Genomic DNA, 55,785 nt, shown 5'->3' on the forward strand with positions numbered 1-55,785 from the left:
CCCGGGCACGCGCATTGCTGCAGCGCTTGCTGCCGGTGCGCCGCACACGCTGCTGCTCCGACCAATGCGTGACGCCCATGTACTCGCGCAACCAGGCCACCACGTCGGCCAATGGCGCCGGTGCATCGTCCACCCCGATGTAGCAGTCCTCCAGCGCACGCCCCGCCGCATCGGCCTTGAGCAGGAAGGCCAGCAGCCCTGCCGCGTCCTCGGCATGGATGCGGTTGCCGTACAGCGGCGGCTCTTCGGTCACCCGATACCCCTGGCGCACCTGGCTGAGCAGCCATTCGCGGCCCGGCCCGTAGATACCGGTCAGGCGCACGATGCTGGCCGGGATGCCGCTGGCCAGTGCCAGCTGTTCGGCCTGGAGCATGACCTGCCCCGAGTAACCTGACGGCAAGGTGGCGGCGGTTTCATCGATCCACTCGCCGTCCTGCTGGGCGAACACACTGCTGCTGGACACGAACAGCAGGCGCTGCGGTCGCTGGCCACGCTCGGCCAGCCAGCCCAGTACATGCTTGAGGCCCTGTACATAAGCCGCCTGATAGCCCGCCTCGTCATGCTGGCTCGCGGCCACGCAGTACACCAGGTAGTCGGGTGCGACCAAAGGCCAATCGGTCGGGCACTGCGGGTTTTCCAGGTCTGCCGCGATGCCGGCAACCCCCGCGGGCAAGGCCGCCACATTTCTGCGCAAACCGCTTACCGACCAGCCAAGGCCCAGCAATTGCTGGGCCAGACGGCCACCCACATCGCCGCAACCGACGATCAGAACTGAAGGCGAAGACATCCGCACACTCCGTCAGACAAAGCCACAGCCTATCTGTGGAAATCGATAGGCGGCTAGTTAATATGCAAAAAAAGATACTGTGTATCTTCTGTTAACAAGAATTACTTGCAATAATGGCCGCCCAAATTTTGTTCTCGGCCCGACTCGAGGCCTGGAAGGACAACCACCCATTTCTTCTTCATCAGGTCCGGCCAGCATGACACGTATTCAACCTTCCGCTTCGCCAACCCTGTCGCGCGCCTGGCGCGCCATTGCCGCGCTGATGTTCAGCCTGGTACTGGCCCCCGCCGCCATGGCCGATGAGCCCGCCGCACAGAACGCCACACCGGCCGCCGCCGTTGCCCCTGCCGATGCTACCCCGGCCGCACCTGCTGCCCCGGGCGCCGAGCCTGCGGATGCCGCCGCCGCGCCGGGCGCTGCCCCTGTCGAAGGCCAGGCCGACGACGCCACCCAAGCGCTGGTCGAAGACACCAGCCTGGGCATGGCCCACGACCTGTCGCCATGGGGCATGTACCAGAACGCCGACATCGTGGTGAAGATCGTGATGATCGGCCTGGCCATCGCCTCGCTGATCACCTGGACCATCTGGATTGCCAAGGGCTTCGAACTGATGGGCGCCAAGCGCCGCCTGCGTTCTGAAATCGCCCTGCTGAAGAAGGCCACCAGCATCAAGGACGCCAGCGAAACCGCCGACAAGCCCGGCACCCTGGCACACCTGCTGGTGCACGATGCCCTCGAGGAAATGCACCTGTCGGCCAATGCCCGTGAAAAAGAAGGTATCAAGGAGCGCGTGAGCTTCCGCCTCGAGCGCCTGGTCGCGGCCAGCGGTCGCAACATGAGCAGCGGTACCGGCGTGCTTGCCACCATCGGCTCCACCGCTCCGTTCGTCGGTCTGTTCGGTACCGTGTGGGGCATCATGAACAGCTTCATCGGCATCGCCAAGACCCAGACCACCAACCTCGCGGTGGTTGCACCCGGTATCGCCGAGGCCCTGCTGGCCACCGCCCTGGGCCTGGTTGCCGCGATCCCCGCAGTGGTCATCTACAACGTCTTCGCCCGTTCCATCGCCGGTTACAAGGCACAGGTTTCCGACGCTTCGGCGCACGTGCTGCTGCTGGTCAGCCGCGACCTGGACCACCAGCCAGGCGAGCGTTCCGCTGCGCCACACATGGTGAAAGTGGGGTAAACCATGGGCCTGCATCTTAACGAGGGCGGCGACGATCTCGCCGAGAACCACGAAATCAACGTCACGCCGTTCATCGACGTGATGCTGGTACTGCTGATCATCTTCATGGTGGCGGCGCCCCTGGCCACGGTCGACATCAAGGTCGACCTGCCGGCCTCGACCGCCAAGCCCGTGCCCAGGCCGGAGAAGCCGGTGTTCCTCAGCGTCAAGGCCGACCAGAACCTGTACGTCGGCGACGATCAGGTGCAACGCGACCAGCTGGGCGCGGTACTGGACGCCAAGACCAAGGGCGACAAGGACACCACCATCTTCTTCCAGGCTGACAAGGGCGTCGATTACGGCGACCTGATGGAAGTCATGAACACCCTGCGCGCAGCCGGCTACTTGAAGGTCGGCCTGGTGGGACTTGAGACGGCAGCCAAGAAATGACCAATACGCGGCATAAACTGGCGCGCTACGGCGTCAGCCTGGCGATTGTGCTGGCCGTGCATGCCGTTGCCGTGGTGCTGATGCTCAACTGGTCGGTGCCCCAGGCAATCGAACTGCCGCCTGCGGCGATGATGATCGAGATGGCGCCGATGCCCGAGCCGGCCCCACCGCCGCCGCCGAAGGTCGTGGCCCCGCCACAGCCGCCGACGCCGGTCGAGGAGCCACCACTGCCCAAGGTGGCAGAAGCGCCCAAACCGAAAATCGCGATACCCAAGCCACCGCCCAAGCCCAAGGCCAAGCCCCAGCCTCCGAAACCGGAGAAAAAACCGGAGCCGCCGCAGGACAAACCGGTCGACCAGGAAACCGTGGATTCCCCGCCAAGCAACGCTCCGGCGCAGAAATCCGCAGCACCGGCGCCAAGCATCGCCGCCAACAGCAATGCCCTGCCTACCTGGCAGAGCGACCTGTTGCGTCACCTTGGCAAGTACAAGCGCTACCCGGAAGACGCGCGTCGGCGGGGCCTGCAGGGCATCAACCGGCTGCGCTTCGTGGTCGACGCCGAAGGCAAGATCCTGTCGTACTCGCTGGCCGGTGGTTCAGGCAGCGCGGCACTGGACCGGGCAACCCTGGAAATGATCCGCAAGGCTCAACCCGTGCCCAAGCCGCCTCAGGAACTGCTCAACAACGGCAGTATCGAAGTGGTCGCGCCGTTCGTGTACTCGCTGGACAAGAAACGCTGAGTTGTTTGTTTCTGTCACACGCACGCAAGTCTGATAACGTGCGTCTATCGATTGCAGCCGCTATGCTGGGCTCGCAACTTCATGGACGCACGTTATGACCCTCACAGAATTGCGCTACATCGTCACCCTCGCTCAGGAACAGCACTTCGGCCACGCGGCCGAGCGTTGCCACGTCAGCCAGCCGACCCTGTCGGTGGGCGTGAAGAAGCTGGAGGACGAGCTGGGCGTGCTGATCTTCGAGCGCAGCAAGAGCGCGGTGCGCCTGACCCCGGTCGGCGAAGGCATCGTGGCCCAGGCGCAGAAGGTACTGGAGCAGGCCCAGGGCATCCGTGAACTGGCCCAGGCCGGCAAGAACCAGCTGACCGCGCCGCTCAAGGTCGGGGCCATCTATACCGTCGGCCCGTACCTGTTCCCGCACCTGATTCCGCAACTGCACCGGGTTGCCCCGCAGATGCCGTTGTACATCGAAGAAAACTTCACCCATATCCTGCGTGACAAGCTGCGCAACGGCGAGCTGGACGCGGTGATCATCGCCCTGCCGTTCAATGAAGCCGACGTGCTGACGCTGCCGCTGTACGACGAGCCGTTCTACGTGCTGATGCCCAGCGAGCATCCCTGGACAAAGAAAGAGACCATCGACGCCAGCCTGCTCAACGACAAGAGCCTGCTGTTGCTCGGCGAAGGCCACTGCTTCCGCGACCAGGTGCTGGAGGCCTGCCCGACCCTGACCAAGGGCAACGACGGCGCCAAGCACACCACGGTGGAGTCCAGCTCGCTGGAAACCATCCGCCACATGGTCGCCTCGGGGCTGGGCGTGTCGATCCTGCCGCTGTCGGCCGTGCACAGCCATCACTACGCGCCGGGCATCATCGAAGTCCGCCCATTGAGCCCGCCGGCACCGTTTCGCACCGTGGCGATCGCCTGGCGCGCGAGCTTCCCGCGGCCCAAGGCCATCGAGATTCTGGCCGACTCGATCCGCCTGTGTTCGGTGGCCAAGCCACCCGCCGCACCTTAGGGCCCGAGCATGACCGAGTTGTCGAAGGTGTCGGTCACGGCACTGAAGGGCGTTGGCGAAGCCTTGGCCGAGAAGCTGGCCAAGGTTGGCCTGGAGAACATCCAGGACGTGTTGTTCCACCTGCCCCTGCGCTATCAGGACCGCACCCGCGTGGTGCCGATCGGCGCCCTGCGCCCGGGCCAGGATGCAGTGATCGAAGGCGTGGTCAGTGGCACCGACGTGACCATGGGCAGGCGCCGCAGCCTGCTGGTGCGCCTGGGCGATGGCACAGGTTCGCTGAGCCTGCGCTTCTACCACTTCAGCAACGCCCAGAAAGAAGCGCTCAAGCGCGGCACCCACCTGCGCTGCTACGGCGAAGCGCGCCCCGGCGCCTCGGGCCTGGAGATCTACCACCCCGAGTACCGCGCCCTGACCGGCGACGAACCGCCCCCGGTCGATACCACCCTGACCCCGATCTACCCGACCACCGAAGGTCTCACCCAGCAGCGCCTGCGCCAGCTGTGCCAGCAGAGCCTGGGCCTGCTCGGCCCGCGCAGCCTGCCCGACTGGCTGCCGCTGGAACTGGCACGCGACTACCAGCTGGCACCGTTGGCCGATGCTATCCGCTACCTGCACCACCCGCCGGCCGATGCCGATGTCGAAGAGCTTGCCGTGGGCCACCACTGGGCCCAGCACCGCCTGGCCTTCGAAGAGCTGCTGACCCACCAGCTGTCGCAGCAGCGCCTGCGCGAGAGCCTGCGCGCCCAGCGGGCACCGGTGTTGCCCAGGGCGAGCAGGCTGGCGGCCCAATACCTGGCCAACCTGGGCTTCGCTCCGACCGGCGCACAGCAGCGCGTGGGCAACGAGATCGCCTACGATCTCAGCCAGCCCGAGCCGATGCTGCGCCTGGTGCAGGGCGATGTGGGTGCCGGCAAGACCGTGGTCGCCGCGCTCGCTGCCTTGCAGGCGCTGGAAGCCGGCTACCAGGTGGCGCTGATGGCCCCCACCGAGATTCTTGCCGAGCAGCACTTCGTCACCTTCAAGCGCTGGCTCGAACCGCTGGGCATCGAAGTCGCCTGGCTGGCCGGCAAGCTCAAGGGCAAGGCGCGCACCGCCGCGCTGGAGCAGATCGCCGCCGGCGCGCCAATGGTGGTGGGTACCCATGCGCTGTTCCAGGAAGAGGTGAAGTTTCACAACCTGGCGCTGGCGATCATCGACGAACAGCACCGCTTTGGCGTACAGCAGCGCCTGGCCCTGCGCCAGAAAGGCGTGGGCGGCCAGTTGTGCCCTCACCAGCTGATCATGACTGCCACGCCGATCCCGCGCACCCTGGCCATGAGCGCCTATGCCGACCTCGACACCTCGGTGCTCGACGAACTGCCGCCGGGGCGTACCCCGGTCAACACTGTACTGGTGGCCGACAGCCGCCGCATCGAAGTGGTCGAGCGCGTGCGCGCCGCCTGTGCCGAAGGGCGCCAGGCCTATTGGGTATGCACCCTGATCGAAGAGTCCGAAGAGCTGACCTGCCAGGCCGCCGAAACCACCTTCGAAGAGCTCACCAGTGCCCTGGGCGAGTTGCGCGTGGGGCTTATCCACGGGCGCATGAAGCCGGCCGAGAAGGCTGCGGTGATGGCCGAGTTCAAGCAGGGCAACCTGCAACTGCTGGTGGCCACCACCGTGATCGAGGTGGGCGTGGACGTACCCAACGCCAGCCTGATGATCATCGAGAACCCCGAACGCCTTGGTCTTGCCCAGCTGCACCAGTTGCGCGGGCGAGTCGGACGCGGCAGTGCGGCCAGCCACTGCGTACTGTTGTATCATCCGCCACTGTCGCAGATCGGGCGTGAACGCCTGGGGATCATGCGCGAAACCAATGACGGCTTTGTCATTGCGGAGAAAGACCTGCAACTGCGTGGCCCGGGCGAAATGCTCGGGACCCGCCAGACCGGCCTGTTGCAGTTCAAGGTCGCCGACCTGATGCGCGACGCCGACCTGCTGCCGGCGGTGCGCGATGCTGCACAGGCCCTGCTGGCACGCTGGCCGGACCACGTCAGCCCGTTGCTCGACCGCTGGTTACGCCACGGGCAGCAATATGGCCAGGTGTGACGTACCTCCCATGTCGACGCGGGCCGCCCCCATCGAGCCGGCTATACTGGCCGCTGAAAAAATACTGGATACAGACCATGACTGAAGTTGCCCTGGATACCGCAACCCCCCACACACCGTCTGTTATCCGGTTGCTGCTCGACAAGCTCGGCATCGCCTACCGCGAGGTCATCGACCACCCGCAGCTGCCGCCCGAGGCCAAGGTCCAGGCCGTGCTGCTCGACGACGCGGTCGGTGCGCTGATGGTGCTGTTCCCGCAGAACCAGCTGCTGGACCTCAGCCACCTGACCGAGCTGACCGGCCGCAAGCTCACCGCCGTGCCGCTCGAGCGGCTCGAACTGATGCTCAAGAAGCACGGCCTGACGATCCTGCCCGCCATTCCGGCGCTGACCAGCTCACCGTGCCTGTACGAGGAGCGCCTGCTCAAGCAGCCGGCCCTGCTGATTCATTCCGGAACCCCCGGCCTGCTGCTGGAAATCCACAGCGAGCACTTCAGGAAGATGCTGGCCAAGGCCAGTGCCGGGCATTTCGGTGTAATGCTCAGCGAGATCCGCCCCAACCTCGACCGTCCGGCCGATGACAGCAAGGAGATCACCGAGGCGGTGCAGGCATTTACCGCACGACGCATCCAGCAGCGCCTGGAATCGACCATCGAGATCCCGCCGCTGGCCGAGACCGCACAGAAGATCATCAAGCTGCGGGTCGACCCCAACGCCACCATCGACGACATCACCGGTGTGGTCGAGACCGATCCGGCGCTGGCCGCGCAGGTGGTCAGCTGGGCCGCCTCGCCCTACTACGCCTCCCCCGGCAAGATCCGCTCGGTGGAAGACGCCATCGTGCGGGTGCTGGGCTTCGACCTGGTGATCAACCTGGCGCTGGGCCTGGCCCTGGGCAAGACCCTGAGCCTGCCCAAGGATCACCCGCAGCAGACCACCCCCTACTGGCAGCAATCGATCTACACCGCCGCCGTGATCGAGGGCCTGACCCGCGCCATGCCCCGCGCCGAGCGTCCTGAGTCGGGCCTGACCTACCTGGCCGGGCTGCTGCACAACTTCGGCTACCTGCTGCTGGCGCATGTGTTCCCGCCGCATTTCTCGCTGATCTGCCGCCACCTGGAGGTAAACCCGCACCTGTGCCACAGCTATGTCGAGCAGCACCTGCTGGGCATCAGCCGCGAGCAGATCGGTGCCTGGCTGATGCGCTTCTGGGACATGCCCGAAGAGCTGGCCACCGCCCTGCGCTTTCAGCACGACCCGCATTACGCGGGCGACCATGCCGCCTTCCCCAACCTGGTGTGCGTGGCGGTACGCCTGCTGCGCGCGCGCGGCATCGGCTCGGGGCCGGACGACCGCATCCCCGACGCGTTGCTGGAGCGCCTGAACATCAGCCGCGAGAAGGCCGAGGACGTGGTGCACAAGGTGCTTGAAGCCGAATCGCTGCTGCGTGAACTGGCGTCACAGTTCACCCCGCACTGACAACCTGAAGCCTGGGCGCTGCGCTCAGGCTTTCTTCTTGCGCGGCATCAGGTACTTCATCAGGCCCTGGAACCAGATCACCAGGGCCGGGTTGCCCTTGATCTGAATCGACTTGTCCTGAATCCCCTGCATGAACGCCAGCTGCTTGTTCTTGGCCTGCAGCGTGGCGAAGCCGTAGGCGGCATCCTTGAAGGCAATGGCGAACGCAGGCTCGGCATGGGTGCCACCCTTGCTGCGGATGCGCTGGTTGCTGACGATGAAGTGCCGGGCGACCTTGCCGTCGAGGGTCTGCAACTGGAACACCAGGTCCTTGTCCTTCAGTTGCTGCTGGAACGCCGGGTTGTTGCGGCTGGCCCGGGCCATCAGCAAACCCATGGCCCAGAGCAGAAAACGAAACTTCATATGCGCCCCTAGGCGAAAAGTGACTGAGGGGCGCAGTTTAGCTTTTTTGCGACCAAAGGCTACAGCCGACTTCGCTTTGTTGAAGGCGACTGTATGTCAGGGTGTGCGGCCTACCGGTTGGGGTCGGCAGCCGGTACCGCATCCAGGCGCAGTTGCACCCGTGACGGAATCTTCTGCGCCGCGCCGGCCTCCAGCATCTGCTGGCGATAGCGCGCGTAGTAAGGGCCGGCTTCGCGCGAGTTGCCGTAGCCCCAGAGAATATCGGCAATGTTCAGCTGCAGCGCCCGACGCCCCTGGGCAAAGGGCTCGATGGCGCGATAGATGCGCAGCATCAGGTTGGGGTTCCAGTCGTCGCCGATCAGGTAGCCCATGTCGTTGTAGCCGGGCACGTTGTCCTGGGGCGCATGGCAGGCCATGTAGGAATCCAGGCCCATGTACACTTCTTCGGCCAGTACGGCGTGACGCGCGGGTATCTCGCGGTTCTCGCTGCTGTGCAGCAGGCCTGCGACCTTGGCCGGCTTGAGGGTTTCCAGCTTGGTAGCCCAGGGCAGCTTGTTCTCCGGCTGCCAGGCGCCGTTCTGCCAACGGCCCACGCAGTACTGGGCCAGCCGCGTGGCCATCACACAACCGGTGTCCATCGCCACCATGTCGCAGCGCAGCGTGGGGGGCGTGAACTGCCGCCCCGACTGGCGCAGGCGGTAGAGCATCACGAAGCGCCCGTCAGGCGACACTGCCGAAGCGTCGCCATCGATCGCATCCCGCGCAAACTCGTGCGGGTACAAGGTGAAGCCCTTGCCATTGGCGCCTTGCCACTGCACCGCATGCCAGCCGTTCTCCTCGGCGCTCCATTTGGAAAACGAAAGCTTCGCCCCGCCTGCGCCCTCGATGGTTTTTTCGGCAGGTACTGCGGCATGGGCAGTGCCTGCCAGTGACAGTGACAGTGACAACGCCAAGGCAACGGCGTGAGGGGTACGCTTCATTTCGAACCCTTGAAGATGAGGTTGAGAAAGTGACGGTGCAGCTGCGCATTCGCGCCGATGGCCACCAGGGTCACACTGGCAGACAGTGTGCTGTAGAACAGCGCCCGCAGCGGATGCTCGGGCCACAGGTAGAAGCCGATGATCGCCGCCATGAACACCGTGGCCTGTACCTTGCCCCACACCCGTGGCAGCAGGGCGATCAGCAGGTTCATGCCGACGAAGAACCAGAACACCATGTACATCGCTATGCCAACGGCTACCCCGCGCGACGTCAGCCCGCCGGCGTACTGCTTGTACCAGCTCACCAGCGTGCCGTTGAGCGCCACGTAGGCCACCACCGCAAACAGGTGCACCACTATCGGCAGCACCCAGCGCAGCAACTGGCGATGGGTGACCGGGCTGTCGCCACGCCAGTGTTCGGGCAGTGGCGCCAGCCCGGGCGACGGAGGCTGGTGGTCGATGTGCGCCAGATACTCTGCCCAGCCACGCGGTGCGTTGTGGCGCAGCAGGTATGCCTGCTGGCGGGCCTTGCCCAGGCGCAACCAGAACGGCCACCAGCAGTAACGCCAGTAGTGTTCGAAATCGCCCTGCAGGCTGCCCAGCCCCTGCGGGTCGAGCTCGGGAAAGCTGACCCAGGGCGCGGGCGGGCTCAGCGTCGGGTCTTGCAGGCATTCGCGCCAGTTGTGGGCTACAGGCATGGCTGGTCCTTGTCGGCGCGGGCGCCGCGTTTGATCATCTCCTGGGCATTGAAGTCCGCCCAGTCTGCACCGTGCGCCACCGCTTCGGTGTAGCACGCCAGCGAGCGTGCCGGTTGGGCGGGCACGATTTCACCGCGCGCATACACGCTGCCCAGCTCGTTGAAGGCATTGCCCGAGCCCATTGCGGCGGACTGACGCAAGGCCTCGAGGGCCTTCTGCGGGTGTTTGCAGGTGTTGTCGTCGGGGCGGTACTGGCCCTCGTCGCAATAGAAGCTCGCCAGCATCAGTGCCCCTTCAGGGACAGTGGCCGACGACAGGCGCAGCAACTGCTCCAGGCGCTGGTAGCTCAGGCGCGGCGCCATGCCCGACAGGCTGATTGCCGCAGCGCTGTAGGCAGCGTAGGCAGAGCCTTGGTCCACGGCATCGAGGTAGCTGTTGAGCGCAGCGATGAACAGCTGCTTGTCGATGGGCTTGATTTCACCCTGGCCCAGTTGCTCGTAGGCATCGCCGCGCTGCAGCGCACGCACGCCGGGGGCGGCATCATCGGGGGTTTTCACGCTCTTGAGCGCGTCGCTCGGCGACCAGTCCTCGACCCGCGCCAGCGCCCAGCAGTCGGCCTGCTCGAAGATGAATGCCTGCAACACCTCGCCGCGCTGGTCGCGCAGGTAAACCCGGTCGGGCAGCGCGATTTCACGGATCAGCCCGGCGGCCGCCACCCGCTCCGACGACAGCTGCGAAAGATCAGGACGCAGGGCCGGCTCGAGCTTGCGTACCACCGGTTGCGGCCCCTCGGGCCCGGCCTGGAGGCGCTGCTCGACCAGGGTATGGGCGGTAAAGTCGGCCTGCAGCTGCGCATCCTCGGCAAACGCCTTGAAAAACATCGCGAAGTCGCGGCTGGGGCAAACCGGCGCGGCCTGCGCCAGCGCACTTGCCAGCAGGCCGGCCAGCAGCATCGGGATACTCGACTTCATGGCTGATACACCGGAGGCGGGTTGATGTAGTACTCGGTTTGCGTGCAGGGGTAGTCGCTGACCCACACCAGCCACAGCCACAGGTCCCAGAAGTAGCGCACCAGGTGCTCGGGCTTGCGGCAGCGGGCCTGTTCTTCGGCCACGGTGTAGTCGGTATTGGCGATGAAGCTGTTGAGCCAGTGCGGCTCCCATTGCGGCATGGCGATGTCGAAATGGCGGTCGCGCTTGTTGAAATTGATCCAGTAGATGCCCACTTCGGCTTCATCCTCGAAGTCGCGCATGTCCAGCGACTGCAGGTCGTACAGCGGCGTGCGCCAGACCTCACCCGGGCGCTCGCGATCGGTCACGCGCATGTAGCCCATGCCGCCGAAAGGTATCAGCCAACTGCGCGCCGGCACGTTCTGGAAACGGTAGCGCCCCGACTCGCTGACGAACGAGGTCTGTCCGGGTGCCTCGATCAGCGCGTGAATCTGATAGCCCACCCACGCCAGCACGCCCAGCACCACCAGCCAGCGCCACAGTTGCTGCTTTACGGTCGGGCTGCTCATTTACGCCTCAGCCAGTGCGAGATCAGCACCGCCGACAGGCTGAGGCCGCCCGCCAGGCAACTGAAGAAATACGCCCGCACCGGGTGCTCGGGCAACAGCCACCAGAGGATCAACACGATTTGCGCGGCCACCAGCCAGTACTTGAGCTTCCAGTTGGTCAACAGGGGCAGCACCACATTGAGCGGCACGAACACCCACATCACCAGGAACACAATGCTGCCGGAGGACACGCCACGGGCGGTAAAGCCGCCGTAGTGGCCCTTGTACCAGTCCACGGCAATATCGTTGAGCACCCCGTAGAGCACGATGGCCAGAGCATGCAGGGCGACATTGATCAGCAGTTGTCGCTTCATTTGGGCAGCGTTCCTTGCAGCGCATTGCACCAGCTGCGCACATCGTCACGGTCGAACGCCGGGCAGTGATTGTCCTTGGCGATATAGCGATAGGGGTGAGTGGGCTCATGGGTGAAGTGGTAGTAGTAACGGTCGTCCTCGCCGTACAGCCAATAGTTCGATGAGCCCTGGGACACCTGATACGGCTCGAAACTCAGCAGCGACGATTCGGCGGGGATGAAGTTGTCGCGGTCCATCAGCAGCATCAGCAGGTTGCCGAACAGCGGCGTGCCCACCCCCAGCGCCAGCACGGCCACCAATACCACCCCGATTACTGCCTTCATCACGGTACCTGGGTATTCATGCAGTAGGTGCCCACACCGTGCAGCAGCACCACCGCCAACAGGCAGCCAAACGTCAGCAGCCTAACCCAGCGCGTGTTGCGCTGGCGCTCGCCGAGGTTCAGCAGCAAGGCGAACAGGCACAGGATGGCCAGGCTGCCGAACAGGTTGCTGTCGGCGAGACCTGCCAGGTAATTCTTCAGCTCAAGATCCATTGCACAGGCGCCTTTGCGCCGCCAGCAGCAGCGCGGTCAGGGTGACGAAAAAATAGCCGGCGCCCAGCAGGTAGGGCACAAAGGCCACCCACATCAGCATCAGGCCCAACCCGGCGATACGGCCGGTGAGCAGGTAGACCAGGCCATACAGCACCCAGGGCAGTGCGTAGAAAGGGACGCACCACAACGGCGCCCACCACAGGTGCCGAGGCGCCAGGTGCAGGCGGCGGCTGGCCCACAGCGCGAACAGGGGGTAGCCAAGCAGGCCGAAGCCCAGCAGGTAGATTTGCAGGAACGGCTCGAAACCGGTCACGCGCAGGCCGTACTGGTAGACATCCAGACACAGCAGCGAAACCAGGCATACCCAGGGTAACCAGACGTAGAAGCGATAGGGGGGCGCACAGCTCACAGGCATGAGCCGAACGATTCGATGAATGATGAGTTGCCCATGCCGCTCCCTCCCTGGAACACCGCCGCGCGGGTGTGGGCGGCGGCGTATGCTAGTCACAAGCACGGGGCACGGCAATAGCGCACTGCGCGGTGGGTTCCTCGCCGGCAACGCCGGCTCCTGCAGGCGGCGGTTATCTCCTGTAGGCGCCGGCATTGTCGGCGAGGAGCCGCCACACAAACAAGAACGGGCACCTTGTAGGGGTGCCCGCTCTTCAATGCAATCAGTAGCCCACGGCCTTACGGATTGACGCTGTCCTTGAGGAACTTGCCTGGCTTGAACGCCACGGTGTTGCTGGCCTTGATCTTCACCGGCTCGCCCGTCTGAGGGTTCTTGCCGGTGCGCGCGCCACGGTGGCGCTGCAGGAACGTGCCGAAGCCTACCAGGGTGACGCTGTCTTTCTTGTGCAGCGCGTTGGTGATTTCTTCCAGTACGGCATTGAGCACGCGGTTGGCCTGCTCCTTGGTAAGGTCGGCTTTCTCGGCAATGGCTGCGGCGAGTTCTGGTTTACGCATGGTGAAGCCCCTCTGACGGATTTTTTGTTGTTATGCCGTGCTGCCTTGCAGGCAGCGCCTAAGGCACCGCAGGCTCTAAACTGCGGCAGACGGGTGTGAGAATGGCACGCCGCCAGTGGCCGCGCCAGTCTCTGGGCGGCCATTGTTCAGGCAATGGCAGGGTATATCCGACAGAACGACAGCTATTTATGCCAGCAACGGCGGAAGTTGACGGTTCAGCGCCAGCTTTTCCATCACTGCCGTACCGGTCAATACATAGCCCAGCAGTTGGCCATCGGCATCCCGGCAGAGCACCTTGATGTCGCTGCCCTGCCCTTCGACCTGCCACTGGCCTTCGCGGGCGCGTGGCGGCGGCGAAACGACCAGCGGGCATACCGGGGTCTTCACCGTGATGGGCATAGGCCCGTAGCTGACCACCGTCGGATTGCCCGCCAGGGTCTGCGCCAGCGCGCGCGCGCAGGCCATCAGCGGCATCACGTACAGCAGGTTGATGCCGTCGACCTCGGCACAGTCGCCCAGGGCATGGATATTGGCGTGCGAGGTGCGCAGGTGGCGGTCGACCACCACCCCGCGATTGACCTGCAGGCCAGCGGCGGCAGCCAGGTCGATGCGGGGGCGCAGGCCGATGGCCGATACCACAAGGTCGCAGACGATCACACTGCCATCGGACAGATGCGCTTGCAGGGCATCGGCCGAACGTTCCAGGCGGGTCAACACCGGGCCCAGGTGAAAGCGCACACCAAGCCCTTGCAGCCCAGCCTGCACCGCAGCCGCGGCGGCCGGGTGCAGCAGGGTCGGCATGACCTGCTCGCAGGGGGCGACGATGTCGATCTCGAAGCCACCCAGGTGCATGTCGTTGGCGAACTCGCAGCCGATCAGCCCGGCCCCCAGAATCAGTACCCGGCGCTTGCCGGCCGCCGCGGCGCGAAAGCGCGCGTAGTCTTCGAGGTCGTTGATCGGGAAGATCGCATCGGCTGCGTCGCCCTGCACCGGCACCTGGATGGTCTGCGCGCCCAGCGCCAGCACCAGGTCGCGGTACGGCACCTGCTCCTCGCCGATCCACAGGCGCTTGTGGCCCGGGTCGATGCCGCTGATGCGCGTATGGGTACGCACCTGGGCCTTGAGCTGCTCGGCCATGGCCCCCGGCTCGGCCATGCTCAGGCCGTCGGCGTCCTTGTCCTTGGCAAAGCCGGTGGACAGCATCGGCTTGGAATACGAGCGACCATCATCGGCGCTGATCAGCAGCAACGGCGTCTCGCCGTCGAGCTTGCGAAATTCGCGGGCGAGGTTGTAGCCCGCCAGCCCCGTACCGACAATCACCACCGGATCGCTCATGCCTTCATCCCTTCCCTGTATAAAAAATGATCAGTTGATTTCGATCATCTCGAAATCCATCTTGCCCACGCCGCAGTCCGGGCACAGCCAGTCTTCCGGCACGTCCTGCCACAAGGTGCCCGGCGCAATGCCGTCATCCGGCCAGCCATCGGCCTCGTTGTAGATAAGCCCGCATACCACGCATTGCCACTTCTTCATGATCGCTCTCCCTCCAGTAATCCAGACGCACATCGGTTGTGATCATTACAGTCTTGGCGCTGCATGGATCGTCAGGGGGCTTTGTACTGAGGCTGGTGGCGCGATGCAAGCGCAACCGGCAAACATGCTAAGCTCGGCGCCTCACTGGCTTGTAACCGCATACCTACCGTGCCGTACGAAACCTCGCAAGTGCCCGCGCCACACTGGCTGCAGCAGCAAACGCCGCTGGCCGCAAGCGCCGACCCCCTTACCGCCGACTGGCTGTTCGACCAGGGCTCGTTGACCCGCCGCCTGACCCGATTATCCGCCGATCACTTCAGCGTGACCCCCCTGTACGAGGGCTGGCAGCCGCTGCGCGCCGACGAGTGCACCAGCCTCGGCCTGGCCCCGGGCAGCGAAGGCTGGGTGCGCGAGGTGTACCTGCGCGGGCATGGCCAGCCGTGGGTGTACGCACGCAGTGTGGCCGCGCGCAGCGCCCTGCAGCAGGGCGGCCTGGACATGGAAGCGCTGGGCAGCCGTTCGCTGGGCGAGTTGCTGTTCTGCAGCCCCGGGTTTGCCCGCCAGGCCATCGAGGTGTGCCACTACCCTGCCGCCTGGTTGCCCCGCGAGCAGCGCCATGACGGCCTGTGGGCACGCCGTTCGCGGTTCGACCAGGGTGAACTGAGCATCCTGGTGGCCGAGATCTTCCTGCCCGCCCTGTGGCAGGCCACCGATACCCGCCTGGAGGACCGCTGATGTACCTGAGCCTGCTCAAGTCGCTCAATCGCCTGCACCCCCGGGCCTGGGACTTCATCCAGCTCAGCCGCATGGACAAGCCGATCGGCATCTACCTGCTGCTGTGGCCCACCCTCACGGCGGTATGGATCGCGGCCAAGGGCACGCCCACCGTGGCCAACGTGCTGATCTTCCTGTTCGGCGTGGTGCTGATGCGCGCCGCGGGCTGCGCGATCAACGATTTTGCCGACCGCAAGGTCGACGGTCACGTCAAGCGCACCGCCGAACGCCCGCTGGCGGCCGGACGCATCAGCGGGCGCGAGGCGCTGGTCCTGTTCGCGACCCTGGTGGGGCTGAGTTTCGTGCTGGTGCTGTGCACCAATGCGCAGACGGTATGGCTGTCGTTCGGCGCCGTGGCGCTGGCAGCCTGCTACCCGTTCATGAAGCGCTACACCTATTACCCGCAGGTGGTGCTGGGCGCGGCCTATTCATGGGGCATCCCCATGGCCTTCACCGCCGCCACCGGCGAACTGCCGGCCATCGCCTGGCTGCTGTACATCGCCAACCTGCTGTGGACCGTGGGCTACGACACCTACTACGCGATGGTCGACCGCGACGACGACCTGAAGATCGGGGTCAAGTCCACCGCGATCCTGTTCGGCGAAGCCGATCGCGCCATCATCCTGACCTTGCAACTGCTGTCGCTGGGCTGCCTGCTGATGGCCGGCAACCGCTTCGAGCTGGGTGGCTGGTTCCACCTGGGGCTGGTAGGCGCGGCGCTGTGCTTCGCCTGGGAATACTGGTCGACCCGCAGCCTGGATCGCGACGCCTGCTTCAAGGCCTTCCTGCACAACCACTGGGCCGGGCTGCTGGTGTTCATCGGCGTGGTACTGGACTACGCCCTGCGCTAGCCGCCCTCGGGGGCGGCCGCGCAAGGCCGGCCTCATGGCTTGGCGGCGTGCCAGACGTCCTTCATGCCGTCGCCGGTCATGTCACCGCCCTTCTTGTCCTTGACGAAGGTGTACAGCGGCTTGCCATCGTAGGCCCACTGCATCGAGCCGTCTTCGCGCTTGATCTGCGTCCACTTGCCCTCGGCGGCGTCGCCCGCCATGGCCTTGAGGGGCGGCCAGTTCTTGGCGCAGTCGTCATTGCACATGGATTTGCCGCCGGCATCCTTGTCGAAGGTGTACAGCGTCATGCCGGCAGAATCGACCAGCACGCCGTTCTTCTCCATCCCCGGCGCGGCCGCTGCCACCCCCGGCAGGGCCAGTGCTGCAACAGCAAAGAGAGCCATCCAGTTCAGCGTATGTCGTGTCATTGGATTCACCGTTTTTGGTGATGGGTGGGAGCTAAAGCCTAGCTCAGCCAAGGAATGTTGCCGCCAGGCCACACGACCTGTCACACGACTGCAATAATTCCGTTATCTAATGCGGGCCAAGACACCTTAATGGGAAGAGGTTTGAGCATGGTTGGCAGGAACATTCTGATCGTTGACGACGAGGCGCCGATTCGCGAGATGATCGCCGTTGCATTGGAAATGGCCGGCTACGACTGCCTGGAGGCGGAAAACTCGCAGCAGGCCCATGCCATCATCGTCGACCGCAAGCCCGACCTGATCCTGCTCGACTGGATGCTGCCGGGCACTTCGGGCATCGAACTGGCGCGGCGCCTCAAGCGCGATGAGCTGACCGGCGACATCCCGATCATCATGCTCACCGCCAAGGGTGAGGAAGACAACAAGATCCAGGGCCTGGAAGTCGGCGCCGACGACTACATCACCAAGCCGTTCTCCCCGCGCGAACTGGTGGCCCGCCTCAAGGCCGTGCTGCGCCGTGCCGGCCCCAGTGATGGCGAGGCCCCGATCGAGGTCGGCGGCCTGCTGCTCGACCCGATCAGCCACCGCGTGACCATCGACGGCAAGCCTGCCGAGATGGGCCCTACCGAATACCGCCTGCTGCAGTTCTTCATGACCCACCAGGAGCGCGCCTACACCCGTGGCCAGCTGCTCGACCAGGTATGGGGCGGCAATGTGTATGTGGAGGAGCGCACCGTCGACGTGCATATCCGCCGTCTGCGCAAGGCGCTGGGTGAAGCCTACGAAAATCTGGTACAAACCGTGCGCGGCACGGGATACCGGTTCTCAACCAAGAGTTGAGAACACGGCAAGCTACAAGCCTCAAGTAAGAGCAAAAGCAAACGCAGATCCGCTTCAATCTTGCAGCTTGCCGCTTGCAGCTTGCAGCTTGCAGCGGGTCCTAAGGACCCACCGTGAACCAAAACTGGCATGGCACCCTGATTCGCCACATGCTGCTGCTGACCACCGTCTGCCTGCTGGCCGGGCTGATCAGCGGCCATTACGGCTGGAGCCTGGCCCTGGGCCTTGGCGTGTATCTGGGCTGGACCCTCAAGCAACTGCTGCGCCTGCACGACTGGCTGCGCCAGCACAAACCCGACGAGGCCCCGCCCGACGGCTATGGCCTGTGGGGCGAGGTGTTCGACAGCATCTACCACCTGCAACGCCGCGACCAACGCGTGCGCGGGCGCCTGCAGGCAGTGATCGACCGCGTGCAGGAGTCCACCGCCGCCCTCAAGGATGCGGTGATCATGCTCGACAGCGACGGCAACCTGGAGTGGTGGAACCGCGCCGCCGAGACCCTGCTGGGGCTCAAGACCCCACAGGACAGCGGCCAGCCGGTCACCAACCTGGTCCGCCACCCGCGCTTCAAGGAGTACTTCGAACAGGAGAACTACCTCGAGCCGCTGGAAATCCCCTCGCCCATCAGCGACCGCCTGCGCATCCAGCTGCACATCACCCGCTACGGCAACAACGAACACCTGATGCTGGTGCGCGACGTGACCCGCATCCACCAGCTCGAACAGATGCGCAAGGACTTCGTCGCCAACGTCTCCCACGAGCTGCGCACGCCACTGACGGTGATTGCCGGGTACCTGGAGACCCTGCTCGACAACGTCGAGGAGGTGAACCCGCGCTGGGTGCGGGCCCTTACCCAGATGCAGCAGCAAGGCGTGCGCATGCAGACGCTGCTCAACGACCTGTTGCTGCTGGCCAAGCTGGAGGCCACCGACTACCCCTCCGACAACCAGCCGGTGGCCATCGACAGCCTGCTGCAGTCGATCAAGGGCGATGCCCAGGCCCTGTCCGGCCAGCGCAACCAGCGCATCACCCTGGACGCCGAGCCGGGCGTGCGCCTCAAGGGCAGCGAGGCGGAACTGCGCAGCGCGTTCTCCAACCTGGTGTTCAACGCCGTCAAGTACACCCAGGATGAGGGCCAGATCCGCATCCGCTGGTGGGCCGACGCCCAGGGCGCGCACCTGAGCGTGCAGGACTCGGGCATCGGCATCGACCCCAAGCACCTGCCACGCCTGACCGAGCGTTTCTACCGCGTCGACTCCAGCCGCAACTCCACCACCGGCGGCACCGGCCTTGGCCTGGCGATCGTCAAGCACGTACTGCTGCGCCACCGCGGCCGGCTGGAGATCAGCAGCGTACCGGGCCACGGCAGTACCTTTACCTGCCATTTCGCCCCCGTTCAGGTGGCAACCCGCACCGTTTCCTGAGCGACCGCCCTTTAAATTTGCGCAGTCAGCCGCTACATTGGCTGACTCGCGCCAGTACCTGCTGGCATTGCCACACTCCCTTATTTCAGAAGACGGACCCCGTAAAACTCCATCATGGACCCTTCCCCTGGTATCACCCTCGCTTCACTGTTCGCCGATTTCGGCATGATTCTTTTTGCTCTGCTGCTGGTTCTGCTCAACGGATTCTTCGTTGCGGCCGAGTTCGCCATGGTCAAGCTGCGCTCGACCCGGGTCGAGGCGATTGCCGGCAAGAACGGCTGGCGCGGGCATATCCTGCGTACCGTACACAGCCAGCTGGACGCCTACCTGTCGGCCTGCCAGCTGGGCATCACACTGGCCTCGCTGGGCCTGGGCTGGGTCGGCGAGCCGGCCTTCGCGCACCTGCTCGAGCCGCTGCTGGCGGCGGTGGGCGTGCAATCGCCCGAAGTCATCAAGGGCGTATCGTTCTTCAGCGCCTTCTTCGTGATCTCCTACCTGCACATCGTGGTCGGCGAGCTGGCGCCCAAGTCCTGGGCCATTCGCAAGCCCGAACTGCTGTCGCTGTGGACGGCGGTGCCGCTGTACCTGTTCTACTGGATGATGTACCCGGCCATCTACCTGCTCAACGCCAGTGCCAACGCCATCCTGCGCATCGCCGGCCAGGGCGAGCCCGGCCCGCACCACGAGCACCATTACAGCCGCGAGGAACTCAAGCTGATCCTGCACTCCAGCCGGGGTCAGGACCCCAGCGACCAGGGCATGCGCGTACTGGCCTCGGCGGTGGAGATGGGCGAACTGGAAGTGGTCGACTGGGCCAATTCCCGTGAAGACATGGTGAGCCTCGACGCCCATGCGCCGCTCAAGGAGATCCTCGCGATGTTCCGCCGGCACAAGTTCAGCCGCTACCCGGTGCTCGACGCCGAAAGCGGCGAATTCGTCGGCCTGCTGCACATCAAGGACCTGCTGCTGGAACTGGCCGCGCTGGACCACCTGCCCGAGTCGTTCAACCTGGCCGAGCTGACCCGCCCGCTGGAACGCGTATCGCGGCACATGCCGCTGTCGCAGCTGCTGGAGCAGTTCCGCAAGGGCGGCGCGCACTTTGCCCTGGTCGAAGAGGCCGATGGCAAGGTGATCGGCTACCTGACCATGGAAGACGTGCTCGAAGTGCTGGTGGGCGACATCCAGGACGAACACCGCAAGACCGAGCGCGGCATCCTCGCCTACCAGCCCGGCAAGCTGCTGGTGCGCGGCGACACCCCGCTGTTCAAGGTCGAGCGCCTGCTGGGCGTGGACCTGGACCATATCGAGGCCGAAACCCTTGCTGGCCTGGTCTACGAGACGCTCAAGCGCGTACCGGAAGAAGAAGAGGTGCTGGAGGTCGACGGCCTGCGCATCATCATCAAGAAGATGAAAGGGCCCAAGATCGTGCTGGCCAAGGTGCTCAAGCTCGATTGACGCGCCTTACGGGTTGCCGGCGGTAAAGCTCGGCAGCCCGCCGATGGGCTGGTTGAACTGGTACGGGATCGACTCCAGCGCCAGCCCCACGTTGCGCTGCACCACGAAATGCAGGTGCGGCCCGCTGCTGTTGCCGGTGTTGCCGGACCTTGCCAGCGGCGTGCCATAGGCCACCCGCTGGCCTTCGCTGACCACCACCGACCCGCGCATCAGGTGCAGGTACACGCCCATGGTGCCGTCGGCATGCAGAATCCGCACGAAATTGCCTGCCGGGTTGGTACCGCGCCCGCTCTGGGTGTTTTCCGTCTTTATCACCACCCCTGCCCGCGCCGCGATGATCGGCGTGCCTTCGGGCATGGCGATGTCCATGGCATAGCGGCCCTTGGGGCCGAAGTGGCTGTAGGTGCCATTGGGGCCCTGGGAGAGGCGGAACGGGCCGCCGCGCCAGGGGAACGGGTAGCGATAGGCCTGGGTGCGCTGGGCGGGGTTGCCCAACGTGTAGTTGAACTGCTCGCGGTAGCTGACCGGGGTACCGGGCTTGCGCGCACCGAGGGCAGTGAGCAGCAGCGTGGAACGGGCCGGTACCACCCGCCGGACGATGCGCGGCGCCAGGTTCTGCACGTTGCCCAGGCGCTCCAGGCGCAGTTCCACTTCGACCGGGGCGTGCAGCTCGTTGCGGGCACTGAAACGCACGCCGTCGGCGTACTTGCTGACCTGCAACTGCACCTGCTGGCCCAGTTGCTCGACCATGCGATCACGGAACACCAGTGCGCGAGCGCCGGGGCTGGGGCGATCGGAATAGGACACCACGCCGTCGGCGTCGGTGTTCTTGTAGATGGTCATGGCCCAGCTCGGGCCGGCAGCCAGCAACAGGGCGCAGAACAGCAGCAGGTGTGGCGGCATCGGTAGTGGCCATCTGACAGGTTAGCTGTGAGCAAGCCTAGCAGGGGAATATGGAGGGCGTGTTGCGGGGAGTGATGCGGGGTATGGCAGGCGATCAGTGGTGTGTCCTTCGCCGGCAAGGCCGGCTCCTACGGCTGTAGGAGCCGGCCTTGCCGGCGAAGAGGCTGCGAGCAGCAAAGGGCCTGTCAGGCCCCCGGCACGAAGTGCTTGAGCGCCGTACCGCGGGCAATCAGCCGCGACAGGTAGTCGAGCTTCTGCGCATCCTGATCGACAAAGCGGAAGGTCAGCTGCAGCCAGTCGCTGTCCGGCTTGGATTCCACCGCCACCACCGCATGCAGGTACCCGTTGAGCCGCGCGATCTCGGCATTGTCGCCCTGCTCCAGGTCCAGCACCGCGCCTTCCAGGATCTGCGGCAGCACTTCGCCACGGCGTACCACCAGCAAGGCTTCCTTCAGGCTCAGGGCCTTGATCACGCAGGCCTGGTTGCCGCTGGACAGGCGCAGCTGGCCCTGTCCGCGGCCCGCCGGCGCCGCCGCCTTGGCCGCGCCCGGTTGCGGCGCATTGATCAGTGGCTTGGCCGCCGCCACCGGGGCCGCAGCTGGGGCGGCCGGGCGCACGGTCTCGGCCTTGCCGCCGGTCAGGGCCGACAGCGAGTCATTGGCAAACGCGGAGGTGGCGCGGGTGGGCGCACTGGCCATCAGGGTATCGAGCTTGCCCAGCTTGGTCAGCGCCTTCTTCACCTTGGTCAGCAACTGCTCGTTGGTGAACGGCTTGCCGACAAAGTCCGACACACCGGCCTGGATCGCCTGCACCACGTTTTCCTTGTCGCCACGGCTGGTCACCATGATGAACGGCATGGCCTTGAGCGCTTCGTGCTGGCGGCACCAGGTCAGCAGCTCCAGGCCCGACATCTCGGGCATCTCCCAGTCGCACAGCACCAGGTCGAAACGCTCGCGCTCCAGCAGCACCTGGGCCTTGCGACCGTTGACCGCGTCCTCGATGACCATGCCGGGGAAGTAATTGCGCAGACACTTTTTCACCAGGTCACGGATAAACGGCGCGTCATCCACGACCAGAACACTGACTTTACTCATCGCCACTCCTTCAAGACCCGGCTAGCATAACGTTGACTGATGGCCATTTGCCAAGACTTCGCTCATGCCGGGGCTCCGTCAAATCATTCGCGGGTGCGTGCTGTTGCGCTGCCGCAAACGAAAACGCCCGGCCAAGGCCGGGCGTTCATTCTCGGGGCAGTCCTATTTATCGTCAGGTTTGCCCGGAACATTAGCTTTTTCGCCGTTGCCGTTGCCCTCGACTTCTTCCTTCATTCGCTTCAGGCCCAGGTGACGCACGTCGGTACCGCGCACCAGGTAGATCACCAGCTCGGCGATGTTGCGCGCGTGGTCGCCGATGCGCTCCAGCGAACGCAGCGCCCAGATCACGCTCAGTACCCGCGAGATCGAGCGCGGGTCTTCCATCATGTAGGTCACCAGCTCGCGCAGGGCGGTCTTGTACTCGCGGTCGATGGTCTTGTCGTACTGCGCCACCGACAGCGCCAGCTCGGCATCGAAGCGGGCAAAGGCGTCGAGCGCGTCGCGCACCATGTTGCGTACCTGGTCGCCGATGTGACGCACCTCCACGTAGCCGCGCGGCGACTCGCCTTCTTCGCACAACTGGATGGCGCGGCGGGCGATCTTGGTCGATTCGTCGCCGATGCGCTCCAGGTCGATCACCGACTTGGAGATGCTGATGATCAGGCGCAGGTCCGACGCCGCCGGCTGGCGCCGAGCCAGGATGCGCACGCACTCCTCGTCGATGTTGCGTTCCATCTGGTTGATCTGCTCATCGACTTCGCGCACCTGCTGGGCCAGGCCCGAATCGGCCTCGATCAGCGCGGTGACGGCGTCGTTGACCTGTTTCTCGACCAGGCCGCCCATTGCCAGAAGATGGCTGCGAACCTCTTCAAGTTCGGCGTTGAACTGCTGGGAGATGTGATGGGTAAGGCTGTCTTTGTCGATCATGAGAAATCCTTGGCGCGTCCGGTAAGTGCTGTCAGGCGGCGTTCAATCGTTGAATCCTAGCCATACCGACCGGTGATGTAGTCTTCGGTCTGCTTCTTCGCCGGGTTGGTGAACAGGGTGTCGGTGTCACCGTATTCCACCAGCTTGCCCATGTACATGAACGCGGTGTAGTCCGAAACCCGCGCGGCCTGCTGCATGTTGTGGGTCACGATGACGATGGTGTACTTGGACTTGAGTTCGTAGATCAGCTCTTCGACCTTGAGCGTGGAAATCGGGTCCAGCGCCGAGCACGGTTCGTCGAGCAGCAGCACCTCTGGCTCCACCGCGATGGTACGGGCGATCACCAGGCGCTGCTGCTGGCCGCCGGACAGGCCCAGGGCCGAGTCGTGCAGGCGGTCCTTGACCTCCTCCCACAGGGCGGCGCCCTTGAGTGCCCACTCCACGGCTTCATCCAGTACACGCTTCTTGTTGATGCCCTGGATGCGCAGGCCGTACACCACGTTTTCGTAGATGGTCTTGGGGAACGGGTTGGGCTTCTGGAACACCATGCCCACGCGGCGGCGCAGCTCGGCCACGTCCTCGCCCTTGCGGTAGATGTTGTTGCCGTCGAGGTTGATCGCGCCTTCCACCCGGCAGCCGTCGACCAGGTCGTTCATGCGGTTGAAGGTGCGCAGCAGGGTCGACTTGCCGCAGCCCGAGGGGCCGATGAAGGCAGTCACGCGCTGCTTGGGAATGTTCAGGCTGACATCGAACAGCGCCTGCTTCTCGCCGTAGAACAGGCTCAGGCCCGGCACTTCGATGGCCACGGTCTCGTCGGCCAACTGCAGGCTCTGCTTGGTGCGACCCAGGGCGGACATGTCGATGCCGTGGGCGTGGGATTCATGCTGCATGGTAAGACTCCATACGCTATCAATTTCGTTTCATCGTACCGCCCGGCACAACACACGGGCGGCGCTTGCAATAAGGGGTATCAGCTGTCCAGCGCCTTGTACTTCTCGCGCAGGTGGTTGCGTATCCATACCGCCGAGAGGTTGAGCGTGGCGATCACCATCACCAGCAGCAGCGCGGTGGCGTACACCAGCGGCCGTGCGGCCTCGACGTTGGGGCTCTGGAAGCCGACGTCGTAGATGTGGAAGCCCAGGTGCATGATCTTCTGGTCCAGGTGCAGGTACGGGTAGTTGCCGTCCACCGGCAGCGACGGCGCCAGTTTCACCACACCCACCAGCATCAGCGGCGCCACCTCGCCCGCGGCACGGGCCACGGCCAGGATCATGCCGGTCATCATCGCCGGGCTGGCCATCGGCAGCACGATCTTCCACAGCGTCTCGGCCTTGGTCGCACCCAGGGCCAGCGAGCCCTCGCGCACGGTCCGCGGGATCCGCGCCAGGCCTTCTTCGGTGGCCACGATCACCACCGGTACCGCCAGCAGCGCCAGGGTCAGCGAGGCCCACAGCAGGCCCGGGGTACCCAGGGTCGGCGCCGGCAGTGCTTCGGGGAAGAACAGGTGGTCGAGCGAGCCGCCCAGCACGTACACGAAGAAGCCCAGGCCGAACACGCCGTAGACGATCGCCGGCACGCCGGCCAGGTTGTTCACCGCGATGCGGATCAGCCGGGTCACCGGGCCCTGGCGGGCATATTCACGCAGGTACACCGCCGCCAGCACGCCGAACGGGGTGACGATCACGGCCATGATCAGGGTCATCATCACGGTGCCGAAGATCGCCGGGAAGATCCCGCCCTCGGTGTTGGCTTCACGCGGGTCGTCGCTGAGGAACTCCCACACCTTGGCGAAGTAGGTGCCCAGCTTGGTGAAGTTGTTCATGGCGTTGGGCTGGTAGGCGTGCACCACCTTGTCGAGGTTGATCTCGACTTCGCGGCCATTGCCGTCACGGGCCACCAGGCTGTCGCGGCTGAAGTCCTGGTGCAGCTTGCCCAGGCGGTCCTCGATGGCCTTGTAGCGGTTGTTCAGCTCGGCGCGCTCGGCATCCATGTCGGCCTGCGCTACAGGGGTCAGCTTGCCTTGCAGTTCCAGCTTGCGGGCTTGCAGGCGCAGGCGCTCAAGGCCATGGTTGATCGCACCGATGTCCTTCTTCTCGAGCTTCTGCAGCTCGCCGGCCAGGCCGGCAGCACGCTTGAGGCGTGCCTGCAGCTCGTTCCAGGCGGCCTGCCCTTCGGCAACCACCTTGCCGTTTTCCTTGACGCTGACCAGGTAGCCGTAGAAGTTGCCCCACTCGCGGCGCTCCAGGGCGATCAGGTCGACTGGCTTCTGCTGGTCCACCAGCCAGTCGCCGACCACCCAGGTGAAGTCACTGCCGTTGAGGTCGCGGTTGCCGACCTTGATCAACTCGCGGGTCATGAACTCCGGGCCGTTGTCGGGTACCGGCAGGCCGGCCCCCTTGAGGCGTGCCAGCGGCACCTCTTCCTTCTGCACCACTTCGCCGATGACGATGTGGTTGGCCTGGCCCGGCACGTTGTAGCTGGCCTGAATCAGGTCGGCCGGCCAGAAGTGCGCCAGGCCGCGCACGGCGATCACGGAGAGCAGACCGATGGTCATGATCACCGCGATGGACACCGCGCCACCGCTTATCCAGACGCCAGGGGCGCCGCTCTTGAACCAGCTCTTGAGGGAATCCTTTTTCACGGATCTCTACCTTTCTATCAAAGCGACGAGTATTTCTTGCGCAGACGCTGGCGAATCAGCTCGGCCAAGGTGTTCATCACGAAGGTGAACATCAGCAGCACCAGCGCGGCGAGGAACAGCACGCGGTAGTGGCTGCCACCGACTTCCGATTCGGGCATCTCCACCGCGACGTTGGCCGCCAGGGTGCGCATACCTTCGAACAGGTTCATTTCCATGACCGGGGTGTTGCCCGTGGCCATCAGCACGATCATGGTTTCACCCACCGCGCGGCCCATGCCGATCATCAGCGCCGAGAAGATGCCCGGGCTGGCGGTCAGGATGACCACGCGGGTCAGGGTCTGCCACGGCGTGGCGCCAAGTGCCAGCGAGCCCAGGGTCAGGCTGCGCGGCACGCTGAACACGGCGTCCTCGGCAATCGAGTAGATGTTCGGGATGACCGCAAAGCCCATGGCGATACCGACCACCAGGGCGTTGCGCTGGTCGTAGGTGATGCCCAGGTCATTGGTGATCCACAGGCGCATGTCGCCGCCGAAGAACCAGGTTTCGAGGAACGGGCTCAGGGTCAGCGCACCCCAGCCGGTGAACAGGATCACCGGGATCAGGATCGCCGCTTCCCAGCCATCCGGCACACGCAGGCGGATCGACTCCGGCAGGCGGCTCCAGATGAAGCCGGCCAGCAGGATGCCGAACGGCATCACCACGAACAGGCTGAACACACCGGGCAGATGCCCTTCCAGGTAAGGCGCCAGGAACAGCCCGGCGAAGAAGCCGAGGATCACCGTGGGCATCGCCTCCATCAGCTCGATCACCGGCTTGACCTTGCGGCGCATGCCCGGGGCCATGAAGTAGGCGGTGTAGATCGCTGCGGCAATCGCCAGCGGTGCGGCCAGGATCATCGCGTAGAACGCGGCCTTGAGCGTACCGAAGGTCAGTGGCGACAGGCTCAGCTTGGGCTCGAAGTCGGTGTTCGACGCGGTGGACTGCCAGACGTACTTGGGCTCGTCGTAGTTCTCGTACCAGACCTTGCTCCACAGCGCGCTCCAGGACACTTCCGGGTGCGGGTTGCGCAGGCTGGCCGGGATCAGCTTGCCGCCCTCTTCGACGAACAGGCGGTTGGCCCGTGGCGACAGTGCCAGCACGCCGGCGCCTTCGGCCATCGGCTCCACCAGCAGGGTGCGGTGTGCGGTGCTGTGGAACACGCCGAGCTTGCCGCTGGCATCCAGTGCCACGAAGCCCTTGCGGCGCTCTTCGGCATCGATCTGCACGATCGGCGCCTTGCCCATCTGGAAGGTACGGATCTGCTTGAAGCGCTGTTCGCCGTCCGGGTCGCGGGCCATGAACCACTGGGCCAGGCCACCCTTGGAGTCACCGATGATCAGCGAGATGCCGCCCACCAGCTGGGCGCTGGCGGTGACTTCGGCATCGGCGTCGTCGAGCAGCTTGTAACGACCGTTGAGGCTCTTGTCGCGCAGGCTGAACACATCGGCCTGGGCCCGCCCGTTGATCACGTACAACCACTGCTGGCGCGGGTCGATGAAGATCGCCTTGACCGCCTCGGTCATCTGCGGCAGTTCGATGTGGTTCTGCTCGCTGGTGACTTCGCCGGTCATCATGTTTTCTTCGCGGCTAAGTTGCAGTACCTGCAACTGCGCACCGCTGGAGCCGGCCACCACCAGGGTGTCGCCATTGACGTTCAGGCTCACGTGCTCCAGCGCACGGCCCGAATCGCCGAGGGCGAACGGTTGCTGGCCATAGGGGTAGTCGATGGCCGGGGTGATGGTCTTGTGGTTGTCCGGGTAGGTGATCTTGTAGCTGTGGCTGAACACCAGTGCCTGGCCGTTGGACAGGCCCAGCACCACCAGCGGGTTGCCCGGCTGGTCGGCGCCGATCGAGGTCACCTGGGTGCCGGCCGGTACCGGCAGGTCGACACGCTTGAGCTCGGCACCGGTCTTGGTGTCGAAGAACAGCGCCTGCCCCTTGTCCGAGACGCGCATGCCGACCAGGTTCTGCTCTTCGAGCGCGATCATCAGCGGCTTGCCGGCGTCCTGGGTCAGCCAGGCCGGGGTCATGGCCTTCTTGGTGGTCAGTTCGGCGCCTTGAAACAGCGGCACCACCACGTAGGCCAGGTAGAAGAAGATCAAGGTGATCGCCGCCAGCACGGCGAGCCCGCCCACCAGTACATACCAGCGGGTCAGGCGGTCCTTGAATGCACGCAGGCGACGCTTGCGTTGCAGCTCGGGCGTATTGAAATCAATCCGCACGGGGGGAGAATTTTGGGTCATGGTGGAGTTGGCCAGATCATTCATGCGCTCACCCTAGCGGTCCCGTATGACAAAAACATGACAATGCAGTGACGCAAAAAAGCCCGCCGCTCAGGCATGCCTGGCAGCGGACTCGCAATTTGCAGCGCGGCCCGCACAAATGCAGGGCGCGCCCGTTCACACTCAGTTTGCAGCGACGCCTTTGGCGGCGTGGTTCAGGCCCAGGTCGGCCAGCGCTTTCTCGGCCACTTTGGCGGGCAGCGGGATGTAACCGTCTTTCACCACGACCTGTTGACCGGCCTGCGACAGCACCAGCTTGACGAACTCGGCTTCCAGCGGGGCCAGAGGCTTGTTCGGGGCCTTGTTGACGTAGACGTAGAGGAAACGCGACAGCGGGTAGGTACCGTTCAGGGCGTTGGCTTCGTTGTCTTCGACGAACGCGCCGCCTTCTTTCTTGGCCAGGGCCACGGTTTTCACGCTGGCGGTCTTGTAGCCGATGCCCGAGTAACCGATACCGTTCAGCGAGCTGCTGATCGACTGCACGACGGACGCCGAGCCAGGTTGTTCGTTGACGTTAGGCTTGAAGTCGCCTTTGCACAGGGCTTCTTCCTTGAAGTAGCCGTAGGTGCCGGATACCGAGTTGCGACCGAACAGCTGGACCGGCTTGTTGGCCAGGTCGCCGGTCACGCCCAGGTCGCCCCAGGTTTTCACGTCGGCCTTGGCACCGCACAGGCGGGTGGAGGAGAAGATGGCGTCGACCTGAGCCATGGTCAGGCCCTTGATCGGGTTGTCCTTGTGCACGAACACGGCCAGGGCGTCGACGGCGACCGGGATGGCGGTCGGCTTGTAGCCGTACTTCTGTTCGAACGCCTGCAGCTCGACGTCTTTCATCTTGCGGCTCATCGGGCCCAGGTTGGCGGTGCCTTCGGTCAGCGCGGGTGGCGCGGTGGAGGAGCCGGCGGCCTGGATCTGGATGTTTACGTTCGGGTATTCCTTCTTGTAGGCCTCGGCCCACAGGGTCATCAGGTTGGCCAGGGTATCGGAACCGACGCTGGAGAGGTTGCCCGATACGCCGGTGGTTTTGACGTAGGTCGGAATAGCAGGATCAACAGCGGCAACTGCGTTGGCAGTCGCAACGCCAGCGGCGGCAAAGGTCAGGGCCGCCATCAAACGCTTCAGTTTCATGCCTTACTCCTAGCAGGAATTGGGGGTAGATGGATCGGGCCCAAGTATCTGCAGGCCGTATGACTACTCTATGAACTGAATGTGACAATTAGATGAAAGGCCATCACCTCGTTCGAGGGATGGCCTTTATAGCGGACGCGGGGCGGGGTTTCAGCGCTTGGTGAGCAGCAGGTAGATGCCTACCAGCAGGCCCAGGGTGCAGATGCCGGCGACATAGTAGGCCGGGCCGAGCGGGCTGAACTTCATCAGCGAGGTGACCATGATCGGGGTCAGGCCACCGAAGATCGCGTAGGCCAGGTTGTAGGAAAACGACAGGCCGCTGAAACGCACCACCGGCGGGAAGGCGCGCACCATCACGTAAGGCACCGCACCGACGATGCCCACGCACAGCCCGGTAACGGCGTACATCGGGTACAGCCACTCAGGGTGCGCCGCCAGGTTGTGGTAGAAGCTCCAGGAGCTGGCCAGCAGCGCCAGGCTGCCGACGATGAACACGCGCCCGGCGCCGAAGCGGTCGGCCAGGCGCCCGGCCACGATGCAGCCGATGCTCAGCAGCACGATGGCCAGGCTGTTGGCCTTGAGGGCCTCGGTGGCGCTGATGCCGTAGAGAGTCTGCAGCACGGTCGGGGTCATCAGGATGACCACGATGATGCCGGCCGACAGCAGCCAGGTCAGCAGCATCGACAGTACGATGGCGCCACGGTGGTCACGCAGCACCGCGCGCAGCGGCACTTCCTCGGCCAATGCCTTGCGCTGCTGCATCTCGGCGAACACCGGGGTTTCGTGCAGCCAGCGGCGCAGGTACACCGAAAACAGGCCGAACACGCCGCCGAGCAGGAACGGGATCCGCCAGGCGTAGTCGCTCAGTTGCTCGGGGGTGTACACGGTGTTGATCAGGGTCGCGACCAGCGAGCCGAGCAGGATGCCCGAGGTGAGGCCCGCCGTCAGGGTGCCGCAGGCGTAGCCGATGTTGCGCGCCGGCACGTGTTCGGACACGAACACCCAGGCACCCGGCACTTCACCGCCAATGGCGGCGCCCTGGATCACGCGCATCAGCAGCAACAGGATCGGTGCCCACATGCCGATCTGTGCGTAGGTGGGCAGCAGGCCCATGATCAGGGTCGGCACGGCCATCATGAAGATGCTCAGGGTGAACATCTTCTTGCGCCCCAGCAGGTCGCCGAAGTGGGCCATCACGATGCCGCCCAGCGGGCGCGCCAGGTAGCCGGCAGCGAAGATGCCGAAGGTCTGCATCAGGCGCAGCCACTCGGGCATGTCGACCGGAAAGAACAGCTTGCCCACCACCGCGGCGAAGAACACGAAGATGATGAAGTCGTAGAACTCCAGCGCCCCGCCCAGGGCGGAGAGCGACAGGGTCTTGTAGTCACTGCGGGTGAGCGGCCGCGAGGGCTGCTCTATGGAGGGGGGCACGGAGGTCATCGAAGCGTCTCTTATTGGCAAATCAGGCCGCGGCAGCGCTGGCCCCGGCCTATCAGGAGGTCGAACGATAGCAAATTGTTCGAAAAAGCACATGGATCGACATAATCGGGGCAGATAATCATGACCGCATGGTCGTCGCCCCACGCGCGGCTCTATATACTGGCCGCTCGTATCAAACGGTTACGCCTTGTGTGGGATGTTGTGCGAAAACGCCGCTAGGTATGCTTAGTCGGTTTCGCAGAGTTTCCCTTCGCCGCACGGCAGAGCGAAGCAGCGTAGTATGTTCGTGCTGAATCGTTTTTCGCGGCGTCCGCACCAGCGCAAACCAACGAAGCGTTACGGGTCAGAGGCACCCCCGGCATGATTGAACTCGAACAAGAAGATCCTATTCCGCAAGGCGACCTTGCCTTACAGATCACCGCATTGCCCCGTGAAACCAACGGTTTCGGCGATATCTTCGGCGGCTGGCTGGTCGCCCAGATGGACCTGGCCGGCACGGCCATGGCCAGTCGAGTCGCGGGCGGGCGCGTCGCCACCGTGGCGATCGACCGCATGGCCTTTCTGGTGCCGGTGGCGGTGGGCGCGCAATTGTCCTTCTATACCCAGACCCTGGAAATCGGCCGCAGCTCGATCCAGATGATGGTCGAGGTGTGGAGCGACGACCCGCTGAGCAGTGAATGGCGCAAGGTCACCGAGGCGGTGTTCGTGTTCGTCGCCATCGACGGCAGCGGCCGCACCCGCTCGGTGCCGCCTCGTCGCTGAGCCTGGGGCGCGCTAAACTCGAGGGTCTGCGCGAGGTCCAAGACCTCGTAGGCCACCCTTCGAGAGCAACGCATGTCCACATCCAAGGTAGAAGTCGAACAGCATGGCGAGCTTGCCTGCTGGCGTATCACCACGCCTCGCGCCGAGCTGCTGATTGCCCAGCAGGGCGCACAGGTGCTCAGTTACCAGCGCGTGGGCGAGCCGCCGCTGCTGTGGCTCAGCGATCAGGCGATCTTCAGGCAGGGCAAATCGGTGCGCGCCGGTGCCCCGGTGTGCTGGCCCTGGTTCGGCAACCTGCAACGCAACCCAGCGGCCGTACAGGCCATGTTCCACGGCGCCGAGGCCCCGGCCCACGGGCTGGTGCGCGGGCGTGACTGGCAGTTGCTGGGTATCGACAGCAGTGCGGATTCGGTACGCGTGGACTTCACGCTGCCCCAGGCGTTGGGAGAGCTACCCGGCTGGCCGCACACGGTGGAACTGAAACTGAGCATCGTGCTCGGCGAGGAACTGGCGCTGACCCTCGACAGCCACAACCTGGGCAGTGGCAGCGTCACCCTCAGCCAGGCGCTGCACAGCTACTTTGCAGTCAGCGACGTGCGTGGCGCGCGGGTAGAAGGCGTGGACGGGCTGGCCTACATCGAGACGCTGGCAGACTGGGAGCAACGCACCCAGCAGGGCGACCTGGGGTTTGCCGGGGAAACCGACCGCATCTACCTGCAGGCACCTGAGCGTCTGAGCATCGTCGACCCGGGCTGGAACCGGCGTATCACCCTGCGTACCCAGGGTTCGCGTTCGGCGGTGATCTGGAACCCATGGGTGGACCGCGCCGCGCAGCTCACGGACATGGCCGATGACGGCTGGCAGCGGATGCTGTGCATCGAGACGGCAAACGTGTGGGATGACGTGGTGGAACTTGCGCCCGGGGCGACCCATTCGCTGAGTGTCAGTATCGGCAGCGAACCGCTCTAGACCGCTATCGCGGGTCAAGCCCGCTCCCACCGGGCATAGCACTGATCATGAGGGCAGCACTGTACCTGTGGGAGCGGGCTTGACCCGCGATGCAGACGGCGCGGTTACAGGTCGGAGTCCTCCACAACCCTCACCTTCCCCGCATCCAGCGCATACGCCGCATCGGCCAGGTCATTGCTGACCTTCTCCACCTTCAGCGTGCCGCTGACCCACAGCGGCGTGTAGATATCGTCCAGCTTCAGGCCATGGGGATAACGCACCAGCACCAGCTGGTTGGGCGGTGGTGGCGGTACATGGATGCAGGCGCCCGGATAGGGCACGAGGAAGAACAGCGTGCTGTTGCCCTTGGCGTCGGTTTCCAACGGCACCGGGTACCCGCCCAGACGGATCTGCCTGCCGTTCATGGCAGCCACCGTCTTGCTCGAATACATCACCGCCGGCAGGCCCTTGCTCTGCTTCAGGCCACCCTTCTCGGTAAAGGTACCCATCGCCTCGGGGGAGTTGTGGTCGATCTCGGGCATCTGCTCCAGCGCCTTCTGGTCCGACTTGGGCATCAGCTCCAGCCAGTCGGTCTCGGGCAGCTCGGCGCGGGCCAGGCCACTACACAGCAACAGGGTAAGCAGTACGACTCGGCGCATGAAAAAAAGCTCGGCAACTGACGGAAAGTTGCCGAGCATTCTAGCGCCCTGTCAGCGCTTTTTGATCATGCCGTAGATCACCAGCAGGATGATTGCACCCACCAGTGCACCGAGGAAGCCAGCACCCTCGCCCGCATGGTAGATCCCCAGCGCCTGGCCACCGTAGGTCGCCGCCAGAGAGCCGGCGATACCCAGCAGAATGGTCATGATCCAGCCCATGCTGTCGTCGCCCGGCTTCAGAAAACGTGCCAGCAAGCCGACGATCAGGCCGATGAAGATGGTTCCGATGATACCCATGGCATTCCCTCTGAATTGAGTGCACGAGCCAAAGCCTAGTCAGCGCTTTGGCATCCTGCCATCAGAGGGATGCGCGGCGGGAATGGTTCCGCTCAGCCTGCGATGAGCGCTTCGACCTGCTGGATCTTCTGCTCCAGCGTGGCCATGTCGGCGCAGCGCAGGGTGGCGTGACCGACCTTGCGCCCGGCCTTGAAGGCCTTGCCGTAGTGATGCAGATGACAGTCGTCGATAGCCACGACCGCAGCCACCGCCGGCACTTCGCCGATGAAGTTGAGCATGGCGCTTTCGCCGACCTTGGCGGTCGAGCCCAGCGGCAGGCCGGCCACGGCGCGCAGGTGGTTCTCGAACTGGCTGCACTCGGCGCCTTCGATGGTCCAGTGCCCGGAGTTGTGCACACGCGGAGCGATCTCGTTGGCCTTCAGGCCACCGTCGACCTCGAAGAACTCGAACGCCAGCACGCCGACATAGTCGAGCTGCTCAAGCACGCGGCTCGCGTAGTCTTCGGCCAGGCTCTGCAGCAGGTGGTCTTCGCTGGCCACCGACAGGCGCAGGATGCCGCTGTCGTGGGTGTTGTGCACCAGCGGGTAGAAGCGCGTCTCGCCATCGCGGCCGCGAACGGCAATCAGCGACACCTCGCCGGTGAACGGCACGAAGCCCTCCAGCAGGCAGGGCACGCTACCAAGTTCGGCGAACGTGTCGACAACATCGGCTTCGGTGCGGAGCACCTTCTGGCCCTTGCCGTCATAACCCAGGGTGCGGGTCTTGAGCACGGCCGGCAGGCCGATGCTGGCGACGGCGGCCTCCAGGTCGGCTTGCGACTGGATGTCGGCGAAGGCCGGGGTCGGGATGCCCAGGTCACGGAACATGCTCTTCTCGAACAGCCGGTCGCGGGCGATGCGCAGCGCTTCGGCGCTCGGATACACCGGCACGAACTGCGACAGGAAGGCCACCGTCTCGGCTGGCACGCTTTCGAATTCGAAGGTCACCAGGTCGACTTCGTCGGCCAGCTGGCGCAGGTGATCCTGGTCGCCGTAGTCGGCACGCAGGTGCTCGCCCAGGGCGGCCGCACAGGCGTCAGGGGCCGGGTCGAGGAAAGCGAAGTTCATGCCCAGCGGGGTACCCGCCAGGGCCAGCATGCGGCCCAGTTGGCCGCCACCGATTACACCGATTTTCATGCGTGTGACCTCAGGCCTGGCGCGGGTCTGGATTGTCCAGAACGTTGTCTGTCTGCTCAGCGCGGAACTGTTTCAGAACGGTATGGAACTGCGGGTGCTTGGCGCCCAGGATGCTCGCCGAGAGCAGCGCGGCGTTGATCGCGCCAGCCTTGCCGATGGCCAGGGTGGCAACCGGGATGCCGGCCGGCATCTGCACGATCGACAGCAGCGAATCGACGCCCGAGAGCATGGCCGACTGCACCGGAACACCCAGCACCGGCAGGTGGGTCTTGGCGGCGCACATGCCTGGCAGGTGGGCAGCGCCACCGGCACCGGCGATGATCACCTCGATGCCACGGCCTTCGGCCTCTTCGGCGTACTGGAACAGCAGGTCCGGCGTGCGGTGGGCGGAAACCACCTTCACTTCGTAGGGAATGCCGAGTTTTTCCAGCATATCGGCGGTGTGGCTAAGGGTGGACCAATCGGACTTGGAGCCCATGATCACGCCAACCAGTGCACTCATCGTCGAGCCTCTTCTCTTGGGCGCCTTCAGGCGCGTCAAAAAACAACAAGCCACGCAGGGACGACCGGCGTGGCTTGTTATGCGAATTAGGGCCGGGTGTACCGACCGAAGGCCGCGCAGTATATCGTAAAGCCGTGTGTTTGATGCACCCCGGCGACCAACTGTAAGCCTTATTTTTCGGGCTTTTTCAGGGCTTCGGGCTGACTCTGGAGTCAAGCCGTCGCCGGCCCGCCTTCGAGCTTGCGCCACAGCAGGCGCACGTTGGCCTTGCGCACCAGCGCGCAGCGGTACAGGCGGATCTCCAGCGGCACGTGCCATTGCGCACCGCCACAGATCACCAGCTCGCCACGTTCAAGCTCGGCGCGGGCCGACAGGCGCGGCACCCAGGCAATACCCAGGCCTTCCAGGGCCATGCTCTTGAGGCTGTCGGCCATGGCGGTTTCGTAGATGGTGGTAAAGCGCAGGTTGCGCTGGCGCAGCAGCAGATTCACCGAACGCCCCAGAAACGCTCCGGCGCTGTAGGCCAGCAAGGGCACGCTGGCGTCGTTTTCCAGGTCGAACAGCGGCTTGCCGTCGGCATCCGCTGCACACACCGGCAGCATCTCGGTGTGCCCCAGGTGCAGCGAGGGGAAGATCTCAGCGTCCATCTGCAGGGCCGCATCCGGGTCGTAGAACGCCAGCATCAGGTCGCAGCCACCTTCGCGCAGGGCGTGCACCGCATCGCCGACGTTGGTCGCCACCAGCCGCGTGGCGATGTTCAGACCGTCGTTGCGCAACTGCGCGATCCAGCGCGGAAAGAAGCCCAGCGCCAGCGAGTGCGCCGCCGCCACCTGGATCACCTCGCCCTGCCCGCCTTCCAGGTGATGCAAGTGGCGCAGCACCTCGCCCAGCTGGTCGACCACCGTGCGCGCCGTCACCAGGAACAGTTGGCCGGCAGCGGTCAACTCGATCGGCGTGCGCGAGCGGTTGACCAGGGTCAGCCCCAACGCAGCCTCCAGGCTGCGAATGCGCCGGCTGAACGCCGGCTGGGTCACGAAGCGACGCTCCGCCGCCTGGGAAAAGCTGCGGGTGGCGGCCAGGGCGCTGAAATCTTCCAGCCATTTGCTTTCGAGGTTCATCGGGCTCTCCAGGCATGCACCAAAATGGTACACGCTCGAATGTCAATTGGCGTCACATGGAACGTTATGCCGTTTGTGCATAGGTTAGCGTGCAACAGCATTGGCCGCAAAATCCGTGCAGGCCTAGGATTGGCGCCATTCCGGCATGTGCCGGGCCTAACTCGAGATGATCTCTATCATGTCCGCTGCTGCATCGTTCCGTGTCGAAAAAGACCTGCTTGGCACCCTCGAAGTCCCTGCTGATGCCTACTACGGTATCCAGACCCTGCGTGCTGCCAACAACTTCCACCTCTCTGGCGTGCCGCTGTCGCACTACCCGAAAATGGTTGTCGGCCTGGCCATGGTCAAACAGGCAGCTGCCGACGCCAACCGCGAGCTGGGTCACCTGAGCGATGCCAAGCACGCCGCCATCAGCGAGGCCTGTGCCCGCCTGATCCGCGGTGACTTCCACGAGCAGTTCGTGGTCGACATGATTCAAGGCGGTGCCGGTACCTCCACCAACATGAACGCCAACGAAGTGATCGCAAACATCGCGCTGGAAGCGATGGGTCACCAGAAGGGCGAGTACCAGTACCTGCACCCGAACAACGACGTGAACATGGCGCAGTCGACCAACGACGCCTACCCGACCGCCATCCGTCTGGGCCTGCTGCTGGGTCACGATGCGCTGCTGGCCAGCCTCGACAGCCTGATCCAGGCCTTCGCTGCCAAGGGTGAAGAGTTCAGTCACGTATTGAAGATGGGCCGTACCCAGCTGCAGGACGCCGTGCCGATGACCCTGGGCCAGGAATTCCGTGCCTTCGCCACCACCCTGACCGAAGACCTCAACCGCCTGCGCACCCTGGCGCCGGAAGTGCTGACCGAAGTCAACCTGGGCGGTACCGCGATCGGTACCGGCATCAACGCCGACCCGGGCTACCAGGCCCTGGCCGTACAGCGTCTGGCGCTGATCAGCGGCCAGCCGCTGGTACCGGCTGCCGACCTGATCGAAGCCACCTCCGACATGGGCGCCTTCGTGCTGTTCTCCGGCATGCTCAAGCGCACTGCAGTCAAGCTGTCGAAGATCTGCAACGACCTGCGCCTGCTGTCCAGCGGCCCGCGCACCGGCATCAACGAGATCAACCTGCCGGCGCGTCAGCCAGGCAGCTCGATCATGCCCGGCAAGGTCAACCCGGTTATCCCGGAAGCGGTCAACCAGGTGGCCTTCGCCATCATCGGCAACGACATCGCGCTGACCATCGCGGCCGAAGGCGGCCAGCTGCAGCTGAACGTGATGGAGCCGCTGATCGCCTACAAGATCTTCGACTCGATCCGTCTGCTGCAACGCGCCATGGACATGCTGCGCGAGCACTGCATCGTCGGCATCACCGCCAACGAACAGCGCTGCCGTGAACTGGTCGAACACTCGATCGGCCTGGTCACCGCCCTGAACCCGTACATCGGCTACGAAAACGCCACCCGTATTGCCCGTATCGCGCTGGAAAGCGGCCGCGGCGTACTGGAACTGGTGCGTGAGGAAGGCCTGCTGGACGAAGCGATGCTCAACGACATCCTGCGTCCGGAAAACATGATTGCACCGCGTCTGGTACCGCTCAAAGCGTAACCGACGCCGTACTACCGCTCACCAGGTTGAGGGACTAGACACCTCTCACCTTTTGAGGGCCCAGGGACTTTGTCTCCGGGCCCTTTTTTTTGCCTGCGGCGCGAGCTTCGCCAGCAATGCCGGCGCCTACAGCGAACCGGTAGTGTCGGCTGCTTCTGCCGACGAGGGCAGCAGCAGCACATTCAGGAAGGTCGAATCGCTGACGATCTCCTTCATGAACCACCACACGAACGCCAGGCAGAGCGCCACCATGAAGGCGGTCAGATCGCCCGTGTAATGGCGCACCGTGAGCACCCCGATAAAGCACAGCACCACGCCCAGCCCGCTGATCAGGTCTGCCCAGTTGGAACGGCTGAGGTGGCGCTTCATGGCCCGGTGATCCGCCTCGGGCAACACCAGTGCCTGCGCACACTTTGCACAGGTGAGCGGCTGCCCGCCCATGAGCGTTTCCAGCTCGCCCTCGCTCGGCAACCAGACGTGCCCGCATGCCGGGCAATTGAGGTCCACCGCGGCGCACAGGCGCTCTTGCGCGGATTTGTACTTGTTCGTCGACACGTCCTTGGCACCTTCGTCCTGAAGCAGGCGCGATGGTAACCGCTGGCCGTCACGCTGCCCATCGCGAACTCGGGCGGCCCGGCCGCTGACAGCGCGCCGGGGGATGGCGTAAGGTGGTCGGCTTTCCTTCAGTCGAGCACGGAGACAGGCCATGACCCCGGCCCCTGCCCACAACATCATGGTGCTGTACACCGGTGGCACCATCGGCATGCAGGCCAGCGCCGGCGGCCTGGCCCCGGCGTCGGGCTTCGAGCAGCGCATGCGTGAGCAACTGGCCGGGCAACCTGGCCTGGCAGCCTGGCAGTTCCGCGAACTGCTGCCGCTGATCGACAGCGCCAACATGACGCCCTGCTACTGGCAGCGCCTGCGCGCCGCGATCATCGAAGCAGTGGATGGCCAGGGCTGCGATGGCGTGCTGGTGCTGCATGGCACCGACACCCTGGCCTACAGCGCCGCCGCCATGAGCTTCCAGTTGCTCGGGCTGACGGTGCCGGTGCTGTTCACCGGCTCGATGCTGCCGGCCGGTACGCCGGACAGCGATGCGTGGGAGAACCTCACGGGGGCGCTGCAGGTGCTGAGCCAGGGTACGTCGCCGGGTGTTCAGCTGTATTTCCACGGTCAGCTGCTGGCACCAAACCGCACCGCCAAGGTGCGCAGCTTCGGCCGGAACCCGTTCGCGACCTTGCAGCGCTCGGGCGGTGCGGCGCAGGCGCCTGTACCGGCAGCACTGGCTTATCGCGCGCCGCTGCATGTGGCCAAGGTTGCAGTGTTGCCGCTGGTGCCAGGCCTCGACGCCGCGCTGTTGCAGGCCACACTCGACAGCGGGGTCCAGGGGCTGGTGCTGGAATGCTATGGCAGCGGCACCGGGCCGTGTGATGACGATGCGTTCGTGGCCGTGCTGGAACAGGCCCGCGCGCGTGCCATCGTGGTGGTGGCGATCACCCAGTGCCATGAAGGCGGGGTCGAACTGGAGGTGTACGCAGCCGGCAGCCGCCTGCGCGAGGCCGGTGTGCTGTCGGGTGGCGGAATGACCCGGGAGGCGGCGTTCGGCAAATTGCAGGCATTGCTCGGTAGCCAGTTGCCGGTTGACGAGGTGCGACGGCTGGTTGGGCTGGACCTGGCTGGCGAGTTACGTTGAGCCCTTCGCTGGCTTGCCAGCGAACAGGCCCTGAAGGGCATACAAATTGCTCACTCAACCCCAAGCCCCTCAGCCGGATGCCGAGCATGCTCCACTCCCACCTCACCACCCTGAACGCGGTTTGCCTGATGCTGCAGGCCTTCAAGGACGAAGACCATGCCGCCCATCGTCTGCTCGAAGGCACCGGCATCACCCCGGCCGACCTGGGCCGCGCCGACTGGCGCATCACCACGCACCAGGAACTGCGCGTGTGCGCCAACGCCGTGGCCATGCGCCGGGAAGTCGGGCTGGAACTGGGCCAGCGCATGCACGTTTCATCCTACGGCATGCTCGGTTACGCCCTGCTTTCCGGTGCCACCCTGGGTGACGCCCTGCACCTGGCCCTGCAGTACCCCGCGCTGCTGGGAACACTTTTCCAGCTGCGCCTGATCGAGGACGGCGAGCGGGTCTGGTTCAGCGCCAGCGACTACGGCCAGGCCCCGGAGCTTGCGGCGTTCAATGCCGAGTTCTGCCTGACGTCGCTCAAGGTCATCTGCAACGACCTGCTCGGCCAGCCGCTGCCCTTGCTGGGCGCGCGTTTCGCTCACCCTGCCCCGGATTACCAGGCGCTCTACAGCGCGCCTTTCGACTGCCCCCTGCAGTTCGGCGCCAGCGACAATGCCTTTGCCTTCGAACGCCACTGGCTGGCCCGGGCCCTGCCCCTGGCCGACCCGATCACCCACCGTGCGATGAGCGAACGCTGCCGCCGGCAGAACCTGGAATTCACCGGGCGCCAGGCCTGGCTCGGGCGCATTCGCCAGCTGCTGCAGCAGCAGTTGGAGGCACCACCAGGCCTCGAGGGCCTGGCGCGGCAGATGAGCTGTTCGTCACGCACCCTGCGTCGCCACCTGCACGAGCTGGGCAGCAGTTATCAACAACTGCTCGATGAGCTGCGCTTCGAACGGGCCAAGCAGTTGCTGGCCGAGGACGAGCTGCCGATCTACCGCATCGCCGAGGTGCTGGGCTTCAGCGAGCCGGCCAGCTTCCGACACGCCTTCCTGCGTTGGAGCGGCGTGGCACCGAGCCATTTTCGCGCCTGAAACACGCGCATGCACCGCGAGGGGGCGAAATGCGGACAACCGTGTTGGCCATATCGATCCCCTTTTGGCCGTTTGCGCCGTTCTGCCCGTGGGCGTACCTCTCGACAATGGGGCCACGCCAGTAAACCCGGAGAACAAAAAATGCTGACGATCTATTCCGATGACCATCGCCTGCACCACGGCCGCTGCGAGCTGATCGACGGGCAGTTGATGCCCTGCTTCGAAATGCCCTCGCGTGCCGACCATGTGCTCGAGCGGGTCAAGGCCCAGGGCCTGGGGCCCGTCGAAGGCCCTACCGATTTTGGCCGCGCACCGCTGCTGCGCGTGCACAGCGCCGACTACCTGGATTTCTTTCAGGGCGCCTGGCAGCGCTGGAGCGCACTGGGCCATGACGGCGACCTGCTGCCGTTCACCTGGCCGGCGCGCAGCCTGCGCCAGGTCAAACCCAGCGGCCTGCATGGCGAGCTGGGCTATTACAGCTTCGACGCCGGTGCACCGATCACCGCCGGCACCTGGCAGGCCGCCTACAGCTCGGCGCAGGTTGCCCTGACCGCACAGGCGGCGGTGCAGGCCGGTGCCCACAGCGCCTTCGCCCTGTGCCGGCCACCGGGGCATCATGCCGCCAGCGACGTGATGGGGGGCTACTGCTATCTGAACAACGCCGCGATCGCCGCCCAGGCCTTCATCGACCACGGTCGCCAGCGCGTGGCGATCCTGGATGTGGACTACCACCACGGCAACGGTACCCAGCAGATCTTCTACGCGCGCAACGACGTGCTGTTCGCCTCGATCCATGGCGACCCGCAGGCCGAATTCCCGTTCTTCCTCGGCTATGCCGACGAGCACGGCGAAGGCGACGGGCTGGGCTGCAACTTCAACTACCCGCTGCCGGCAGGCAGCGACTGGGCCACCTGGCGCGGCGCGCTGGACGAAGCCTGCGAACGCATCGGCGCGTATGACCCCGAAGTGCTGGTGATCTCGCTGGGCGTGGACACCTTCAAGGACGACCCGATCTCGCAATTCAAGCTCGACAGCCCCGACTACCTGGCCATGGGCGAGCGCATCGCGCAGTTGGGCAAGCCGACCCTGTTCATCATGGAAGGTGGCTATGCCGTGGCCGAAATCGGCGTCAACGCGGTCAACGTGCTCGAGGGCTTCGAGCGCGCCCGTCAAGGCTAGGCTCAGTCGGCCCAGGCACGTGCAAGGCGTGCCAGGGCCTGGGCAATCGCGGCCTCGTTCACGGCCGCGAACCCCAGCACCAGTCCGGCACGCTTATCCACAGGCAGCGGCGTGTCGGGCAACCAGTAATCACTCAGCGCATTGAGTTCGACACCCACCGCTGCGGCACGGGCGATCAGTTCCCGCTCGCGCGCCTGGCTGTGCACGTCGATCTTCAGGTGCAGGCCCGCCGCCACCTCCGGCAAGGCTCCCAGCCCCGCCACAGCCTTCGGCCAGCCGGCCAGCAGCGCATTGCGCCGGCTCAACGCCGCGCGGCGCATGCGCCGGATATGACGCTGGAAGTGCCCTTTGGCCATGAACTGCGCCATCACCGCCTGTGTGCCGACCTCGGAATGGCGCACCGCCAACGCCCGAAAGCGCGAGAATGCCTCCACCAGCCGGGCCGGCAGCACAAGGTAACCCAGACGCAGCGCCGGGAAGGCCACCTTGCCGAAGGTGCCGACATACAGCACCCGTCCGCTGCGGTCCAGGGCTGCCAGCGGGGCCAACGGCGCGCCGCTGTAGCGGTACTCGCCGTCGTAGTCGTCCTCGATGATCCAGCTGTCGTTGCGCTCGGCCCAGGCCAGCAGTTCCAGGCGCCGCGCCAGGCTCAGGGTGACGCCGGTGGGGTACTGATGCGCGGGGGTAACGTAGCTCAGGCGACAGTTGGGCAACTGGGCCAGGGCAGCGCACTGCAACCCGTCGAGATCCACCCCCACGCCATGCACCTTCGCGCCCGCCATGGCGAAGGCTTTGCCCGCCGCACGATAGCCGGGGTTTTCCACAGCCACACCGTCACCGGGCGCCAGCAGCAGCTGTGCACAAAGGCTGATTGCCTGCTGCGCACCACTGGTGATCACAATTTGTTCAGCCACGCAGGACAACCCACGGGAGCGACGCAGGTAGGTGGCAATCAGCTCGCGCAGCAGCGGTTCTCCGGCCGGGTCGCCGTAACCGAGTGACGCCGGGTCGGGATTTCGCCAGAAACCCGCCTGCAGCTTGGCCCACACCTCGAAGGGGAACAGGTCGAAGGCCGGTATGCCAACCTGAAAAGCCCGCGGCGCACGAGGCTCATGCACGGATAAATGATTGTTTTCCAGGCGCTCCAGCACGTCCGTGTGGATAACTTTACTGGATAAATCCTCAGTGCAATCACCCGTTTTTGTGGATAACCCTGTGGAAAAACCCAGGGATAACCCTGTGGACAGTTTTGTGGATAGTTTTGGCAGCTGACTGACGTAGGTACCATCGCCCACCCGGCTTTCGATATAGCCTTCGGCATACAGCTGGTCGTAGGCACGAACTACGCTGTTACGTGAGACGGCCAGCGCTGCGGCCATGTCGCGGGTGGCGGGAAGACGCGTGCCGCTACCCAGTCGCCCGTCCAGCACGCGCTGGCGCAGCGCCTGGTACAACTGGCGACTGAGCCCCTGACGACGGTCCAGCACGATGCCGGTGGGGTCGAAGGGCAAGGCAACGCTACGTTCGCTCATGAAATTGGACCTGCCAAATAAGCCGGAAATGGCTCTTACCATAAGCCAATAGCCTGCCTAGGATGGGGCCATTCGCCAACCCCTGTATCGCACACAAGGATCCTTCGATGTCTACCGTGACCCTGCGCCCCGTGACCGCCGATGACCACGCCGCCTGGCTGCCGCTGTGGCAGGCCTACCAGCGTTTCTATGAGACCCGCATCGATGAGGCGGTCAGTGCCGTGACCTGGCAGCGCATGCTCGACACCAGCGAGCCGACCAACGCTGCGCTGGCCTGGGTCGATGGCAAGGCGGTGGGCATGGTGCACTGGATCTACCACCGCTCCAACTGGACGGTGGAAAACGCCTGCTACCTGCAGGATCTGTATGTCGACGCCAACCAGCGCGGCAAGGGCGTGGGTCGCCAACTGATCGAGCTGGTGTACGACACGGCGCGCCAGGCCGGCTGCACCAAGGTGCACTGGCTGACCCATGAAACCAACGCCACCGGTATTTCGCTGTATGAACAGGTGGCCGAACGGCCGGGTTTCATCCAGTTCCGCAAAGCCCTGTAATCGGAGAAGCCACCATGAGCACACCGTTGAACTGGCGGCCGGCCAAGGCCCCGCAGCCTGTCCCGCTGGTCGGGCGCTTCATCCGCCTGGAAAAACTCGACCCGCGCCGCGACCGCGAGCACCTGTGGGCGGTGTTCCAGGGCCCCGAGGCCGACCAGACACTGTGGAAGTACCTGGCCTACGGACCATTCACCGAGCGCGAAGACTTCGACCACTGGCTAGACAGCAACGCCGCCAGCAGCGACCCGCTGTTCTACAGCGTGATCGACCTGGCCAGCGGGCAGACCCAGGGTATCCTCAGCCTGATGTCGATCGTGCCCGAGCAGGGCCGTATCGAGATCGGCCACATTGCCTTCGGCGCGGCCATGCAGCGCACGCCCAAGGGCACCGAGGCCATCTACCTGCTGGGCAAGCAGGCCTTCGCCCTGGGCAACCGGCGTCTGGAATGGAAGTGCAACAACGACAATGCCCGCTCCAAGCGCGCGGCCGAGCGTTTCGGGTTCACCTTCGAAGGGGTGTTTCGCAAGCACATGGTGACCAAGGACCACAACCGCGACACGGCCTGGTACTCCATCACCGATGACGAATGGCCGGCCATTGCCGCTGGTTTCGAACGCTGGCTGAGCGAGGACAACCAGCGCCCAGAGGGTCAGCTCAAGACGCTGGAAGCGTGCCGTACGGGTGCGTGAGGCCGGTACCCGGAGCGGGCGTATCCAACAGAAGATAAAAAAAGGGGAGCAATTCGCTCCCCAGAGGTTAACCGCTTGCAGATGAAGGCCTGAGTCAGCCTTCGATCTCGATCAGGATCTCGCCCGGGTTGACCCGGTCGCCCTTGGCCACGTGTATGGCTGCAACCTTGCCGGCGATGGCCGATTGCACCTCGGTTTCCATCTTCATCGCTTCGGTGATCAGCACCGCCTGGCCGGCCTTGACCGTGTCGCCCTGCTTGACCAGCACATCGACGATGTTGCCCGGCATGGTGGTGCTCACATGGCCCGGCTCGCTGGCCTGCTTGCGCTTGCTGCTGCCACCGCCGACGAACTCGTTGAGCGGCTCGAACACCACCTCTTCCGGCATGCCGTCAATGGACAGGTAGAAGTGGCGCTTGCCTTCGGCCTTGACGCCCACACCGGTGATATCCACGCGGTAGGTCTCGCCGTGCACGTCGATCACGAACTCGGTTGGTACGCCTTCGCCACCGGCCGAGGCCACCGCGCCGGCTTCCGGAATCGGCAGCAGCACTTCAGGGGTCAGGCTGCCGGCTTCACGCTCTTCAAGGAACTTGCGCCCGATGTCCGGGAACATAGCGAAGGTCAGCACGTCTTCTTCGGACTTGGCCAGGCTGCCGATGTCGGCACGCAGCTTGGTCATCTCGGGCTTGAGCAGGTCGGCGGGGCGCACGTCGATGACGTCTTCGCTGCCGATGGCCTGGCGACGCAGCTTCTCGTCGACCACCCCCGGTGCCTTGCCGTAGCCGCCCTGCAGGTACAGCTTCACCTCGTTGGTGATGGTCTTGTAGCGCTCGCCGGCCAGCACGTTGAAGAACGCCTGGGTGCCGACGATCTGCGAGGTGGGCGTGACCAGCGGCGGGAAGCCGAGGTCTTCACGCACCCGCGGGATCTCGGCCAGCACTTCGTTCATGCGGTTGAGCGCACCCTGCTCCTTGAGCTGGTTGGCCAGGTTGGAAATCATCCCGCCCGGTACCTGGTTGACCTGCACGCGGGTATCCACGGCGGTGAACTCGCTTTCGAACTGGTGGTACTTCTTGCGCACGGCATAGAAGTACAGGCCGATCTCCTGCAGCAGTTGCAGGTCCAGGCCGGTATCGAACTCGCTGCCCTTGAGCGCTGCAACCATCGATTCGGTGCCCGGGTGGCTGGTGCCCCAGGCGAAGCTGGAGATGGCGGTGTCGATATGGTCGGCACCGTTTTCGATGGCCTTGAGCTGGCACATTGCGGCCAGGCCGGCCGTGTCGTGGCTGTGGATGAACACCGGCAGCGACTGCTCGGCCTTGAGTGCCTTGACCAGCTCGCCGGTGGCGTAGGGGGTCAGCAGGCCGGCCATGTCCTTGATCGCGATGGAATCGCAGCCCATGGCTTCCATCTGCTTGGCCTGGGCCACGAACGCCTCGATGGTGTGCACCGGGCTGGTGGTGTAGGCGATGGTGCCCTGGGCATGCTTGCCGGCCGCCTTCACGGCCTCGATGGCCACGCGCAGGTTTCGCACGTCGTTCATGGCGTCGAAGATGCGGAACACATCGATGCCGTTGACTGCTGCCTTGGCCACGAAGGCCTTGACCACGTCATCGCTGTAGTGCCGGTAGCCAAGCAGGTTCTGGCCGCGCAGCAGCATCTGCAGACGGGTGTTGGGCAGTGCTGCGCGCAGCTTGCGCAGGCGCTCCCACGGGTCTTCCTTGAGGAAGCGCACGCAGGCGTCGAAGGTCGCGCCGCCCCACACTTCCAGCGACCAGTAGCCCACCTTGTCGAGCTTGTCACAGATCGGCAGCATGTCGTCGGTGCGCATGCGGGTGGCCAGCAGCGATTGGTGGGCGTCGCGCAGGATCGTGTCGGTTACGAAAATTTTCTTGGACATTGTAGGGTTCCTCACAGGCCTGCGTGGGCGGCGATGGCGGCGGCGATGGCCAGGGCCAGCTCTTCGGGTTTGCGCTTGATCGAGTAGTTGGTCAGTTCGGGGTGGCTTTCAACGAAGCTGGTGTTGAACTGGCCGCTACGGAATTCCGGGTTGCGCAGGATTTCCTGGTAGTACGCGGCGGTGGTCTTGACCCCCTGCAGGCGCATGTCGTCCAGGGCCCGCAGGCCGCGGTCCATGGCTTCTTCCCAGGTCAGCGCCCAGACCACCAGCTTCAGGCACATCGAGTCGTAGAACGGCGGGATGGTGTAGCCGGTGTAGATCGCCGTGTCGGTGCGTACGCCCGGGCCGCCGGGGGCGTAGTAGCGGGTGATCTTGCCGAAGCTGGGCAGAAAGTTGTTTTTCGGGTCTTCTGCATTGATCCGGAACTGCAGCGCGAAGCCGCGGTGCTGGATGTCTTCCTGCTTGACCGACAGCGGCAGGCCCGAGGCGATGCGGATCTGTTCGCGAACGATGTCGATACCGGTGATTTCCTCGGTGATGGTGTGCTCCACCTGCACCCGGGTGTTCATTTCCATGAAGTACACCTCGCCATCGGCGAGCAGGAACTCCACGGTACCGGCATTCTCGTAGCCCACGGCCTTGGCCGCGCGCACCGACAGGTCGCCGATGTAGGCGCGCTGTTCGGGGGTCAGCTGCGGGCTGGGGGCGATCTCGATGAGCTTCTGGTTGCGGCGCTGGATCGAGCAGTCGCGCTCGAACAGGTGCACCACGTTGCCGAAGCTGTCACCCAGGATCTGCGCCTCGATGTGCTTGGGGTTGACGATGCATTTTTCCAGGAACACCTCGGCCGAACCGAATGCCTTGGTGGCTTCGGAAATCACCCGCGGAAACGCCTGCTCGAGTTCTTCGCGGCTGTTGCAGCGACGAATGCCGCGCCCGCCGCCGCCGGAAGTGGCCTTGAGCATTACCGGGTAACCGATGCGGTCGCCCTCTTCCAGGGCTTCGTGGATGTCGGCCACGTTGCCTTCGGTGCCCGGGGTGACCGGTACGCCGGCCTTGATCATGCTGCGCCGCGCCTCGGTCTTGTCGCCCATGCGGCGAATGACTTCGGCGGCCGGGCCGATGAACTTGATCCCGCGTTCGGCGCAGATGTCCGCCAGCTCCGCGTTCTCCGACAGAAAACCATAGCCCGGGTGCAACGCATCGCAGCCGGTTTCCACTGCCAAGTTCACCAGCTTGCGCGGGTTGAGATAACCGGCCAGGGGTTCGGCACCGATGCTATGGGCCTCGTCCGCACGCTTTACGTGCAGGGCGTGACGGTCGGCGTCGGAATAGATCGCCACCGAGCGAATGCCCATCTCGGCGCAGGCACGCACGATGCGTACTGCGATTTCACCCCGGTTGGCGATCAGGATTTTTTTTATCACTGGAGTCTTCCCAAAGCCGTTGGTAACAAACGAACCGGCAGTACCGGTCGGCGCGTGACCAGACGTCGCTGGCCAGTCGTATAATCACCCTAGCGCCGAACGTGAATAAACAAAAATCAATATTTGTTAGGGGCAGCATTAGCAATTGCTTATAGTGCCGTAACAGGGTTTTGCCGAGGCGACGGGAAATATGCGTAAGTCATTGATGCGTATGACATTGCGTCAATTGCAGATCTTCAATGAAGTGTGTGATTTGCGTTCCTACAGCCGGGCCGCCGAGGAGATGTCGCTGACGCAACCCGCCGTTAGTCTACAGATCCGCCAGCTCGAAGAACTGGTGGGCCAGCCGCTGTTCGAATACGTCGGCAAGAAGCTCTACCTCACCGAGGCCGCCGAGGCGCTGCAGCGCGCCAGCCGGGACATCTTCGGACGCCTGGAGAGCCTCGACATGCAGCTGTCGGACATGCAGGGCTCGCTGCAGGGCCAGCTCAAGCTGGCGGTGGAATCGAGCGCCAAGTACTTCGTGCCGCACCTGTTCGCCGCCTTCAAGCGCCTGCACCCGGAGGTCAACCTGACCCTCACCGTGGTCAACCGCGCCCAGGCCATCCGGCGCCTGTCGGACAACCGCGACGACCTGATCATCATGTCGATGGTGCCGCAGGACATGGGCCTGGAGTTTTTGCCCTTCCTGAACAACCCGATCGTGGCCGTGGCCCCGCCCGATCACCCGCTGTGCACGCTCGACAGCCTGCGCCTGCAGGACCTGGAGCCGCATACGCTGCTGGTGCGCGAACAGGGTTCGGGCACGCGCAAGGCGTGCGAGGAGTACTTCAAGGAAAAGCGCGTGCACTTCACCCAGACCCTGGAAGTGGCATCGGCCGACGCCCAACGCGAATGCGTGATCGCAGGCCTTGGCATCGCCCTTTTGACCCGGCACGCACTGAACATGGAACTGGCCACCGGGGTGCTGCGCGAGCTGCCGGTAGAGGAGCTGCCGTTGTACCGCAGCTGGTGCGTGGTGCAGGCCAAGGCCAAGCGGCAGTCGCCGGTGGCCCTGGCCTTTGTTGCGTTCATCCGCAGCGAACGTGCGCAGATCAGCGCGCTTGTTGAGCGTTTCTCGGGGACGTTGCCGCTGACACCTGCCATACGCTGACAGCGTGCAGTTCGGGGTAGTCGGCGATGTCCTGCAGCAATTGGCGCTGCTCGGAATAGCTTTCGATCGCGCGGCGAAACTCCATGCGGCGCTGATCCTTTTCCTGCTGCTTGCGGGACTTGGCAGTAGGTTGGTGCGAGCCATCGAATTCACGAGCCATTGCGTGTCTCCCTGGTCGATTGCGGGGAGTTTTAGCGTGCCCGGGCGGGGTTACGGTTTGGCGGCGGGAGGGTTACAAAAGCATGAACAATCAGGCGTGGCATGCGGTGCTGCCCTTCGCCGGCAAGCCAGCGAAGGCGTCAGTGCGGACGGTGCAAGACGATCAGTCGTCCATCGCCTTGATCGACTTGGGCGACAGGCGCAGGCTGCGCAAGCTGCGCTTGACGCTCTTGAGGTGGTTGACCAGGCTCGGCCCGCGCGCCATGGCAACGCCCATGGCCAGCACGTCGATCACCACCAGGTGGGCGATACGCGAGGTCAGCGGGGTGTAGATTTCGGTGTCTTCATGCACGTCGATGGCCAGGTTGACCGTGGACAGTTCGGCCAGCGGGGTCTGGCTCGGGCACAGGGTGATCAGCGTCGCGCCGCTTTCACGCACCAGGTTGGCAGTGATCAGCAGGTCCTTGGAACGCCCTGACTGGGAAATGCAGATCGCTACATCACCCGGCTTGAGGGTGACCGCCGACATCGCCTGCATGTGCGGGTCGGAATACGCCGCTGCCGTCAGCAACAGGCGGAAGAACTTGTGCTGGGCATCGGCAGCCACCGCACCCGATGCACCAAACCCGTAGAATTCCACGCGCTGCGCCTGGGCCATGGCCGTCACGGCGCGCTGCAATGCCTGGGCATCGAGGTGCTCGCGCACTTCCATCAGGGTGTGCAGGGTGGTGTCGAAGATCTTCAGGCTGTAGTCGGCTACCGAATCGTCTTCATGAATCGCGAACTGACCGAAGCTCGCACCCGCCGCCAGGCTTTGCGCCAGCTTGAGCTTGAGGTCCTGGAAACCGGTGCAACCGATCGCCCGGCAGAAACGCACAATGGTCGGCTCGCTGATCCCGACGCTGTGCGCCAGATCAGCCATGGAGCTATGCATGACAGCCGCTGGATCGAGCAATACGTGATCGGCAACCTTCAGTTCCGATTTGCGTAGCAGATGGCGCGACTGGGCGATGTGTTGCAACAGATTCAAGGGCAGGACTCGGTTATGATCGGCTGACCGGGTTGTAGCTTTCTTGTAGTTATACTACATGACCGGCGACCCGCCCAGCTAAACGATCTTGGAGAGTGGTGGCATTGACTATCCCGTGCGACATTCTGGTGTTCGGCGGCACCGGCGACCTGGCCCTGAACAAACTGCTTCCAGCGCTCTACCACCTGTTTCGCGAAGGCCGTCTGCACAACGCCGTGCGGATCATCGCCCTGGCCCGCCGGCCCTTGCCACGGATTGAATTTCTCAAGCTGGTCGAACGCCGCTGCCGCGCCCAGATCGCGCCCCAGGACTTCAGCGACGAGGTGTGGCACCGCTTTTCCACGCGCCTGGACTACTTCTCCATGGACGCCATGCAGAGCGCCGATTTCGGCCGCCTCGCCCGCTTTCTGGGCGAGCCCGGCGGGCTGACGCGGGTGTACTACCTGGCCACCGCACCCAACCTGTTCGTGCCCATCGCCACCCACCTGCAGGTGGCCGGGCTGGTCGACAGCGAAGCGCGTATCGTGCTGGAAAAACCCATCGGCCACTCGCTGGAGTCCGCCACCACGATCAACAGCGCCATCGGCGCGGTATTCGCCGAATCCCAGGTGTTTCGCATCGACCACTACCTGGGCAAGGAGACGGTGCAGAACCTCATGGCATTGCGCTTTGCCAACGCGCTGCTGGAACCGGTGTGGCGCACCAACCAGGTGGACCACGTGCAGATCAGCGTGTGCGAAACCCTCGGCGTGGAAAACCGCGGCGGCTACTACGACCGTGCCGGCGCCACCCGCGACATGCTGCAGAACCACCTGCTGCAACTGCTCTGCCTGGTAGCCATGGAGCCACCTGCGCAGTTCGAGGCCGAGGCGGTGCGCGATGAAAAGGTCAAGATCCTCAAGGCCCTCAAACCCATCACCGGGCAGGACGTGCAGGACAAGACCGTGCGCGGCCAGTACAGCGCCGGCAAGATCGGCGGGCAGGAGGTTCCGGCCTACTACTTCGAGAAGGACGTGGACAACGACAGCGATACCGAAACCTTCGTCGCCGTCGAAGCCCACATCAACAACTGGCGCTGGGCCGGCGTGCCCTTCTACCTGCGTACCGGCAAGCGCATGGCCAAGCGCTCCTCGCAGATCGTCATCCAGTTCAAGCCGGTGCCCCATCGCCTGTTCGACGGCGACCAGGCCAACCAGTTGCTGATCCAGCTGCAGCCCGACGAGCGCATCAGCCTGCAGATGATGACCAAGGCACCGGGCAAGGGCATGCGCCTGGAGCCGGTGGAACTGAACCTGAACCTGGCCCAGGTGTTCGGCCAGGCACGACGCTGGGACGCCTACGAACGCCTGCTGCTGGATGTTCTGGACGGCGACTCGACCCTGTTCATGCGCCGCGACGAAGTGGAGGCCGCATGGGCCTGGATCGACCCGATCCTGACTGGCTGGCAGGAGCACTTCCAGGCCCCGCGCCCTTACCCGGCCGGCTCCAATGGCCCGGACCAGGCCCATAGCCTGCTGGCTCACCAGGGACGCGCCTGGCACGGTTGAAAGCTTTCCGGCTGCCGGGTGCAGCCGCGCTGTTCGATAGTGGGCACGCAACATCCCACCCACCATCGAATGGAGTACAAAGGAATGTCCCTGAAAGCAAAAGGCTGGATCGCGCAGAACGACAAGATGCCGGGCAACGCCAGGTTTCGAGTGTATGGCACCGTGGAAGTCGCCACCTCGGCCATCGTGCCGGTGCTGGTGAAACGCGCCATCCAGGACAAATCGCACGCCCTGGCGCTGGAACTGAAGCTGGAGAACGTGGACGCCCTGGCTGCCCAGGTGATCACCGAACGTGCGGTCTGTTTCGAAATGGACGGCGACCACAGCAACATCCCGAAAGTGGATATTTTCCACGACGGCAAACTGCTGGTGAGCCTGGAGGAGATCCTGGTCACTCACTGACCGGCAGGCTTCGACTTGTTACAACGCCAGGGCCCCGTTGATCGGGGCCCTGGCCGTGGGGCTACCAGCGCCGATCTTCACGCAGCAAGGCGGCCAGGCTGTCGGCCTCCACCGGCCGGCTGATCAGGTAGCCCTGCACCTCATCGCAGCCCTGCTCGCGCAGAAACGCCAGCTGCTCCTGGGTTTCCACCCCTTCGGCCACCACCTGCAGGCCCAGGCTGTGGGCCATGACAATGATCGCACGGGTGATTGCGGCGTCCTCGCTGCCTTCGTGCAGGCCACGGATGAAGGTCTGGTCGATCTTCACGTAATTCACCGGAAAACGCTTGAGGTAGCTGAGCGACGAATAGCCGGTGCCGAAATCGTCGATGGCCAGCTTGACCCCCAGTTCATGCAACTGATGAAAGGTCGCGATGATGTGCTCCACACTGTCGAGCAACTGGCTTTCGGTCAGCTCCAGCTCCAGCAGGTGCGGTGCCAGGCCGCTGTCTTCCAGCACCTGACGCACCAGGCTGACCAGCTTGCCCTGGCGCAACTGATACACCGACAGGTTCACCGACACGCGAATCGGCGCCAGCCCCTGCCGTTGCCATTCACAGGCCTGCCAGCACGCCTGGCGCAACACGAACTCGCCCATCGGCGCGATCAGCCCGGTCTCTTCGGCCAGGCCGATGAAGTCGCCCGGTGGCACCATGCCCACCTGCGGGTGATGCCAGCGCACCAGGGCCTCGGCAGCCTGCAGGCGGCCGCTGGCCAGGCACAGTTTGGGCTGGTAATAGACCTCCAGCTGGCGTTCTTCGATGGCCTTGCGCAGCTGGTTCTCCAGTTGCAGGCGCTCCAGAGTGCTGGCCTGCAGGCTCTCGGTGTAGAACTGGAACCCGTCACCGCCGAGGTGCTTGGCGTGCTGCATGGCCATGTTGGCCTGGCTCACCAGGGTGCTGACATCCAGGCTGGCATCGGGCAGCAGACTGACCCCCACTGAAGCGCTGATCACCAGCTCGTGCCCGTCGACACGCAGCGGCACGCGTAGCTTGTCCAGCAGGCGCGTCGCTACCCGCACCAGGCTGGACAGGTGTGAATAGCCGTCGAACAGCACCACGAACTCGTCACCGGACAGACGCGCCACGGTATCGGCCTCGGGCACTGCGTTGCCGATGCGCTGGGCCATGGTCTTGAGCAGCCGGTCGGCCAGTTCGTGGCCCAGGCTGTCGTTGAGCAGCTTGAAGCGGTCCAGGTCGATGTGCAGCAGCGCCAGGCTGCGACCGCTGCCACGCAGGCGCTGGCCGGCTTCATGCAGACGCAGGCGGAACAACGCGCGGTTGGCCAGGCCGGTCAGTTCGTCGTAGTGCGCCAGGTACCGCAGGCGCTCTTCGGACTCGCGGCGTGCCGACAGGTCGGTGAAGAAACCCACGATGGTGCCGACCTGGCCACGCGCATCCGTCACGCCGGTCAGTTGCAGCCACTGCGGGTAGAGTTCCCCGCTCTTGCGCGCCTCAACCAGCTCGCCTTCCCAGCGCCCCTGCTGCGCCAGGGCCTGGTCGATGGCACCGTAGTGCCGGCGCGCGTCGCGGCTGCATGGCAGCTCCAGCGCATTGCGCCCCAGCAGTTCTTCGCGCACGTAGCCGGTCATGTGGCAGAACGCCTGGTTGGCGGCCAGTACGGCATAGTCCGGCCCCATGATCGCGATGCCTTCGCTGGCCGCTTCGAATACGGTTGCGGCCAGGCGTTGCTGTTCCTGCTGGGCCTTGCGCGCGCTCACGTCGCGCCGGGTGCCGAGCATGCGCACCACCCGCCCGGCGGCATCGCGCTCCACCGCGCGGCCGCGGTCCTCGATCCAGCACCAGTGGCCCTGGGCGTGGCGGAAGCGGTACTCGATACGGTAATCGTCGGTGCGCCCCTTGAGGTGGTCGACCAGGGCGCGCTTGAGCGCCGGCACGTCATCCGGGTGCAGGCGCGGCTTGAGGTGCGCCTGCACCGCCCGCACCTGCTCCGGGTTCAGGCCGAACAGCTCGTGCAATTGGGTGTGATGCACCTCGTCGGTTTCCAGATTCCAGTCCCACAGCCCCAGCTCACTGGCTTCCAGCGCCAGGGCCAGGCGCTGCTCGCTCTTGCTCAGGGCCTGGTTGGCGCGGTCCAGCTCCTGGCTGCGCTGCGCCACCCTCGATTCCAGCCCGGCCTGGGCCTGACGCAGTTGCTCCTCGATCAGCCGACGCTGCTCGACCTCGGTCGCCAGGGCCTTGTTGAGCCGCTCGCTGCGCGCCTGCGCGGCCTGCAGGTGCTCGATCAGCGCCTGGTTCTGAAAGCGGCGCAACAGGCCCCCCTCGATCAGCCGATTGACCTGCCAGGCCACCACCATCAACGCGCCGAGCAGGATCAGCCCCAGCCAGCCCCAGCCTTGCTGCTGCTCGTCACCGCGCCAGAACAGGAACGCGATCGGCGGCAGCAGGCAGGGCAAGGTGAAACTCAGGAACGCCGGCAGGCTGACCGCGTAGGCCACACTCGCCGACAGGGTCGCGGCCCCCAGCAAGCCGAAGACCCAGGCTTGTTGCACGAAGTTATCCACAGGCACCAGGGCAATCGCCGCGCTGGCCAGGGTCAGGCCGCTGAAGGCCGAACCGAGCAGGAACATGCGCCACCAGGTCGGTTGCACCTGTCGATCGGGCATCGCCGCGTCGAAGGCCGCCACCTGAATGACCCGCAGCGCTACCAGCGCCATCAACCAGACGATCCACACACTGACCAGCAGGTAGCGCTGCGGGCTCCACAGCAGCCAGGCACACACCAGGCCGTTGAGCAGCATGAACAGGGTGGGCAGCAACGAGCCCTGGTACAACAGACGGGTACGCTCGACGGCCAGTTGCGTGGCGAACTGTTTGCGAATACCGCGGCGCGCTTCCAGCGGCACGCTGACGGAGGCAGATGCGAAGGTCATAGGCAATGTTCTTGTAATGGTGAGCCTCGAACGAGCACGGAGCATACACAAGCAGGCGCCTGGGCCAAACTGCTCTGGGTCATAAATTGTGCGTGGCAATTATGGAACCTGGTTTCAGTGCCGAGCCCTCAAGCACGCGGGCCAAGGGGCGCGACCGATGAGCGGGCGGCGCCTTGGGCGATCTTTTTCCACCATGGGTTTGCCCCCGGCTCGCTTGCGCCCCTAAAATGGCCGGATGCGCGATGACCTCTCCCTCCTGTTGAACTCCCTCAACGACGCCCAACGCCAGGCCGTAGCGGCCCCGCTTGGTCGCCAGTTGGTTCTGGCCGGTGCCGGCTCCGGTAAGACCCGAGTGCTGGTGCACCGTATCGCCTGGTTGATCCAGGTCGAGCAGGCCTCACCCCATTCGGTGCTGTCGGTGACCTTCACCAACAAGGCCGCCGCCGAGATGCGCCAGCGCATCGAGCAGTTGATGGGCATCAACCCGGCCGGCATGTGGGTGGGTACCTTCCACGGCCTGGCGCACCGCCTGTTGCGTGC

At 64.7% G+C, this 55,785-nt stretch carries 57 protein-coding genes (2 of these 57 cut by a window edge); 23 read left to right on the plus strand and 34 right to left on the minus strand.

What is annotated here, in order from left to right:
* Positions 1-787, minus strand: the 5' portion of a protein-coding gene (locus tag LOY33_RS25390) for an SDR family oxidoreductase (protein WP_043861565.1). Its footprint begins 71 nt before the window's first position; 787 of the gene's 858 nt are visible here — the first part of the coding sequence; its start codon is at positions 785-787; the stop codon falls past the left edge of the window.
* Between the two features lie 196 nt (positions 788-983).
* Here LOY33_RS25390 and exbB point away from each other — a divergent pair, with 196 nt between their 5' ends.
* The 6 genes from exbB to LOY33_RS25420 all read left to right on the plus strand — a co-directional run bounded on the left by exbB (position 984) and on the right by LOY33_RS25420 (position 7,720).
* Positions 984-1,973, plus strand: a complete 990-nt coding sequence (gene exbB, locus LOY33_RS25395; protein ID WP_043861564.1) for a tonB-system energizer ExbB — start codon at positions 984-986, stop codon at positions 1,971-1,973.
* Positions 1,974-1,976: 3 nt separating this feature from the next.
* Positions 1,977-2,402, plus strand: a complete 426-nt coding sequence (gene exbD / locus LOY33_RS25400; protein ID WP_043861563.1) for a TonB system transport protein ExbD — start codon at positions 1,977-1,979, stop codon at positions 2,400-2,402.
* Positions 2,399-3,142: an energy transducer TonB gene (locus LOY33_RS25405; RefSeq protein WP_043861562.1), complete on the plus strand. Its 744-nt coding sequence runs from the start codon at positions 2,399-2,401 to the stop codon at positions 3,140-3,142. The genes exbD and LOY33_RS25405 overlap by 4 nt, the downstream gene beginning before the upstream one ends.
* 94 nt (positions 3,143-3,236) lie before the next feature.
* A complete protein-coding gene (locus LOY33_RS25410; protein WP_043861561.1) occupies positions 3,237-4,157 on the plus strand; it encodes a hydrogen peroxide-inducible genes activator in 921 nt (306 codons plus the stop codon).
* A 9-nt stretch (positions 4,158-4,166) separates the two neighbouring features.
* Positions 4,167-6,242 (plus strand): ATP-dependent DNA helicase RecG, encoded by a 2,076-nt coding sequence (gene recG, locus LOY33_RS25415; protein ID WP_043861560.1) that lies wholly within the window; start codon positions 4,167-4,169, stop codon positions 6,240-6,242.
* A 77-nt stretch (positions 6,243-6,319) separates the two neighbouring features.
* Positions 6,320-7,720, plus strand: a complete 1,401-nt coding sequence (locus tag LOY33_RS25420; RefSeq protein ID WP_058541946.1) for an aminoacyl-tRNA deacylase and HDOD domain-containing protein — start codon at positions 6,320-6,322, stop codon at positions 7,718-7,720.
* Between the two features lie 24 nt (positions 7,721-7,744).
* Here LOY33_RS25420 and LOY33_RS25425 read toward each other — a convergent pair whose 3' ends face one another.
* From LOY33_RS25425 to LOY33_RS25480, 12 genes are all read right to left on the minus strand, one after another.
* Positions 7,745-8,122 carry a helicase gene (locus LOY33_RS25425; RefSeq protein ID WP_043861558.1) on the minus strand — a complete coding sequence of 126 codons (378 nt, stop codon included), beginning with the start codon at positions 8,120-8,122 and terminating at the stop codon, positions 7,745-7,747.
* 110 nt (positions 8,123-8,232) lie between these two features.
* A complete protein-coding gene (locus tag LOY33_RS25430) occupies positions 8,233-9,102 on the minus strand; it encodes a hypothetical protein (protein ID WP_153002517.1) in 870 nt (289 codons plus the stop codon).
* A complete protein-coding gene (locus LOY33_RS25435) occupies positions 9,099-9,800 on the minus strand; it encodes a hypothetical protein (protein ID WP_058541948.1) in 702 nt (233 codons plus the stop codon). Before LOY33_RS25435 ends, LOY33_RS25430 begins: the two co-directional genes overlap by 4 nt.
* Positions 9,791-10,771, minus strand: a complete 981-nt coding sequence (locus tag LOY33_RS25440) for a sel1 repeat family protein (RefSeq protein ID WP_063612034.1) — start codon at positions 10,769-10,771, stop codon at positions 9,791-9,793. The genes LOY33_RS25435 and LOY33_RS25440 overlap by 10 nt, the downstream gene beginning before the upstream one ends.
* Complete coding sequence (locus tag LOY33_RS25445; protein ID WP_052504257.1) at positions 10,768-11,319, minus strand: hypothetical protein; 552 nt, start codon at positions 11,317-11,319, stop codon at positions 10,768-10,770. The genes LOY33_RS25440 and LOY33_RS25445 overlap by 4 nt, the downstream gene beginning before the upstream one ends.
* Positions 11,316-11,672 (minus strand): hypothetical protein, encoded by a 357-nt coding sequence (locus LOY33_RS25450; protein ID WP_043861556.1) that lies wholly within the window; start codon positions 11,670-11,672, stop codon positions 11,316-11,318. The genes LOY33_RS25445 and LOY33_RS25450 overlap by 4 nt, the downstream gene beginning before the upstream one ends.
* Entirely contained in the window at positions 11,669-11,995 is a 327-nt protein-coding gene (locus LOY33_RS25455; RefSeq protein WP_058541950.1) for a hypothetical protein, read from the minus strand. Before LOY33_RS25455 ends, LOY33_RS25450 begins: the two co-directional genes overlap by 4 nt.
* Positions 11,995-12,207 (minus strand): hypothetical protein, encoded by a 213-nt coding sequence (locus LOY33_RS25460; protein WP_043861554.1) that lies wholly within the window; start codon positions 12,205-12,207, stop codon positions 11,995-11,997. Before LOY33_RS25460 ends, LOY33_RS25455 begins: the two co-directional genes overlap by 1 nt.
* Positions 12,197-12,622 carry a hypothetical protein gene (locus tag LOY33_RS25465; RefSeq protein ID WP_058541951.1) on the minus strand — a complete coding sequence of 142 codons (426 nt, stop codon included), beginning with the start codon at positions 12,620-12,622 and terminating at the stop codon, positions 12,197-12,199. Before LOY33_RS25465 ends, LOY33_RS25460 begins: the two co-directional genes overlap by 11 nt.
* A gap of 272 nt (positions 12,623-12,894) precedes the next feature.
* Positions 12,895-13,170, minus strand: a complete 276-nt coding sequence (locus tag LOY33_RS25470) for an HU family DNA-binding protein (RefSeq protein WP_008366879.1) — start codon at positions 13,168-13,170, stop codon at positions 12,895-12,897.
* 186 nt (positions 13,171-13,356) lie between these two features.
* Entirely contained in the window at positions 13,357-14,505 is a 1,149-nt protein-coding gene (locus LOY33_RS25475; RefSeq protein ID WP_054916465.1) for an NAD(P)/FAD-dependent oxidoreductase, read from the minus strand.
* A gap of 30 nt (positions 14,506-14,535) precedes the next feature.
* Positions 14,536-14,703, minus strand: a complete 168-nt coding sequence (locus tag LOY33_RS25480; RefSeq protein WP_007954349.1) for a rubredoxin — start codon at positions 14,701-14,703, stop codon at positions 14,536-14,538.
* A gap of 168 nt (positions 14,704-14,871) precedes the next feature.
* Between LOY33_RS25480 and LOY33_RS25485 the strand changes: the two genes are divergently transcribed.
* Positions 14,872-15,438 carry a chorismate lyase gene (locus LOY33_RS25485; RefSeq protein WP_043861552.1) on the plus strand — a complete coding sequence of 189 codons (567 nt, stop codon included), beginning with the start codon at positions 14,872-14,874 and terminating at the stop codon, positions 15,436-15,438.
* Entirely contained in the window at positions 15,438-16,328 is an 891-nt protein-coding gene (ubiA, locus tag LOY33_RS25490) for a 4-hydroxybenzoate octaprenyltransferase (RefSeq protein WP_054916464.1), read from the plus strand. The genes LOY33_RS25485 and ubiA overlap by 1 nt, the downstream gene beginning before the upstream one ends.
* 32 nt (positions 16,329-16,360) lie before the next feature.
* On the opposite strand, the gene LOY33_RS25495 is transcribed toward ubiA, so the two are convergent.
* Positions 16,361-16,735, minus strand: coding sequence for a hypothetical protein (locus LOY33_RS25495; protein ID WP_043861550.1), 375 nt, complete (start codon positions 16,733-16,735; stop codon positions 16,361-16,363).
* Between the two features lie 147 nt (positions 16,736-16,882).
* Between LOY33_RS25495 and phoB the strand changes: the two genes are divergently transcribed.
* From phoB to LOY33_RS25510, 3 genes are all read left to right on the plus strand, one after another.
* Positions 16,883-17,572 (plus strand): phosphate regulon transcriptional regulator PhoB, encoded by a 690-nt coding sequence (phoB, locus tag LOY33_RS25500; protein WP_028942483.1) that lies wholly within the window; start codon positions 16,883-16,885, stop codon positions 17,570-17,572.
* A gap of 149 nt (positions 17,573-17,721) precedes the next feature.
* Positions 17,722-18,996 (plus strand): phosphate regulon sensor histidine kinase PhoR, encoded by a 1,275-nt coding sequence (phoR, locus tag LOY33_RS25505; protein ID WP_213085772.1) that lies wholly within the window; start codon positions 17,722-17,724, stop codon positions 18,994-18,996.
* 114 nt (positions 18,997-19,110) lie between these two features.
* Positions 19,111-20,451 (plus strand): hemolysin family protein, encoded by a 1,341-nt coding sequence (locus tag LOY33_RS25510; RefSeq protein WP_043861548.1) that lies wholly within the window; start codon positions 19,111-19,113, stop codon positions 20,449-20,451.
* Positions 20,452-20,457: 6 nt separating this feature from the next.
* Here LOY33_RS25510 and LOY33_RS25515 read toward each other — a convergent pair whose 3' ends face one another.
* The 8 genes from LOY33_RS25515 to LOY33_RS25550 all read right to left on the minus strand — a co-directional run bounded on the left by LOY33_RS25515 (position 20,458) and on the right by LOY33_RS25550 (position 30,902).
* A complete protein-coding gene (locus tag LOY33_RS25515) occupies positions 20,458-21,354 on the minus strand; it encodes a M23 family metallopeptidase (RefSeq protein ID WP_054916463.1) in 897 nt (298 codons plus the stop codon).
* A gap of 185 nt (positions 21,355-21,539) precedes the next feature.
* Entirely contained in the window at positions 21,540-22,448 is a 909-nt protein-coding gene (locus tag LOY33_RS25520; protein ID WP_088513972.1) for a response regulator, read from the minus strand.
* 162 nt (positions 22,449-22,610) lie between these two features.
* Positions 22,611-23,375, minus strand: a complete 765-nt coding sequence (phoU, locus tag LOY33_RS25525) for a phosphate signaling complex protein PhoU (RefSeq protein ID WP_043861545.1) — start codon at positions 23,373-23,375, stop codon at positions 22,611-22,613.
* Positions 23,376-23,431: 56 nt separating this feature from the next.
* Entirely contained in the window at positions 23,432-24,265 is an 834-nt protein-coding gene (pstB, locus tag LOY33_RS25530; protein ID WP_258660519.1) for a phosphate ABC transporter ATP-binding protein PstB, read from the minus strand.
* An 80-nt stretch (positions 24,266-24,345) separates the two neighbouring features.
* The gene (gene pstA, locus LOY33_RS25535) at positions 24,346-26,016 is read right to left on the minus strand and encodes a phosphate ABC transporter permease PstA (protein WP_043861543.1); all 1,671 of its coding nucleotides are present in this window, start codon (positions 26,014-26,016) and stop codon (positions 24,346-24,348) included.
* 17 nt (positions 26,017-26,033) lie between these two features.
* Positions 26,034-28,322 carry an ABC transporter permease subunit gene (locus tag LOY33_RS25540; protein WP_043861542.1) on the minus strand — a complete coding sequence of 763 codons (2,289 nt, stop codon included), beginning with the start codon at positions 28,320-28,322 and terminating at the stop codon, positions 26,034-26,036.
* 138 nt (positions 28,323-28,460) lie between these two features.
* The gene (locus LOY33_RS25545; protein WP_043861541.1) at positions 28,461-29,462 is read right to left on the minus strand and encodes a phosphate ABC transporter substrate-binding protein PstS; all 1,002 of its coding nucleotides are present in this window, start codon (positions 29,460-29,462) and stop codon (positions 28,461-28,463) included.
* 150 nt (positions 29,463-29,612) lie between these two features.
* The gene (locus LOY33_RS25550) at positions 29,613-30,902 is read right to left on the minus strand and encodes an MFS transporter (RefSeq protein ID WP_043861540.1); all 1,290 of its coding nucleotides are present in this window, start codon (positions 30,900-30,902) and stop codon (positions 29,613-29,615) included.
* Between the two features lie 360 nt (positions 30,903-31,262).
* Here LOY33_RS25550 and LOY33_RS25555 point away from each other — a divergent pair, with 360 nt between their 5' ends.
* A complete protein-coding gene (locus LOY33_RS25555; protein WP_009402429.1) occupies positions 31,263-31,664 on the plus strand; it encodes an acyl-CoA thioesterase in 402 nt (133 codons plus the stop codon).
* Positions 31,665-31,736: 72 nt separating this feature from the next.
* Positions 31,737-32,633, plus strand: a complete 897-nt coding sequence (locus LOY33_RS25560; protein ID WP_213606581.1) for a D-hexose-6-phosphate mutarotase — start codon at positions 31,737-31,739, stop codon at positions 32,631-32,633.
* Between the two features lie 104 nt (positions 32,634-32,737).
* On the opposite strand, the gene LOY33_RS25565 is transcribed toward LOY33_RS25560, so the two are convergent.
* The 5 genes from LOY33_RS25565 to LOY33_RS25585 all read right to left on the minus strand — a co-directional run bounded on the left by LOY33_RS25565 (position 32,738) and on the right by LOY33_RS25585 (position 36,363).
* On the minus strand, positions 32,738-33,271 hold the full coding sequence (locus LOY33_RS25565; protein ID WP_043861581.1) for a DUF3299 domain-containing protein: 534 nt from the start codon (positions 33,269-33,271) through the stop codon (positions 32,738-32,740).
* 51 nt (positions 33,272-33,322) lie between these two features.
* On the minus strand, positions 33,323-33,568 hold the full coding sequence (locus LOY33_RS25570) for a GlsB/YeaQ/YmgE family stress response membrane protein (protein ID WP_043861538.1): 246 nt from the start codon (positions 33,566-33,568) through the stop codon (positions 33,323-33,325).
* Positions 33,569-33,660: 92 nt separating this feature from the next.
* A complete protein-coding gene (locus LOY33_RS25575; protein WP_043861537.1) occupies positions 33,661-34,743 on the minus strand; it encodes a 5-(carboxyamino)imidazole ribonucleotide synthase in 1,083 nt (360 codons plus the stop codon).
* 10 nt (positions 34,744-34,753) lie between these two features.
* Complete coding sequence (gene purE / locus LOY33_RS25580) at positions 34,754-35,245, minus strand: 5-(carboxyamino)imidazole ribonucleotide mutase (RefSeq protein WP_054916459.1); 492 nt, start codon at positions 35,243-35,245, stop codon at positions 34,754-34,756.
* Positions 35,246-35,457: 212 nt separating this feature from the next.
* Positions 35,458-36,363, minus strand: a complete 906-nt coding sequence (locus tag LOY33_RS25585; protein ID WP_043861535.1) for a LysR substrate-binding domain-containing protein — start codon at positions 36,361-36,363, stop codon at positions 35,458-35,460.
* 178 nt (positions 36,364-36,541) lie between these two features.
* On the opposite strand from LOY33_RS25585, the gene aspA reads away from it, so the two are divergent.
* Complete coding sequence (gene aspA / locus LOY33_RS25590; RefSeq protein WP_043861534.1) at positions 36,542-37,966, plus strand: aspartate ammonia-lyase; 1,425 nt, start codon at positions 36,542-36,544, stop codon at positions 37,964-37,966.
* Between the two features lie 126 nt (positions 37,967-38,092).
* Here aspA and LOY33_RS25595 read toward each other — a convergent pair whose 3' ends face one another.
* Positions 38,093-38,521 (minus strand): hypothetical protein, encoded by a 429-nt coding sequence (locus tag LOY33_RS25595; protein ID WP_100634854.1) that lies wholly within the window; start codon positions 38,519-38,521, stop codon positions 38,093-38,095.
* Between the two features lie 151 nt (positions 38,522-38,672).
* On the opposite strand from LOY33_RS25595, the gene LOY33_RS25600 reads away from it, so the two are divergent.
* From LOY33_RS25600 to LOY33_RS25610, 3 genes are all read left to right on the plus strand, one after another.
* The gene (locus LOY33_RS25600) at positions 38,673-39,659 is read left to right on the plus strand and encodes an asparaginase (protein ID WP_258660523.1); all 987 of its coding nucleotides are present in this window, start codon (positions 38,673-38,675) and stop codon (positions 39,657-39,659) included.
* Positions 39,660-39,745: 86 nt separating this feature from the next.
* Complete coding sequence (locus LOY33_RS25605) at positions 39,746-40,738, plus strand: AraC family transcriptional regulator (RefSeq protein WP_258660526.1); 993 nt, start codon at positions 39,746-39,748, stop codon at positions 40,736-40,738.
* A 141-nt stretch (positions 40,739-40,879) separates the two neighbouring features.
* On the plus strand, positions 40,880-41,917 hold the full coding sequence (locus LOY33_RS25610; protein ID WP_043861530.1) for a histone deacetylase family protein: 1,038 nt from the start codon (positions 40,880-40,882) through the stop codon (positions 41,915-41,917).
* Between the two features lie 2 nt (positions 41,918-41,919).
* Here LOY33_RS25610 and LOY33_RS25615 read toward each other — a convergent pair whose 3' ends face one another.
* The gene (locus tag LOY33_RS25615) at positions 41,920-43,449 is read right to left on the minus strand and encodes a PLP-dependent aminotransferase family protein (protein ID WP_229589181.1); all 1,530 of its coding nucleotides are present in this window, start codon (positions 43,447-43,449) and stop codon (positions 41,920-41,922) included.
* Positions 43,450-43,556: 107 nt separating this feature from the next.
* On the opposite strand from LOY33_RS25615, the gene LOY33_RS25620 reads away from it, so the two are divergent.
* Positions 43,557-44,003, plus strand: a complete 447-nt coding sequence (locus tag LOY33_RS25620) for a GNAT family N-acetyltransferase (protein WP_043861529.1) — start codon at positions 43,557-43,559, stop codon at positions 44,001-44,003.
* A 14-nt stretch (positions 44,004-44,017) separates the two neighbouring features.
* Positions 44,018-44,692, plus strand: coding sequence for a GNAT family N-acetyltransferase (locus LOY33_RS25625; protein ID WP_054916454.1), 675 nt, complete (start codon positions 44,018-44,020; stop codon positions 44,690-44,692).
* Positions 44,693-44,786: 94 nt separating this feature from the next.
* On the opposite strand, the gene oadA is transcribed toward LOY33_RS25625, so the two are convergent.
* Positions 44,787-46,595, minus strand: a complete 1,809-nt coding sequence (gene oadA, locus LOY33_RS25630; protein WP_043861527.1) for a sodium-extruding oxaloacetate decarboxylase subunit alpha — start codon at positions 46,593-46,595, stop codon at positions 44,787-44,789.
* A gap of 11 nt (positions 46,596-46,606) precedes the next feature.
* Entirely contained in the window at positions 46,607-48,022 is a 1,416-nt protein-coding gene (locus tag LOY33_RS25635; protein WP_043861526.1) for an acetyl-CoA carboxylase biotin carboxylase subunit, read from the minus strand.
* A 205-nt stretch (positions 48,023-48,227) separates the two neighbouring features.
* Between LOY33_RS25635 and LOY33_RS25640 the strand changes: the two genes are divergently transcribed.
* Positions 48,228-49,175, plus strand: a complete 948-nt coding sequence (locus LOY33_RS25640) for a LysR family transcriptional regulator (RefSeq protein WP_162484870.1) — start codon at positions 48,228-48,230, stop codon at positions 49,173-49,175.
* Here LOY33_RS25640 and LOY33_RS25645 read toward each other — a convergent pair.
* Both LOY33_RS25645 and hexR read right to left on the minus strand, forming a co-directional pair.
* Positions 49,117-49,335 (minus strand): PA3496 family putative envelope integrity protein, encoded by a 219-nt coding sequence (locus tag LOY33_RS25645; RefSeq protein ID WP_078481432.1) that lies wholly within the window; start codon positions 49,333-49,335, stop codon positions 49,117-49,119. The genes LOY33_RS25640 and LOY33_RS25645 overlap by 59 nt on opposite strands.
* A gap of 162 nt (positions 49,336-49,497) precedes the next feature.
* Positions 49,498-50,364: a transcriptional regulator HexR gene (gene hexR / locus LOY33_RS25650; RefSeq protein ID WP_043861524.1), complete on the minus strand. Its 867-nt coding sequence runs from the start codon at positions 50,362-50,364 to the stop codon at positions 49,498-49,500.
* A 104-nt stretch (positions 50,365-50,468) separates the two neighbouring features.
* Between hexR and zwf the strand changes: the two genes are divergently transcribed.
* Positions 50,469-51,911 carry a glucose-6-phosphate dehydrogenase gene (gene zwf / locus LOY33_RS25655; RefSeq protein WP_043861580.1) on the plus strand — a complete coding sequence of 481 codons (1,443 nt, stop codon included), beginning with the start codon at positions 50,469-50,471 and terminating at the stop codon, positions 51,909-51,911.
* 84 nt (positions 51,912-51,995) lie between these two features.
* Entirely contained in the window at positions 51,996-52,313 is a 318-nt protein-coding gene (locus LOY33_RS25660) for a hypothetical protein (protein ID WP_054916453.1), read from the plus strand.
* A gap of 61 nt (positions 52,314-52,374) precedes the next feature.
* Here the strand turns inward: LOY33_RS25660 and LOY33_RS25665 are convergent, their stop codons facing one another.
* Positions 52,375-55,245 (minus strand): EAL domain-containing protein, encoded by a 2,871-nt coding sequence (locus tag LOY33_RS25665; protein WP_043861522.1) that lies wholly within the window; start codon positions 55,243-55,245, stop codon positions 52,375-52,377.
* 235 nt (positions 55,246-55,480) lie between these two features.
* Here LOY33_RS25665 and uvrD point away from each other — a divergent pair, with 235 nt between their 5' ends.
* Positions 55,481-55,785: the beginning of a DNA helicase II gene (uvrD, locus tag LOY33_RS25670; protein WP_054916451.1), read on the plus strand. The gene runs 1,879 nt beyond the window's last position; the window shows 305 of its 2,184 coding nt (coding positions 1-305); it begins with the start codon at positions 55,481-55,483; its stop codon lies beyond the right edge, outside the window.

This window comes from Pseudomonas sp. B21-036, assembly GCF_024748925.1.
In the GTDB taxonomy this organism is placed as follows: domain Bacteria; phylum Pseudomonadota; class Gammaproteobacteria; order Pseudomonadales; family Pseudomonadaceae; genus Aquipseudomonas; species Aquipseudomonas palmensis.

Bases quoted from the DNA above. Each gene is read 5' to 3' on its own strand.
- exbB (WP_043861564.1), top strand. From the start codon at position 984: ATGACACGTATTCAACCTTCCGCTTCGCCAACCCTGTCGCGCGCCTGG.
- exbD (WP_043861563.1), top strand. From the start codon at position 1,977: ATGGGCCTGCATCTTAACGAGGGCGGCGACGATCTCGCCGAGAACCAC.
- LOY33_RS25405 (WP_043861562.1), top strand. From the start codon at position 2,399: ATGACCAATACGCGGCATAAACTGGCGCGCTACGGCGTCAGCCTGGCG.
- LOY33_RS25410 (WP_043861561.1), top strand. From the start codon at position 3,237: ATGACCCTCACAGAATTGCGCTACATCGTCACCCTCGCTCAGGAACAG.
- recG (WP_043861560.1), top strand. From the start codon at position 4,167: ATGACCGAGTTGTCGAAGGTGTCGGTCACGGCACTGAAGGGCGTTGGC.
- LOY33_RS25420 (WP_058541946.1), top strand. From the start codon at position 6,320: ATGACTGAAGTTGCCCTGGATACCGCAACCCCCCACACACCGTCTGTT.
- LOY33_RS25425 (WP_043861558.1), bottom strand. From the start codon at position 8,122: ATGAAGTTTCGTTTTCTGCTCTGGGCCATGGGTTTGCTGATGGCCCGG.
- LOY33_RS25430 (WP_153002517.1), bottom strand. From the start codon at position 9,102: ATGAAGCGTACCCCTCACGCCGTTGCCTTGGCGTTGTCACTGTCACTG.
- LOY33_RS25435 (WP_058541948.1), bottom strand. From the start codon at position 9,800: ATGCCTGTAGCCCACAACTGGCGCGAATGCCTGCAAGACCCGACGCTG.
- LOY33_RS25440 (WP_063612034.1), bottom strand. From the start codon at position 10,771: ATGAAGTCGAGTATCCCGATGCTGCTGGCCGGCCTGCTGGCAAGTGCG.
- LOY33_RS25445 (WP_052504257.1), bottom strand. From the start codon at position 11,319: ATGAGCAGCCCGACCGTAAAGCAGCAACTGTGGCGCTGGCTGGTGGTG.
- LOY33_RS25450 (WP_043861556.1), bottom strand. From the start codon at position 11,672: ATGAAGCGACAACTGCTGATCAATGTCGCCCTGCATGCTCTGGCCATC.
- LOY33_RS25455 (WP_058541950.1), bottom strand. From the start codon at position 11,995: ATGAAGGCAGTAATCGGGGTGGTATTGGTGGCCGTGCTGGCGCTGGGG.
- LOY33_RS25460 (WP_043861554.1), bottom strand. From the start codon at position 12,207: ATGGATCTTGAGCTGAAGAATTACCTGGCAGGTCTCGCCGACAGCAAC.
- LOY33_RS25465 (WP_058541951.1), bottom strand. From the start codon at position 12,622: ATGCCTGTGAGCTGTGCGCCCCCCTATCGCTTCTACGTCTGGTTACCC.
- LOY33_RS25470 (WP_008366879.1), bottom strand. From the start codon at position 13,170: ATGCGTAAACCAGAACTCGCCGCAGCCATTGCCGAGAAAGCCGACCTT.
- LOY33_RS25475 (WP_054916465.1), bottom strand. From the start codon at position 14,505: ATGAGCGATCCGGTGGTGATTGTCGGTACGGGGCTGGCGGGCTACAAC.
- LOY33_RS25480 (WP_007954349.1), bottom strand. From the start codon at position 14,703: ATGAAGAAGTGGCAATGCGTGGTATGCGGGCTTATCTACAACGAGGCC.
- ubiA (WP_054916464.1), top strand. From the start codon at position 15,438: ATGTACCTGAGCCTGCTCAAGTCGCTCAATCGCCTGCACCCCCGGGCC.
- LOY33_RS25495 (WP_043861550.1), bottom strand. From the start codon at position 16,735: ATGACACGACATACGCTGAACTGGATGGCTCTCTTTGCTGTTGCAGCA.
- phoB (WP_028942483.1), top strand. From the start codon at position 16,883: ATGGTTGGCAGGAACATTCTGATCGTTGACGACGAGGCGCCGATTCGC.
- phoR (WP_213085772.1), top strand. From the start codon at position 17,722: ATGCTGCTGCTGACCACCGTCTGCCTGCTGGCCGGGCTGATCAGCGGC.
- LOY33_RS25510 (WP_043861548.1), top strand. From the start codon at position 19,111: ATGGACCCTTCCCCTGGTATCACCCTCGCTTCACTGTTCGCCGATTTC.
- LOY33_RS25515 (WP_054916463.1), bottom strand. From the start codon at position 21,354: ATGCCGCCACACCTGCTGCTGTTCTGCGCCCTGTTGCTGGCTGCCGGC.
- LOY33_RS25520 (WP_088513972.1), bottom strand. From the start codon at position 22,448: ATGAGTAAAGTCAGTGTTCTGGTCGTGGATGACGCGCCGTTTATCCGT.
- phoU (WP_043861545.1), bottom strand. From the start codon at position 23,375: ATGATCGACAAAGACAGCCTTACCCATCACATCTCCCAGCAGTTCAAC.
- pstB (WP_258660519.1), bottom strand. From the start codon at position 24,265: ATGCAGCATGAATCCCACGCCCACGGCATCGACATGTCCGCCCTGGGT.
- LOY33_RS25540 (WP_043861542.1), bottom strand. From the start codon at position 28,322: ATGAATGATCTGGCCAACTCCACCATGACCCAAAATTCTCCCCCCGTG.
- LOY33_RS25545 (WP_043861541.1), bottom strand. From the start codon at position 29,462: ATGAAACTGAAGCGTTTGATGGCGGCCCTGACCTTTGCCGCCGCTGGC.
- LOY33_RS25550 (WP_043861540.1), bottom strand. From the start codon at position 30,902: ATGACCTCCGTGCCCCCCTCCATAGAGCAGCCCTCGCGGCCGCTCACC.
- LOY33_RS25555 (WP_009402429.1), top strand. From the start codon at position 31,263: ATGATTGAACTCGAACAAGAAGATCCTATTCCGCAAGGCGACCTTGCC.
- LOY33_RS25560 (WP_213606581.1), top strand. From the start codon at position 31,737: ATGTCCACATCCAAGGTAGAAGTCGAACAGCATGGCGAGCTTGCCTGC.
- LOY33_RS25565 (WP_043861581.1), bottom strand. From the start codon at position 33,271: ATGCGCCGAGTCGTACTGCTTACCCTGTTGCTGTGTAGTGGCCTGGCC.
- LOY33_RS25570 (WP_043861538.1), bottom strand. From the start codon at position 33,568: ATGGGTATCATCGGAACCATCTTCATCGGCCTGATCGTCGGCTTGCTG.
- LOY33_RS25575 (WP_043861537.1), bottom strand. From the start codon at position 34,743: ATGAAAATCGGTGTAATCGGTGGCGGCCAACTGGGCCGCATGCTGGCC.
- purE (WP_054916459.1), bottom strand. From the start codon at position 35,245: ATGAGTGCACTGGTTGGCGTGATCATGGGCTCCAAGTCCGATTGGTCC.
- LOY33_RS25585 (WP_043861535.1), bottom strand. From the start codon at position 36,363: ATGAACCTCGAAAGCAAATGGCTGGAAGATTTCAGCGCCCTGGCCGCC.
- aspA (WP_043861534.1), top strand. From the start codon at position 36,542: ATGTCCGCTGCTGCATCGTTCCGTGTCGAAAAAGACCTGCTTGGCACC.
- LOY33_RS25600 (WP_258660523.1), top strand. From the start codon at position 38,673: ATGACCCCGGCCCCTGCCCACAACATCATGGTGCTGTACACCGGTGGC.
- LOY33_RS25605 (WP_258660526.1), top strand. From the start codon at position 39,746: ATGCTCCACTCCCACCTCACCACCCTGAACGCGGTTTGCCTGATGCTG.
- LOY33_RS25610 (WP_043861530.1), top strand. From the start codon at position 40,880: ATGCTGACGATCTATTCCGATGACCATCGCCTGCACCACGGCCGCTGC.
- LOY33_RS25615 (WP_229589181.1), bottom strand. From the start codon at position 43,449: ATGAGCGAACGTAGCGTTGCCTTGCCCTTCGACCCCACCGGCATCGTG.
- LOY33_RS25620 (WP_043861529.1), top strand. From the start codon at position 43,557: ATGTCTACCGTGACCCTGCGCCCCGTGACCGCCGATGACCACGCCGCC.
- LOY33_RS25625 (WP_054916454.1), top strand. From the start codon at position 44,018: ATGAGCACACCGTTGAACTGGCGGCCGGCCAAGGCCCCGCAGCCTGTC.
- oadA (WP_043861527.1), bottom strand. From the start codon at position 46,595: ATGTCCAAGAAAATTTTCGTAACCGACACGATCCTGCGCGACGCCCAC.
- LOY33_RS25640 (WP_162484870.1), top strand. From the start codon at position 48,228: ATGCGTATGACATTGCGTCAATTGCAGATCTTCAATGAAGTGTGTGAT.
- LOY33_RS25645 (WP_078481432.1), bottom strand. From the start codon at position 49,335: ATGGCTCGTGAATTCGATGGCTCGCACCAACCTACTGCCAAGTCCCGC.
- LOY33_RS25660 (WP_054916453.1), top strand. From the start codon at position 51,996: ATGTCCCTGAAAGCAAAAGGCTGGATCGCGCAGAACGACAAGATGCCG.
- LOY33_RS25665 (WP_043861522.1), bottom strand. From the start codon at position 55,245: ATGACCTTCGCATCTGCCTCCGTCAGCGTGCCGCTGGAAGCGCGCCGC.